Here is a 56949-nt window from a genome sequence, read left to right as displayed (position 1 = left end):
GTCGTGGCTCTGCAGCCAGTCGTCCAGGCCGATGGCGTCCTCGTCGGCGAATGAAGCCGCGGTGAGCTCCTCAGCGTCGTCCGGCAAAGGAAGGGCACCGGGTTTGCGCTCGCCCGTAGGCACCTCGTCCTCCGGAGCCAGGATGCCTTCGAAGCCGGAGTAGGCGGCAGTGAACTGGCCCTTCCGGAAATAGGCCTGGATGTACTCGGTGTCCAGGTCCGGATGCAGCTCCGCGCCGGGCGTGCCGGCAACGCAGTGCGGAGGCCAGCTGTCGATGAAGTCGGGGGCTTCGGAGAAGTGGGCGCCGGGCTCGATGTGCCAGTCCTGCGTAGCCACGATGTGGTCGAACTGACCGTGGTAGGCGTCCACGTACTCGCTGATGGCGCCCGCGACGTCGGCCCCGCCCTTGACGGCCAGGGATCCGCCCTCGCAGAAATCGTTCTGCACATCAACAATGATCAGGGCGCGTGACATCAGTTCTCCTCATAAACGGTGGGAATGGCCGCCTCGCCGCGCTGCAGGCGGTTGACGACGGGCGGCAGTTCCGCCATCGAGTCCATGTGGCGCTGGCGGGCGCGGAAGACGCCCTCGGTTCCGGTCCAGCCGGGGAGGAGCTCGCCGTTCTTGATGAACTGCTGCAGCAACTGGCGGTCGTTGCCGTCGTCCTCGGGACGGTAGCCCACCCCGACGATCTCGTGGGTGGCGACGCCCCGTTCATTCAGTCTCCGCAGCGCGTACTTCCGGCCGCCCTTGCTCGTCTTGTTCTTGGCCGCTTTGGCCACGGACACGAATTCCCCGGAGTCGTCCGTGCGGCTGACGAGCTTGTACACCATACTCGCGGTGGGGGCGCCGGAGCCGGTGACCAGCGAGGTGCCCACACCATAGGAATCAACGGGCGCCGACTGCAGCGCCGCAATGGCGTATTCATCCAGGTCGGAGGTGACCACGATCTTGGTGTTCTCGTTGCCCAGTTCGTCCAGCAATTGACGTACCCACTGGGCCTGCGCCACGAGGTCCCCGGAGTCCAGCCGGACGGCCCCCAGTTGGGGACCCGCCAGGTCAACGGCCGTACGGACGGCCGCTTCGACGTCGTACGTGTCCACCAGCAGCGAGGTTCCGCTGCCCAGGGAGGCGATCTGCGCCTCAAAGGCTTCCCGTTCGGTGTCGTGCAGAAGAGTGAAGGAATGGGCGGCGGTGCCCACCGTCTTGATGCCGTAGCGCCGGCCGGCTTCGAGGTTGGAAGTGCTGTCGAAGCCGGCGATGACGGCGGCACGTGCTGCCGCGGCCGCAGACTCCTCCTGGGTCCTCCGGGATCCCATTTCGATGCAGGGCCGGTTCCCTGCGGCGGTGATCATCCGGGACGCCGCGGAGGCGATGGCGCTGTCGTGGTTGAGCACCGAGAGAATGTAGGTTTCCAGGATGCAGGCCTCCGCGAACGTCGACTCCACAATCAGGATGGGGGAGTTGGGGAAATACGCTTCGCCCTCGGCATAGCCCCAGATGTCCCCGGTGAAACGGAACCCGGCCAGGTAGTCCAGGGTTTCGGCGTTGACCACCCCGGAACTGCGGAGGAAGTCCAGCTCGGGGCCGCCGAACCGGAAGTCCGCGATGCCCTCCAGCAGCCGGCCTGTTCCGGCCACGATCCCGTAGCGGCGGCCGTCCGGGAGCCTGCGGGCGAACGCCTCAAACACCGACTTCCGGTGTGCGGCACCGGAGTGCAGCGCGGCCTGGAGCATGGTCAGCTCGTAATGGTCGGTGTACAAGGACGTGCGGGGATGGTCCCAGCCAGCAGAGGTACTCACGAATTCACTCTAGTGCGCATCGCCCTAGAATGGACAGATGACCCTAAGCGTTGCGCTCGGCCCTGACACCCGGGAGAGCACCCAGACCGGAACTGTGACGTCCACCGACGCCCTGACGGCCCCGGACATTCCCTGGAACCTGGTGATCTGGAACGATCCCGTCAACCTGATGAGCTATGTGAGCTACGTCTTCCAGAGTTACTTCGGCTATTCAGAGCCCAAAGCCAACAAGCTCATGATGGAGGTCCACAAGAAAGGACGTTCCATCGTGGCGCACGGCAGCAAGGAGCAGGTGGAACAGCACGCCGTCGCCATGCATGGCTTCGGGTTGTGGGCGACGGTGGAAAAAGCCGCCGGCGGCGGAAAAGACGGCGGATCCGGCAAGGGCAAAGGCAAACGTGGCTAAGGCATTCAAATACGGGATCAAAGGCATTACCGGGTACCTGGAGCCGGCGGAACGGGAACTGCTGCGCAGCCTGATCGACGACGTCATCTCCATGCTTCAGCCGGCCGAGAGTGCCAGCGAAGATCCGCTCACTGCCCTGATCGGGTTGGACATGAATGTCCGGGAACCGTCGGACCGCGCACTGCGGCGGCTGCTGCCCAATGTGACGAAGGACGACGACGCCGCCTCATTGGAGTTCCGCCAGCTCACGGAACGCTCCCTGCGGGAAAACAAAATCGGCGCCCTGCGGGCAGCCGCCCTGGGGCTGGACACCAACGAACTGGTTCTTTCGCAGGCCGATGCCAGGCACTGGTCGCAGGCGCTCAACGACGTCCGGCTTGTCCTGGCCGAAAGACTCGACATCCGGGATGACGCCGACGCCGAACATGTCCATACCATGCAGGACTGGTCCCAGGCCGAGGATGTTGAAAGCTACCTCGCGCTGGTTTACAACTTCACCACGTGGCTGCAGGAATCGCTGGTGCAGGCCATGCTGCAGTCCATGGAGTCGCGCGGCTGACCGAACCGGCCCGCGTTCCCGTGCGGGCGGCCGGCCAAGTGTGACCCATCCGACATGAGTCGGGCGACACAATGTAATGGCCGCACCATCAGGGAAGCCCTATCCTCGAATAATCATGACTTCAGCATCGAGCATGGATCCGGCAGCGCCAGCTGTGGCGGAATCCCCAGCGAGCAGCCCGGACGACAGCCCCATGGGCTCGCGGCCCATCGGCATCTTCGACTCCGGCGTCGGAGGACTGACCGTGGCGCGGTCCATCATCGACCAGCTGCCCAATGAATCGATCCTTTACGTGGGGGACACGGCCAACGGCCCCTACGGTCCGCTGCCCATCGCCGAGGTCCGCGCCAACGCCCTCGGCGTCATGGATGAGCTGGTGGACTCCGGTGTCAAGCTGCTGACCATCGCCTGCAACTCGGCCTCCGCCGCCGTGCTGCGGGACGCCCGTGAACGGTACACGGCCCGCTACGGGATCCCCGTCATCGAAGTCATCCAGCCTGCCGTGCGGCGGGCAGTGGCCGCCACCCGGAGCGGCCGGGTGGGCGTCATCGGTACCTCCGCCACCATAGGCTCCCGCGCCTACGAGGACACCTTCGCCGCCGCGCCCGACCTGCACATCACCTCCGTGGCATGCCCGGCATTCGTCAGCTACGTGGAGGCCGGCATCACCACGGGCCCGGAACTGCTGGCCGTGGCCCGGGAGTACCTGGAGCCGCTTCGCACCGCCGGCGTGGACACGGTTGTGCTTGGCTGCACGCACTACCCCCTGCTCACCGGAGTGATCTCCTACGTCATGGGGGAGGACGTCACCCTCGTGTCCAGCGCCGAGGAAACCGCCAAAGACGTGTACCGGGCGCTTGTCTCGCACGACCTGCAGCGGACCCTTGAAGCACCGCCCGAGCACCACTTCATTGCCACTGGTGAAGCAGGCCAGTTCGAAACCCTGGCCAGGCGTTTCCTGGGGCCCGAGGTGCTCAGCGTTCGGCATGTGGACCACGTCGCCGCGCAGTACCCCACCGGCAGCCTGGCGAAAATTACGCCCGAAATGATCGCGGCCGCGCAGGCCGGCGCTTCCCGGCCACGGATTTCCAACTTCGTCGGCGGATCCGCGGCCGGGGGGGGCCCGCCGGTGAAATTGACCATTGTTGGCTGCACCGGGTCCTTCCCCGGACCGGGCTCTCCGGCGTCGTGCTACCTGTTGACTGCCCACGACGGCGAGCGGACCTGGAAGATCGTCATGGACCTTGGCAGCGGGGCACTGGGCGCCATCCAGCGGTACACGGACTTGGAGGACATCGACGCGATCTTCCTCACCCACCTCCATCCGGACCATTGCATGGACCTGTGCGGGCTGCACGTGGCCGTGCGCTGGAAGCCGGGCGGCTGGGGCCGTGACCGGATCCCGGTTTGGGGACCTGCCGCCACTGCCGACCGGATGGCCACGGCGTACGGGCTGGAACTGGACCCGGGCATGCATGAGGAATTCGACTTCACCAACTGGACGGAACGGCAGTCGGTGACTGTCGGACCGTACACCGTGACGCCCTTCGCGGTGAACCACCCCGTGGAGGAGGCCTATGCCCTTCGCGTCGAAGTCACCGAACCGTCCGGGGACGGCATGCCCGTCACCCGTGTCCTCACGTACTCGGGTGACACCGACTCGTGTTCCGGGCTGGAGGACGCCGCCAAGGACGCCGACCTGTTCCTGTGCGAGGCAGCCTTCGAGGAAGGCCGCGACGACGACATCAAGGACGTCCACCTGACCGGCAAACGCGCTGGCGAGGCCGCTGTGGCCGCCGGTGCCCGCCGGTTGCTGCTGACCCACATTCCGGTGTGGACTTCGCAGACAACCGTAATGGCGGAAGCCAAGAAGGTTTTCGGCCAGCACGTTGCTGTGGCCGTCGCGGGCGTGCACTACACCATCTGAGGCGCGGGCCGCACGGGGCAGTTGTGGTCCGGGCAGGCCGGGGCGGGTCGATAAGCTAAAGGCATGACTTCTGAAGCAATTGCCACCCCCGTCATTCGTGCCGACGGCCGTACCCCTGATCAGCTCCGCCCGATCAGCATCACCCGCGGCTGGTCCAAGCAGGCCGAAGGTTCGGCCCTGATCGAATTCGGTAATACCCGGGTGCTGTGCACGGCTTCCCTCACCGAAGGCGTGCCGCGCTGGCTCAAGGGGGAGGGCCGTGGCTGGGTCACCGCCGAGTATGCCATGCTGCCCCGCGCCACCAACACCCGATCCGCCCGTGAGTCCGTGAAGGGCAAGATCGGCGGCCGCACCCACGAGATTTCCCGGCTGATCGGCCGTTCGCTCCGTTCCATCATCGACACCAAGGCGCTTGGCGAAAACACGATCGTGCTGGACTGCGATGTCCTGCAGGCCGACGGCGGCACGCGCACCGCCGCCATCACCGGAGCCTATGTGGCGCTCGCGGAAGCCATCCGCTTCGCACGGGAAAACAAGATTATCTCCAAGAACGCCCAGCCGCTCATCGACACGATCGCCGCCGTGTCGGTCGGCATCATCGACGGCGTCCCCATGCTGGACCTGCCCTACGTCGAGGATGTTCGCGCCGAGACCGACATGAACGTGGTGGTCACCGGTTCAGGCAAGTTCGTGGAGGTGCAGGGCACCGCGGAGGGCGCACCCTTCGACCGCGACGAGCTGAACCAGCTGCTGGACCTGGCCCTGCTGGGCACCGAGCAGCTCGCCGCCATCCAGCGCGAGACCCTGGCGGAAGCCCCGTGACCCAGCCCGACGGGATCCGCCATGACGGCCTGCCCGCCCCCGCCGCTGCGGCTCCGGTGCTGGTCCTGGCAACGCACAACAAGGGCAAGCTCAGGGAACTGCGGGAGCTGCTGCGCGGACAGGTGCCAGGGCTCGACGTCGACACCCAGGTGGTGGACGCCGGTGCCGTCGGCGCGCCGGATGTCGCCGAAACCGGCGTGACGTTTGCCGAGAACTCGCTGCTGAAGGCCCGGGCAGTGGCGGAGGCTACCGGCCTGGTGGCCATTGCCGACGATTCGGGCCTCTCGGTGGATGTCCTTGGCGGGGCACCGGGAATCTTTTCGGCACGGTGGAGCGGCCGGCATGGCGACGACTACGCCAACCTGCAGCTTCTGCTGGCGCAACTTGCCGATGTTCCGGACGAGTACCGCGGCGCCGCTTTCGTCTGTGCCGCGGCGCTCGCCGTGCCCGGCCCGGCAGCGGACGGCGGGCGCGAGGTGGTGGAGTATGGCCAGCTCGAAGGATCGCTGCTGCGCGAGCCGCGTGGCGAGGGCGGATTCGGCTACGACCCCGTGCTCCAGCCGAGTGGCCTTGACCGCAGCTGCGCCGAGTTGAGCCCGGAGGAAAAGAACGCCATCAGCCATCGGGGCCAGGCGTTCAGGGCGCTGCTGCCGTCCATCGTCGAGGCGTTGGCCGAACAAGGCCTGCGGAACAGGGTCTAGCGGTCCCGGAAACGGTTGAAGGCGCCCCCGCACGGGGGCGCCTTCAGTCATGTGCAGTGCTATCCGTCAGCCGGAGCTACATGTTCGTTTTTCGCTCTTCTTCCGGTTCGTGCTCTTCGATGAACTCGTCCACGGCGTCCGTGCCGAAGTGATCGGCCTGACGCTTGGCGGACAGCCCGCGGAGTACTTCGATGCCGATGGGGATCACGGAGACCAGCACGATCACGATGAAGATGATGTCCAGGTTTTCACGGACCCACGGCACCCGGTCACCCAGCAGGTAGCCGAGCAGCGTGACGCCGCCGCCCCAGAGCACGGCGCCGATGACGTTAAAGAGGAAGAACTTCCGCTTGCTCATCTGCGCGACGCCCACGATGACCGGTACGAACGTGCGGATGATGGGTACGAAGCGCGCCAGGATCAGCGCCTTGCCGCCGTGCTTTTCGAAGAAGGCGTGCGCGCTTTCGACGTTTTCACGCTTGAACAGTTTTGAGTCCGGCTTGTTGAAAATGGCCGGGCCGGCTTTGGAACCAATGAGATAGCCGGTCTGGTTGCCGATGATGGCCGCAACGATGATCAGCGCGGAGAACAGCCAGATGTTGAACTTGATGGTGTCCGTGGCCACGAGGAGGCCGGCAGTGAACAGCATGGAGTCGCCGGGGAGGAAGAATCCGATCAGCAGACCCGTCTCGGCGAAAATGATGCCGCAGACCAGCAGCACCACCCAGGGGGCAAGTGCCGGATCGGCCAGGAAGATCTGGGGGTTGAGCCAGTCGGGAAGGAACGAGGCCAGGTGCGGCTGCACCGGTCCCGCACCCCCGAGGGTGGACACGGCAAAGTCACTCATCGCATGTAGGTTCACCACTCAAGGTTACTGGACCGCCGGTGCCGGGCCCGTCCCGCAAGGGCGTCGCGTGACCACCGACACCAGCGACAGGCGGGGGTGCGGTGCCGGGGCACGGGCCGGCCGGCGGTAAAGTTGAGCCGTGGGTTTGGACTTTACGGCGATCGACTTCGAGACAGCCAACGGCTTCCGCGGTTCGCCGTGCGCCGTTGGCCTGAGCAAGGTCCGCGGCGGCGTGGTGGTGGAGGAGGCCTCCTGGCTGATGCGTCCGCCTGAAGACCACGACCGGTTCGACTACCACAATGTGCGGATCCACGGCATCAGGCCCGAGGACGTGGCCGGCCTGCCGCGCTTTGGCGAACTCTTCCCCGAGATCGGCGCATTCATTGGCGGCGATGTCCTGGCCGCGCACAACGCGGCCTTCGACCTGGGCGTGATCCGGTCAGCACTGGAAGTGTCCGGGCTGCCGGGCCCCGCCTACGACTATGTGTGCACGGTGATGCTGTCCCGCCGCTGCTATTCGCTGGTCTCCAATTCGCTGCCCTACGCTGCCGAGGAAGCCGGCGTCCCGCTGGTCAACCACCACGACGCGGCTGAGGATGCCAGGGCATGTGCTGGAATCCTGATCGACATTGCGCGACGGAACGGCGCCGGCAGCATCGCCGAACTCTATCTGTCCCTTGGGCTTTCGCTGCAGCACCAGCAGGCGTTTGATCCCGCCCGCGACGGTCTGTCGAAAGCAACCTTGACAGCCTTGGGCGCGGCTGGCGGCACCGGAACCGCGGCACGGCCGTTCACGCCAGGCTGGCCTGAGGAAGGGGCCAACCCCGCGCCGAATTCCGACGCCGAACCCGGCCATCCGCTGTTCGGGCAGACTGTCGTGTTCACGGGCGAGCTGGCCATGCCCAGGCCCGAAGCCAAGGTCCTGTCCGCGGAGTTCGGTGCACAGCCGGAAAGCCGGGTGACCGGCCGGACCACGGTGCTGGTGGTCGGCGACGGCTTTGTGGCTTCGGACCTCCGCTCCGGCCGCCTGACGGGCAAGGCGCGGCGGGTCCTGGAACTCCACGAGCGGGGCCAGCGCATCGAGGTGCTGTCCGAAGGTGAGTTCCTGCAAATGGTCGGCGGGCAGGTGACCGCGGCCGCCGCCCTGATGTAGCTGCTGCTTCACGGGCGGTCGCCGGAGGGGCGCCGGACGGTCATACGGCGCAACAATGCTTCCGGTGCTGCCGGCGGCCTCCTAGCCTTGCACCATGGGCAAATTGCGGGTCACCGATTCCACCCCTGTCACCGCGGCTGATGCCGCCCCCGCCGCCGGCGCTGCCATTGCGGAGGGAAACCGGCGCGCCGGGGTGGACTGGCGCAAGGTGTTCGAGTTCCCCAACCCGGTCAACGAGTATGCCGCCCGGATCACCGCGGGCCTCGTTGTGGTGCTGGCCGCCGTCACGCTGTTGACCGGCTGGGGCTGGGGACTGGCTGTCATTGCCGCCGGCTTCTGGCTGCGCGTGCTGTTCGGCCCCAGGATTTCCCCGCTGGCCCAGCTCTCCGTCAAGGTCCTGGCGCCGCGCCTCGGGCGGGCCAAGCTTGTGCCCGGTCCGCCCAAGCGCTTCGCGCAGGGCATCGGTGCAGCCATGTCGACTGCCGCGGCGCTGCTGCTCGCGGCAGGGCTCGCACCGGCTGCCTGGGTGCTCCTGGCGGTCCTGGTCCTTGCAGCCTCGCTGGAGGCGTTCGCAGGGTTCTGCCTGGGCTGCGCGATCTTCGGTTTCCTTCAGGGCCGCGGGCTCATCCCGGAGGACATCTGCGAGGCCTGCAACAACATCGCCCTCAGGCGATCGTAACCTTGACCAGTTGACCGGCCATGCCCCGGATGACCTCCGGTGCTTCCAGGGACTCCAGCCACTCCGCCGGAAGGCCTTCCTCGCCGTACAGGGCTCCCAGGATGTTTCCGGCAATGGAACCGGTGGAGTCGCTGTCTCCGCTGTGATTCACGGCCAGCACAATGGCCTCGCGGAAATGTGATTGCGGGTCCACGCCCGCGGTCTCCGGCGCGGCGTCGGCCGCCTTATCCCGTGCCGGTGCTGTGGCCAGCACCGCGTATAGCGCGACGGCGAGGGCTTCCTCTGCCACCCAGCCCTCTCCGAGTTCCCGCACCAGGTCCTCGGGGCCGAGGCTGCGGCCGGAACCCGCGTGCCCGGAAACTCCCGCGAGTTGAAAGGCCCGCTCCAGCCGAGCAATAAGCGCCGGCTCTGCGTCGTCCCGGCCCCGGGCATGGGCGAAGGCATAGTTGGCCGCGTCCAGGAGACTTTGGCCACTTACAAGGGCATGGATCAGAAGGCTGAAAGTCCCTGCGCTCTGCCGCGCTGAACGGTGGCCGTGGGTCAATGAAGCCGCATCGGTGCTCAGCTTGTACACCGCGTCGGCAGGAATATGCGGAATCAGGCCGAACGGCGCCGAGCGCATCACCGTTCCGCAGCCCTTCGACTCCGGATTGACCGGACGGTACACGGTTCCCATTTCACCCGTGGCGAGGCCGCTGAGGCAGGCGTTTCCGGGCGCACGCCGGTGCTTCAGGGCCGCCTGGCCGTCGATCCACCGCGGTTGCGGAACCGGAGCCGACGGAGGGACAGGCACACCCTGCGTGGCCAGCCAACGCAGGTAGGCGAGCCACACACACGCGTTGGCATCGGCGGCTGTGCCGGCATTGGCCCACTCCAGCGCCTCCACGAGTCCGTCCACTGTATACAGCGTCATTTGGGTGTCGTCCGAAAAGTGGCTGCCGGCGTCGAGCGCTGAAAAATCCTGAAGTCCCGCGGGGCCAAAGCGGCTCCGGATGGCGGAAATATCGTCGAATTCCACGGCATAGCCGAGGGAATCGCCTAGGGCGCCGCCCAGCAGGCAGCCATGGATCCGGGACTGGGGCGTCGGTGCCGGCGGGCGGGTAGGTTCAGTGCTCATGACTGTAAATTTACCCCGGGCAGGCCCGTGGAGTCGCCGGTGGCAGGGGCCCCGGTCGCTGCGACGGCGTGCCGCGGGCTAAGCTCGAACCCAGCAAGCGTCCAGACTCAGTTGGCAGAATACGTCGGACAGTACATTGCCGGGCGCACTGCCGCCCGCACGCCCGCCGGAATCACCGGGCGGGCTACGAAGCAAAGGATTTCCAGAACATGACCTCCCCCGTGCCTGCACGCCAGACCACAAGTCCCGATTTGCGCTCCGCTCCGGAGGCTTTCACACCCGGGCTTGCGGCACGTCTGTCGGCGGAGGCCTTTGGAACCCTTTTCCTGGTGATCGCCGGACTGGGCGTGCCGCTGTTCACGATTCCGCAGTCCAACCCGTTGTCCGCCTCGCTGGCCGCCGGGCTTGCCGTCACGGCCGCTATGCTCGCCTTCGCTTATATCTCCGGCGGCCACTTCAACCCGGCAGTGACCCTGGGCAACGCCATCGCGGGCCGCATCAGGCTGCCGGAAGCTGCGGCGTACGTCGGCGCGCAGCTTGTCGGCGCCGCCGCCGGCACCCTGGCACTGTTCGGAATCCTGCGAACGGTGCCCAAAATCGAAGACACCCGCGCCGCCTTTGACACCGTGACGGCGGGCTTTGGCGAGCATTCCATCATCCAGGCTCCCATGGCCGGAGTCCTGCTCGTCGAGGTACTCGGCGCTGCGCTCCTGGTAGCCGTCTTCCTGGGGACCACAGCTGCCCGCAACACCAACAAAGCCGCAGCCCCCTTCGCGGTGGGACTCACGCTCGCCGTCCTGCTGCAGCTGGGGCAGGCCGTGGGCAACACACCGTTCAATCCGGCGCGCGCCACCGCGTCGGCCATCTTCAGCAACACCTGGTCCCTCGAGCAGCTGTGGCTCTTCTGGGTGGCCCCGCTGGTGGGTGCCGCCATCGCGGGCCTTGTGTTCCGCGGGTTCGCCGACACCCCTGCGGCTGCTCCGTCCCCCGCCCAGGCCGACGCCGACGACGCTGCGCACGAGTCCGATGACGATCTGCACGACGATGTTGACGATGACACCGCCGGTTTTGAAGGTGACGCCGCCGGCCGCTCCGACGCGCCGGCTGCCGGCACCTCTGCCAACGATGACGTCCGGGACTTCTTTGACGGCAAGCGCGGACAGTAGTTGCTCAGCTGTGCCGTGTCTGTGCCGCAAAACTGTCGGTGCCCGCGGATAGCTTAAGAACATGCGGTTATTGCACACTTCCGATTGGCACCTGGGCAGATCGTTCCACGGCGTCGGCATGCTGGATGCCCAGCAGCGCTTCATCGACCAGCTGGTCGAATTCGTCGGTGACGAGAAGGTGGACGTTGTCCTGATCGCCGGTGATGTCTACGACCGCGCCCTGCCGGGTGTTGATGTGGTCCGCCTGCTGGACGACGCCCTCGTGCGGCTGACGGAGGCGGGTGCGCAGGTGGTTCTCACCAGCGGAAACCACGATTCCGCCATCCGCCTCGGCTTTGCCTCACGGCTGCTGGAGCGCGGGGGAGTGCACCTGCGTACGCGGCTCGCCGAACTGGACGTACCGGTCCTGCTGCCGCTGGACACTGCGGCGGATGGTCCAGTGCTGGCCGTCTACGGCATTCCCTGGCTTGAGCCCCGGCTGGTCGCCGGGCAGCTGGGCGTCGAACCCGCAAGCCACTTCGAAGTCACGCGTGCGGCGACGGAAATGATCCGGACCGACGTGGCCGCCCGGTCCAAGGCCAGGACGGTCCATTCGGTTGTGCTGGCCCATACATTCGCGAGCGGCGGGATCAGCTCGGACAGCGAACGGGACCTGAGCATCGGTGGAGTCGGAGCTGTCCCGCTGGACCTCTTTGACGGGTTCGGCTACACCGCGCTGGGCCACCTGCACGGCAGGCAGTCGCTGTCGCCAACCGTCCGCTACTCCGGATCGCCCCTTGCCTACTCCTTCTCGGAAGCCAGGCACCGGAAAGGCGGCTGGCTGATCGAAGCGGATGCCACCGGCATCACCGACGTCACGGAGGTCTTCTGGGAAGCGCCGCGGGCACTCGCCGTGCTGCGCGGCACTATCGACCACCTCCTCTCAGCCGAGGAACATGCCTGGGCCGAGGCCGCCTATTGCCAGATCACCGTGACGGACCCGCAGCGTCCCGCCCAGGCCATGGACAAACTGCGGGCCCGCTTTCCCGATACCCTGGTCCTCGGTTTCGAGCCCGAAGGCGCTGCGGCTGACGTGAGGACGAGTTACAGCACCAGGCTCGCCGCAGCAGATGACGATCTGTCCATCTGCTGCGGCTTCCTGGAACACGTCCGCGGCCGCAGCACGGACGACGCCGAAGCGGCTGTCCTGCGGGAAGCCCTCGACGCCGCACGGCTGGCAGAGGTGTCACTGTGAGGATCCACCGGCTCGAAATATCCACCTTCGGCCCCTTCGCGGGCACCGAGCACATCGACTTTGACCGGCTCAGCGCGCACGGGCTCTTCCTGCTGAACGGCGCAACCGGCGCCGGCAAGACCAGCGTGCTGGACGCCATCTGCTTTGCCCTGTACGGGTCCGTGCCCGGTGCACGCCAGGAGGGCAAGCGCCTCCGCAGCGACCACGCTGACGCCGCCGCGGAACCGCGCGTCACCTGCGAGTTTTCAGCCAAGGGGCGGCATTTTGAAGTCTCCAGGATTCCTGCGTGGAACAGGCCCAGCGCCAGGGGCCGGAACGGATTTACTGAACAGAAGGCCAACACCCTGCTGCGCGAACGCGTTGACGGGCAGTGGATCGAGAAGTCCGGCCGGAACGATGAAGCCGGCGCGGAAATCAGCTCCGTGCTGGGTATGGACCGTGATCAGTTCACCCGGGTGGTCATGCTGCCGCAGGGTGACTTCGCCGCTTTTCTCCGCTCCAAACCGGCCGAGCGGCTGGAACTGCTCCAAAGCCTGTTCGGCACGGAGCGTTTTGAGGCCGTGGAACAGGAACTAGCCCGGCGTGCCGCGGATGCCCGCGCACAGGTGGCCAGCCTCAACAGCCAGTTGGACCTCCTGCTTGCACAGGCCAGGTCTGAAGTAACTCCGCCGGAACAGGAACTGCCGGATGTCCCGGCAGCACCGGAGGATGCAGACCTCCTTCTCGAATGGCTGCAGGACACCGCCGCGGCCAGGGCCGGGACAGCGCAGGCTGAAGCGGACGAAGCGGCCGCAGGCCGCGCCGGGGCTGCGCGCCGCCTTGAAGCCGCCGAAGCGCGTGCTGCCCGCCAGGTCAAACTCGCTGCGGCGGAACGCCGGAGATCGGCTGCGGACGCCGCAGCGCCTGAACTCCGGGACAAGGCACGGCAACTTGGCCTGCACCGCAAGGCCGAGGTACTGGGCGGCCAATTGCAGGCCCTGGACAAGGCCGACATCGCTGAGGAACGGGCCGCCCGGGCTATGGCAGCGGCGGCCGACGAACTGCGCGCTGCGGTCCTCGTGGACGCCGAACTCGCAGCCCTGTCCGCTTACGCCCGCCAGGAAAGCGGCAGCGCGGACGAGCACTTCTTCGATGCTGCAGTAGTACGGAGTGAACTCAGCCGCCTGCGGTCCCTCCGCGCGGTGCTTGAGGAACGGCTGCCGGACGAGGCCAGGCTGTCCGGGATGGTGGCCCGCGGCGCGGAACTTCGGAAAACCCTCACCGAGTTGCGTGAGAGAAGGCGGGCCGGCGCTGCCGCCCTTGAAGGTTTGCGGGCGGAGGCCGCCGAACTGCTAGCGGGCGTGAAGCCCCTCGAGGAACTCGCTGCCGAAGCCCAGCTGCGGACCAAGGAGGCCGCAGCCGCGGAGGAACTCGTCGCCGTCGTCGGCCGCCACGCTGCAGCGGTCCGGGTCAGTTCCGGCGTTGCCGAACGGCACCGCCTGGCCCGGGACGACCACCAGAACCACCGCCAGCGGTGGCTGGACCTGAGGGAGGAGCGGCTCGCCAATGCAGCTGCGGAGCTTGCTTCCCAGCTGCGGCCGACCGAACCCTGCCCCGTGTGCGGCAGCCCCGAGCACCCTTCTCCGGCTCCGGCGGCCACCGCCGCGTTGGCCGTTGCTGACGCGGAACGCGCGGCCCAGGAAGCCTGCGAGGCTGCGGAAGCGGTCCTGGCGGCGCTGGCCAAAGAACTGGCCGAAGCGCGGCAGCTGGTCGCCGTTCTGGCGGCCCAGGGCGGTGATCTCCCGCTGGAGGAAGCCCGCGCAGACGCGGCCCAGGCGAAGGAGCGAGCGGACGAGGCAGTCAGGGCGGCCGCGGACCTCGCCGCCAGCCGTGAGCGCCAGGCAGAACTGGACGAACACATCGATGCTGCCGAATCGGCCCAGGCTGCTGCCGATTCCGGAATGGCGAAGACTGAATCCACCCTCATGGAAGTCCTGGAACAGACGGACGCCCTGGATGATGCGCTGGGCAAACTGCGTGCGGGCTACCCGACCCTCGGCAGCCGCCTGAGCTCCCTCGACGAATCCACGGCGCTCCTGGAACGAACAGACGCCGCGAGGAGCGGCCTCGAACAGGCCGGGCTGCGCACCAGGGATGCTCGCCAGCAGTTGGACAAGGCGCTTCCGGAGTCCGGGTTCGAATCAGCCGCGGCGGCACGGTCCGTCCTGCTCCCGGTCCCGGAAGCAGCCATGCTCGAAGCCGCGATCCGGGCCGGCCAGGACGAAGAAGCCCGCGTCGGGGAACTCTTCGCCAGCGAGGAACTGATCCTTGCCACACGCGAGCTTGAGGACGACGGCCCGGTAGAGGCCGGCGTGCTGGAACAGCTTCGCGCGGAGGACGCTGCCGCTGAACGAATGGCCAGGCAAGCCGTTGTCGCGGCGGGGCTCGCCGAGAAGTCAGTCCTTACCCTCCGTCGGATCGCGGAGGACTACGGCCGGCTGGCGGCATCGGGCCAAGGTCCGCGGGAACGTGCCGCGCTGCTCACGGCGGTGGCCGAGGCCGCCCGCGGCGCCGGCGACAACACCTACCGCATGAGCCTGAACAGCTACGTACTCGCGGCGAGGCTCGAGCAAGTGGCCATTGCCGCTTCGGAGAGGCTGGTCGGCATGAGCGATGGCCGGTACACCCTGCAGCACACGGACGCCAAGGCCGCCCGCGGTGCAAAATCCGGTCTTGGCCTGGAAGTCGTGGACCAGTGGACCGGTCACCGCCGGGATACCGCCACGCTGTCCGGCGGTGAATCTTTCATGGCTTCCCTGGCCCTGGCGCTGGGTCTGGCGGATGTGGTGCAACAGGAGTCCGGCGGAGTGGACATCGAGACACTCTTCGTGGACGAGGGCTTCGGCAGCCTCGACGAGCAGGCGTTGGAACAAGTGATGGATGCCCTTGAGGGGCTTCGGGACGGCGGCCGTGTGGTCGGCCTGGTGAGCCATGTGCCCGAGATGAAGCAGCGCATCAGCACCCAGCTCCAGGTGGTCAAGGGGCGGAACGGTTCCACTCTCCACATTTCGGACGACGCCCTGGCTTGACGCCGCGGGTCCGCGCGCCTTTTATGCCCGGTGCACCCGGCCACGCTCCGGGCCCTCGGCTACAATTGTGGAGTTACCGGGTCGCGCGCATCGGGAGGAGGGACGATGCGCACCATTGAGCGAACCCGGAACAATGACCCCTTCACTATCTTCCCAGGCATCCGCCGCCACAAGCACTGTCGCAAGCGAACTTACAGACGGCGCAAAGCCCTCCGCCCCGCCCGGGCAGGCTTTCCCGAGCCCTCCTGCGAGCACGGGAGGCCGCTTTGCCCGGCTTCTGCTATTAGCCGGCAAGGGCTTCATCCCGATTGGCCTTTTTGCCCGGCTGCCCCTGGCCATGCTGACGGTGGGCGCCCTGACACTCGTTACGGCCGTCACCGGCTCGTACGCCGTTGGCGGGGCAGCAGCCGGTGCCGTAGGCATCGGTTCAGCTCTGGGAGCGCCTGTTTTGGGTGCATGGGCGGACCGGCTTGGACAGCGCCCCGTGCTGCTGTTCGCCGCAGTCTTCAACACTGCCGCGGTGGTGGCCCTGATCCTCATGGCGTACCTCGTACCCGCCGGCCAGGACGTGGCAGCGGCGCTCCCCGTCCTTGCCGCGGCTTTCGTGGCGGGAGCCAGCTGCCCCCAGGTGGGCCCGCTCGCCCGTGTCCGCTGGATGGCCCTTACCGCGCGAAGCCAGAGCGGCCATGCGGAGGATTTGGATGCCGCCTTGTCCTACGAGAGCACCGCGGATGAGCTGACTTTCGTTCTCGGCCCTGCACTCGTGGGCATCCTCGCAAGCCTGATTGCCCCGTGGCTCCCGCTAGCCGTGGCCGCAAGCCTGACGCTCACCCTGGTTCCCGCATTCGCCGTCCACCGCACGCACCTCGCCGTCCCGCTAAGCGTGCGCCGGCGCCGCCGGGGCACCCCGGCCGTTGCGGACCCTGCGGCGCCGCGCGACGCCGTGGCCACCAACGCGGACTCCTCCGCCGGTTCCCGGAAAACGGACTCCCGCGGTATGGCTGCCGTTGCCCTGCCTTTCCTTGCCATGCTGTGCATGGGAACATTCTTCGGTTCCACCCAGACGGGGTTGAGCTCTTTCTCGGCGAGCTTTGCCACGGCCGAGATTGCCGGACTGTTGTATGCCGTCATGGGCCTCAGCTCCGCCGCGGCCGCACTGAGTGTCGCCTACTGGTCCAAGAGATTCACCTTCCCGGCACGGTGGATGGTCAGTGCCATGCTGATGGCCGGCCTTGCGGTGCTCCTGCTGCTGCCGGAATCGGCGCTCCCCATGGTGCTTGTGCTTCTCGTCCTGGGACTGCCGGTGGGCCCGTTGATGGTCACCGTGTTCGCCATCGGCGGGGAAGTGGCTCCTGCCGGGCGCCTGGGAACCGTGATGACAGCCTTGGCCAGCGGCATTGTTGCCGGCACGGCACTGGGGTCCTCGGTCGCGGGACAGCTGGCGCAGCACCACGGGTACTCCGCAGCGTTCCTGGTACCGGTCTGTGCCGCAGCGGCGCTCTTCCTGCTGGGGGCCGCCGCAGCCGTCGTCCTCCGAAAAGGCAGGGCAAGCCGCCGGGGCAACCGCACCGGCAGCCGCTAACCGGGGCGCCCAATCGGCGCCCTAGAGCAGCTGCTTCTCGATGCGCGCGGCACTCGACGTCAGGGCCGCTGCCACTTCAGCCGGGTCCTGCGTTGAACGGATGTAGACAACGGCAACCGACGCCGGGCGGCCGCCCGGCACGTTGATGGGGACGGCCAAGGACGAAACCCCTGCAATGACTTCATCATGGCTTGCCGCGTAGCCGCGTTGACGCGCTTCGGCTGCCTCGGGCCGGTAGGGGATGTCCGGGGCGAGCACGGTCCAGTCCTGTTCCGTGAGGGCCGACTGGATGGCCATGCCCGGGGCGCCGGCGCTGATCGGGTGCCGGGAACCGGGGTGCTGGACCACTGTTGCCGCCGAGTGCCTGGGCTCCACCGTTACGAGCGTGATGCAGTCCTGGTGGTCCCACACCGCCACGAAGGCCGTCATGTTCAGGGTGTTCGCAAGCTGGGTGAGCTCGGGCAGGGCCGCAGATTGCAGGTTGCGTGAAACGCCGCGGGCCAGGACCGCCAGGCCGGGCCCGGGCTGGACCTTGCCGGCGTCGTCCCGGACCAAGAGCGAATGATCCTCCAAAGTGCGCAGGATGCGGTAGGCCACGGAGCGGTGGACGCCCATCGCGTCGGCAAGTTCCGCGATCGTGAGCGGCTGCTCTGCTTCCGCCAGGATTTCCAGCGCGCGGATTCCGCGTGAAAGGGTCTGCGACGGGGAAGCCTGGGCGGTCGCGGCCTGCGTGCGGGCGCCGGCGGTCTGAGTCATGGTGTCCATCCTAGGCCGGGAACAGTGGCGCTCCGCCCTGCAGGTCTTGTGTTGCAACTCACTTTGGGCTAGCGTTCCATATGGGAACTATATGTTCAACTATAGAACAAGGCAAGAATAGGGCATAGCAAGATTTGCATTGCAAGAACGGACCTTTGCAAGAAACGGCTCTCCTAGAGATCGACTACAGAGCAAACCATCCAAGGGGTCAATGATGATTGCCAAGCCCCGCCCGGGGGAGGCGCCCGGAGCCGCCGCCAATACGTCGGCTCCGAGGGCCCATCATTTTCGCGGGAGCCTGGGGAGGTTCGCCACCGGCGTCGCGATCGTGACCTTCGACGGCGCCACCAAGCGGCACGGCATCACCGTCAATTCGTTCACGTCCGTCTCGATGGAGCCGCCACTGGTCCTGGTGAGCATTGCCAGGACGGCCAGGGCGCACGACGAGCTCGCTGGCCGTCCCTTTGCGGTGAACATCCTGGGCGCCGAACAGCGCTACCTGGCCACGCATTTCGCCGGCTGGCCCGGGCCGGAACCCCGGTGGGTGGAAGGTGGCACGGCGCCGCGCCTCGCCGGAGTCCTTGCGTACTTCGAGTGCAGGCCCTGGGCTGAATACGACGGCGGAGACCACACCCTATATCTCGGGGAAGTGGTGAACTTCGACTACCGCAGCGGCGACGCCCTGGCGTTCGCGAACGGCAGCTACACCACCATCCCGGAAAGCCAGCTGGGCATGGAGGACCTGCTGTAGCCCCGACGTCCCGCATTAGGTAGAAACAACTGCAGCTCAACGAAGACTGGAGAAAGAACAATGGGCATCCGCACCGGCCGCCAGTACCTGGACAAACTTAACGCCATGACGCCCCACGTGGTGATCGACGGGGAAGTCGTCAGTGAAAAAATCGCCGAGCATCCCGCCTTCCGGAACGTGGCCAGGTCCTACGCCAAGCTCTTCGACATGCAGCACGACCCCGCCCACCAGGAAGCGCTGACGTACACCTCGCCCACCACCGGCGACCTGGTGAATGCGTCCTTCCTGGTTCCCAGGACCATCGAGGACCTGCAGCGCCGGCGCAGGGCCATTTCCACCTGGGCCGAATCCTCCCACGGCTTCCTTGGCCGCTCCGGGGACTACATGAATTCCTCCCTGACCGCGCTCAGCACCGCGGAAAAGTGGTTCTCGCAGGCCGACCCCAAATTCGGCCAGAACATCCGCAGATACTACGAATGGGCGCGGGAAAATGATGTCCTGGCCACGCACACGCTCATCCCGCCCCAGGTCAACCGCTCCGTCTCGGGCTCCGAGCAGATGGGTGGACAGTTGTCGGCGCGCATCGTCGAGGAGCGGGATGACGGCATTGTGATCAGCGGCGCCCGCATGCTGGCCACGATCGCGCCCATTGCCGACGAGCTCCTGGTGTTTCCGTCCACCGTGTTGCGGGGCACTCCGGAGGATGCCCCCTATTCCTACGCGTTCGCCATCCCCAATGATGCGCCGGGCCTGCGCTACCTCTGCCGCGCTTCGCTGTACAACGGCGGCAGCACGCATGACGAACCACTTGCCTCGCGCTATGAGGAAATGGACGCGGTGGCCATCTTCGACAACGTCTTCGTGCCAAGCGAGCGGATTTTCATGCTCGGCCATCCGCAGCTCTGTAACGCCTTTTATACGGAAACCGGCGCGGGCGCCCTCATGACTCACCAGGTGGTGACCCGGACCATCGCCAAAAGCGAGTTCTTCCTTGGCCTGGCATCAGAGCTGGCAGAGTCCATCGGAATCGACGGCTTCCAGCACATCCAGGAGGACATCGCGGAACTGATCATCGACGTCGAAATCGGCAAGGCGCTGGTCCGTGCGTCGGAGGCGGACGCCGGCCTCAACGAGGCCGGCGTCATGCTGCCCAAGTGGACCACGCTGAATGCCGCCAGGAACTGGTACCCCAAGATTGCCCAGCGCTTCCCGCAGATCATCCGGAAGTTTTCGGCGTCCGGGCTGATGGCATTACCCGGTGAGGCCGATGTCAACAGCGAGGCCAGGGCGGACATCGAGATGTACCTGCAAGGTAAGACACTCACCGGCCCGGAACGTGTCCGCCTGTTCAAGCTTGCCTTTGACGCCTCCATCTCAGGCTTCTCGGGCCGGCAGTCCCTTTACGAGTACTTTTTCTTCGGTGATCCCGTCCGAATGGCCGGTGCCCTGGTCAACAGCTACGACCGCGAGCCGGTACGGGCCAGGGTCCGCGAATTTCTCAATAGGCAGGACTGACCGTCCCGCCCGCCGGGTCCTGCTGCCGCCGCCCAGAAGGCCGGAAGCAGCGGAACCCAAAAGAATTAGTGCGCTTTGTCACACATTCGAGTATCCTCATACCAACTGACCGTTCGATCGGTAATTCGCTCGGCGTCATTCCACATTCGGTAGTAGCACTTTTCGGTACTGCCCACAGCCACGGAGTTCCAATGACCGCAACTTCACACGTCGATTCAGAGGCGGGTCCCAGCAGCAAGCACGAGGAACGGAAAGTCCTCGCAGGCACGCTGGTAGGCACCACCATCGAGTGGTACGACTTCTTCATCTTCGCCCAGCTGACGGCAACGCTGCTGTCGCCGCTGTTTCTTACCCCGCTGCAGCAGTCCAACCCCGGCCTCGCGCAGATACTCTCCTTCGCGCTGATCGGCATCAGCTTCCTGTTCCGTCCGCTCGGCGCCATCATCGCCGGCCACCTCGGCGACCGTCTGGGCCGGAAGGCCATGCTGGTCTTCACGCTCGTCATGATGGGCGCAGCCACTGCCTTGATCGGCATGCTGCCCACCTACAACGACATCGGCGTCTGGGCTCCGATCCTGCTGATCCTGCTCCGCGTCATCCAGGGCTTCTCTGCCGGCGGTGAATGGGGCGGTGCTGCCCTGATGGCTGTGGAGCACGCTCCGAAGAGCAAGCGGGGCCTGTTCGGCGCCTACCCGCAGATCGGCGTCCCCGTCGGCATGATCCTGGCAACGGGCCTGCTGTACTTCCTCAACACCGGCATGTCCAAGGCAGACTTCGCCTCCTGGGGCTGGCGCGTGCCGTTCCTGCTGTCCATCGTGCTGATCGTCGTAGGCTACCTGATCCGCCGTGCGGTGGCCGAAAGCCCGGTCTTCCAGGAAATGATCGAACGCAAGGAGAAAGCCAAGGCTCCGCTCGGCCAGCTGATCAAGTTCCACAAGAAGTCCGTGCTCTACTCCACCATGATCTTCATCGGCAACAACGCAGCCGGCTACCTGCTGATCGCCTTCTTCATCTCCTACGCCACCAAGTCATTGAAGATGCCGGTCGCGGAGATCCTCCTCGCCACCACGCTCGCATCCTTCGGCTGGCTGATCTTCACCCTGGTGGGAGGCTGGCTCTCCGACAAGATCGGACGGGTCAAGACCTTCCTCATCGGCTACGGCATCGTGTTCGCCTGGATGATTCCCATGTTCGCCCTGATCGACACCAAGAACATCATGCTTTACGGCGTGGCACTCTTCGTGCTGACCGTCGGCCTGGGGCTGTCCTACGGCCCGATGTCCGCCATGTACGCCGAGATGTTCCCAGCCAACGTCCGTTACTCAGGCATCTCCATCGGCTACGCGTTCGGTGCGATTCTGGGCGGTGCGTTCGCCGCCACTATCGCGGAGACGCTCCTGCAGAGCACCAAGTGGACCGGCTCGATCGGCATCTACATCATGGTCCTCTGCGTCATTTCCGCAGCCGGTGTACTCCTTGCCGGGGAAACCAAGGGCCGCCCTCTGGGCGTCAGCAGCCACCACTAACGGCTGGCTGAACCAGGCAGCCTTGAATGTGCGACGGCGGGCGCGGACGATTACGGTCCGCGCCCGCCGTTTTTGGGCCCCGAACTAAACGCCCAGGAACTCTGTTGCTGCCTGCTTGAACGCCCTGCTGGTGATCACATTGCTGTGGTTGCGGCCCGGGATCAGCAGTTGTTCCACAAGCGCCCCTGTTTTGGCCCCCAGTTCAGCGAGCTCGGGCATGGTTGCTGCGCGGTCGTCCTTATCCCCGGCCACGAGCAGCATGGGCATATGCGGGACGGCTTCGGCCGGATCGAAGGGCTCACCTTTGATCGCTTCCACCAGGGACAACAGCGCGAAGACATTGTTGCTGGGCAGCCCCAGGGCCATCTTCAGGAGGGCGGCCGTGGACCCGTCCGCAATGGGCGTGCCGTCGGCGAGGTAGCGCTGTGCGGCCACCAGGTCGAAGGCCGCCAGCGGGTCCGCGATGTTGGGGCCGCCAAGGACCAGCCGGTGAACGAGTTCCGGCTGGGTTGCGCCGAATTCCCAGGCGAGCCGCGACCCCAGGGAGTAGCCGATCACGTCAAGGCCGCTGGCGGGGTCGCCGTCGCGCAAAGGACGGACGCCGGCGTCGAACGCCACCTGCAGGAGATCCGCGCGGATCCTGCTGGGGCTGTAAGAGTCCATGTCTTCCGGAGCTCCGCTGCGGCCGTGGCCGGGCAGGTCCACGGTGATGACGCGGCGGCCGGCGTCCAGCAGGGCTGCCAGCCAGCCGGTGTCCTGCCAGTTGAGCTTGGTGGAGGAGGAAAATCCGTGCAGTAGCAGGACGGGGCGCAGGCCGGCATCGGTTTCCGGTTCGTGCACCTCCACGTAAAGCTGGGGGTCGGTGCCCTCCACCGTGTGGTGGTGCTGCTCGCCGGTGTGCCTGCCGCTCATGGTGTCAGTCCTCATCAAGTACGGCGCTCAGGCGGACCCGGCGCTTCGGTGCCTCTTCCTTCGGGACCGTGCCCACGATACCGGCAGTGTTGTCCGGTACCTCAAACACAATCAGGGGCTCGCCGACATTGATCCTGTCACCGGGCCCGCCGTGGATACGCACCACTTTACCCGCCTGCGGACTGGGCAGCTCAACAGCTGATTTGGTGGTCTCCACCTCCACGAGCGGCTGGTTCCGCTCCACCTGGTCACCGGGTGAAACCAGCCATTCCAGCACGGTCGCCTCGATCAGGCCCTCGCCGAGATCGGGAAGCGGGAAGGAAATTTCAGCCACGGCGGTACTCCAATACTCGCTGGATCCCGAAGAGGATCCGGTCAATGTTCGGGATGTATTCATCTTCAAGGTCGCCGGAGGGGTACGGGACGTCGAAGCCGGTGATCCTTTCCACGGGGGCCTTGAGGGTGTCGAAGCAGCTTTGGGTGATCAGTTGGGCCACTTCGGCGCCGAGCCCCGAAGTCCGCGGTGCTTCATGGACGACGACGGCGCGCCGCGTCTTCCGCACTGACGCCGCCAGTGCGGCTTCGTCGATCGGTTTGAGCCAGCGCAGGTCGAGGACCTCGACGTCGATTCCGTCCTCGGCGGCGAGCTCGGCGACCTGCAGGCAGCGGGCCACCATGGCGCCCCAGGCAACGAGGGTGAGGTGGCGGCCTTCGCGCATGACCTTTGCGCCGGTGGGCGGGCCGCCGGCGGGGGAGCCGGACGGGTCTGCCGAGTCGAAGTCGACCTCGCCTTTCTGCCAATAGCGGGACTTGGGCTCCATGAAGATCACCGGGTCCGGCCGCGTGGCGGCGTACTTGAGCAGGTGGTAGGCCTCATGCGGGTTCGAAGGCGAGACCACCTTCAGGCCCGGCACGTGTGCAAAGAGCGCTTCAAGGCTTTCCCCGTGGTGCTCCGGGGCGCGGATACCGCCGAAGCTGGGCACGCGCAGGGTGATCGGCATCGGCATGGTACCGCGGCTGCGGTAGTTCATCCGGGCAATCTGGCAGACGATCTGGTTGATGGCCGGATAGGCGAAGCCGTCGAACTGGACCTCGGGAATCGGGTGGAAACCGGCCATGGCCAGGCCCACGGACATGCCCAGGATGCCTGACTCGGCCAGCGGGGTGTCAAACACCCGGCCGGGGCCATACTTCGCCTGGAGACCGTCCGTAATGCGGAACACGCCGCCCAGCCGGCCGCAGTCCTCACCGAAGACCAGTGATTTCGGGTTTCCGGCCAGCACCTCGTCCAGTGCCCGGTTCAGGGCCTGTTGCATGGAAAGCTGTTCCACTCCGCGGCGTGGAGTTCCGTCGGCCATGCCGGCCCCGCCTTCCAGGATGGCGCTAGACATGTTCGGACTCCTCGCGCCAGTTGGCGGCCTGGGCCTGCAGGGCAGGCGTGGTTTCCTGGAAGACCAGGTCGAACATTTCGGTGCCGGGGCGTGAGCCGAGCGACTGGATCCCCGCCCGGATGTGTTCTTCTTCGGCTTTGGCGGCTGCCAAGGCTTCGGCAAAGAAGGCCTCGTCGGCGACGCCGTCGGCGAGCAGCGTCTTCCGGAACCGTTCCAGCGGATCCTCCCCGGCGTCGTCGCGCTCTTCGTTGAGCGAACGGTACCGGCCGGGGTCATCGGACGTGGAGTGCGGGCCGCGGCGGTAGGTCATCGCCTCGATGAGGACCGGGCCATGGCCGGCCCGGGCGTGCGCAAAGGCGCGCCGGGTCGCGTCCACCACTGCTACGACGTCGTTCCCATCGATCCGCAGTGCCGGGATGCCGTAGCCGGCAGCGCGGGCCGCCACCGAGCCGCCGGCCACCTGGCGTTCGGTGGGAACCGAGATGGCCCAGCCGTTGTTCTGGACAAAAAAGACCACCGGAGCCCTCATGACTGCCGCGAAATTCATGGCTTCATGGACGTCGCCCTGGGAGGATGCGCCGTCGCCGAAATACGCCATTGCCACGCCGTCCGTCTGATCCAGGGTCTGTCCGTGGGCCCAGCCCACCGCGTGGAGCACGGATCCGGCCACCACGGCCTGGATCGGTGCGAGCCGGGATTCCAGGGGGTCGTAGAGCCCGCCGTGCCAGGTGGCCTTGTGCGTGGACATGTAGGCCACCATGTCCACGCCCATGGCCCGGGCCACGCCCATTTCGCGATACGTGGGGAAGACGAAGTCGCGGGCAGTGTCCACGGCGTAGCCGCTTCCCACCTGGGCGGCCTCTTGGCCCAGTTCGGGGGCGTAGCCGGGGATGAGGCCCTGCCGCTGCCAGGCGATCGCGGAGGTGTCCAGGTGCCGGACCGCCACCATCAGCGAATACAGTTCCCGGAGCTGGCCGGCGGTCAGCGGCCCGGCCGGCTGACCGGACAGCAGGCCGGAAAGTGGTTCCGGCAGCTGGCCGGCGTCGTTGCCGGCGGAAGGCGTGCTATCCATAGCTGTGACCCTAGTCACCTACGGAATGTCGGGCAATCAGCTTATGGTTCACTGGCCAGATTGCCGAAAGCTGCCATGACGTACGCCGTCCTGCATGGCAATTTGTACAGCTGGCCCGCTACTTGCCTGCGGTGTCCTGGCGCGACGCTGCCACTTTTGCCCCGAACCAACAGGCGGCGGCAATCCCGGCAACCAGGGCGATGGTGCTGAAGAGCTGCCGGCTGCTCTCGGCGCCGCTGAAGCCGACCGCGAAGATCAGTGCCAGCAGGACCAGTCCGAAGATCGTCAGGCCCGGGAAGCCCTTCATCCGCAGCGGAAGCTCGGTGCCGTCGCGGTCCGCCCTGCGGCGCAGGATCAGCTGGGAGATGAGGGCGGATCCCCAGACCATGAGGCAGGTTGAGCCCACCAGCTGGAAGAGCGCCGGCAGGATCTGTTCGGGAAAAAGGAGCTCCAGTACGGCGGCAAAGAAGCCAAAGGCCACGGATACGCCCACGGCAACCATCGGCACCCTGGCCTTGTTCAGCTTCGATAGGAAGCGCGGAGCCTCGCCGCGGTGGGCCAGGGAGTAGATCATCCGGGAGGAGCCGTAGAGATTGGCGTTGAGGGCGGACAGTAGCGCGATGACTGCCACGAGGGTGATGGCCGTGCCCGCACCCGGGATGCGTGCGGCGTCGAGAACGCCGGCGAACGGTGACGACAGGGATTCGGAAGTCGCAGGCAGGACGGCGGCAATGACAAAGACGGAGCCGACGTAGAACACAAGGATTCGCCAAAGCACCGTGCGGATGGCCAGGCCCACGCTGTGGCGCGGGTTCTCGGTCTCAGCGGCAGCCACGCTCACGATCTCAGTGCCGCCGAAGGCGAAGATGACCACAAAGAGCGCCGTGGCAATTCCACCGAGGCCTGCCGGCGCAAAGTCGCCGGTGATGTTGCCCAGGCCCGGGCTTGGTGCGTCGGGCAGCAGGCCCAGGAGAAGGGCTGTTCCGATGCCAAGGAACATCAGGATTGCCGCCACCTTGAGGATTGCGAACCAGAACTCGAATTCGCCAAAGTTGTTCACGCCGGCCAGGTTGATGGCGGTAAAGAGGGCCATGAAGACCAGGGACAGCGCCCAGACGGGAACCACGGGCCACACCGTGAACAGCAGGCCGGCTGCGCCAAGTGCCTCGGCGGCAATGACCACCACCAGCTGCAGCCACCACAGCCAGCCCACGGTTGCTCCTGCCGTGCGGCCCATGGCCTTCTCCGCATAGACGGAGAACGCGCCGCTGTTCGGGTTGGCTGCAGCCATCTCGCCCAGGGCCCACATGACCAGGATGATCAGTGTGCCGGCCACGAGGTAGGAGATCAGAACGGCCGGTCCTGCCGCCTGGACGCCCGCCCCCGAGCCCAGGAACAGTCCGGCTCCGATAGCGCTTCCCAGCCCCATCATGGTGAGCTGGCGGGGTTTCATGCTGTGGCCGAGCGAGGTGGATGGGCGCTCTGCGGTGGACTTCATCGTCATGCTTGCGAACCTTCTTGTGGTCGGTGGTCTGGTCCTTTTGGGACATATTGAATTTACGGCCCCGGGCGGGACACTTCGCACGCCGTTCGTGAGAGCATGGGGGCAGTTTGCGGGAAAAGCGCCTTTTTTTCGGCGATTTGTGAGCTGTTCGGCCAGGTTGAAAGGAAAATCGATGAACGTGGACGCGCTGGATGCCAAAATTGTCCGATTCTTCACGGATTCACCCAGGGCATCGGTGCTCGAAGCCTCGCGGGTCCTGAAGATTGCCCGCGCCACGGTCCAGTCCCGGTTGGATCGGATGACCGCCGGCGGGGTTATCGGTTCCTGGGTACCCCAGCCGGACCCGTCCCGCTTCGGCTACCCCGTGGTGGCGTTCTGTTCGCTCACCATCAACCAGGACCTGGGCCATGACGCGGTGGTCGAAGCGCTGGCCCGCATTCCCGAACTTACGGAAATCCACACCGTTTCCGGCAGTTCGGACCTGATGGCACGGATCGTGGCTCGGTCCAACCCTGACCTGCAGCGGGTTCTGGACGCCATGATCGCCACCAAGACGGTGTTGCGGTCCTCGTCCGTGATTGTGCTGAACACCCACTTCCAGGGCCGAACCCTGCCGTTGCTCGAGGCCGCTGCCGCAATGTGACCTGAAGCATTTTGCCTGGGAGCCCGGCAGTCGTACCATTAGTTCTAGTCATGTTGACTATAACTAGCCGAAGCGCCCCGGAAGGGGACGCCGGTCGAAGCCCAGAAGCGCCGCCAGGCGCGAGGAAAGCGGGGTGAACCGCTGTGTATACGAGCTCTGCCAACGTTGCCGAGCGGCAATCGGCGCCGCCGTCGCTCGCTATTTCCACGGTGATCTTCGCCCTCCGTCCCAGCGAGACGTCCGGACGTCCCACGCTGTGGCTCCCGCTGGTGCGCCGCATTCGTGAGCCGTTCAAGGACCTATGGGCGCTGCCCGGAGGTCCGCTGACCCACGCCGAATCCCTCCAGGATGCGGCGTCCCGGAACCTGCGGGAAACCACGGGGCTTGCCCCCAATTACCTGGAGCAGCTCTACGCCTTCGGCGGCCTCCACCGCTCCCCGACCCAGCGCGTGGTGTCCATCGTGTACTGGGCGCTGGTCCAGCCCACGGAAGCCGCGCTCGCCGACGAGTCCGAAAACGTCCGGTGGTTCCGCGCGGACCGCCTGGGAGACCTGGCCTTCGACCACAACGCGATCGTGGACTACGCCCTCGGGCGCCTGCGGAACAAGCTGGCCTATGGTTCGGTTGCCTACCACCTGCTGGGGGAGTACTTCACCCTGGCCCAGGTCCGGGAGGTCTACGAAGCCGTCCTTGACCGTGAGCTGGACCCGGCAAACTTCCGCCGCCAGCTCAAGTCCACGCCGGAAATCGAAGAAACCGGCGAATACCTGCAGGGCGGAAAACACCGACCTCCCCGCCTCTACCGCTTTACCGGCCGCCCCGGCCTTGACCCAGATAACAGGAGCACACCATGAGCAGCGTCAACACGGCAATCCAGTTGATCACTCGCGAACAGGCCGAACAGCGGGCCGCAGGCATTGCGGCAGGAACCGCCACGGCCGCCGCCACCTGCAGCCCCGCACTGGCCCGCGGGCCGTGGGACTACGATCTCGCCGAAGCCCTCGCCGGTGTGCCCGCCTACGGTCCGGGCGCCTCAAGCGCCGACGTCGCCCCCGCCGCCACGCCGCGCCAGGGCCAGTTGCCGGAGGAATACAAGAAGGCCAGCGACGCCGAACTGGACGCCCGTATCCGGGCGGCCAAAGCTGCACTCGGGGACAAGGCCGTCATCCTGGGGCACTTCTACCAGCGGGACGAGGTCATTGAATACGCCGACTTCGTGGGCGACTCCTTCCAGCTGGCCAACGCCGCGCTCACCAGGCCCGACGCCGAGGCCATCATCTTCTGCGGAGTCCACTTCATGGCCGAGACCGCGGACATCCTGTCCAAGTCGGACCAGGCGGTCATCCTGCCGAACCTCGCCGCGGGCTGCTCCATGGCGGACATGGCGGACATCGATTCCGTCACCGAGTGCTGGGAGCAGCTTGAGGAACTCTTCGGCACCGAGCCTGACGCCGACGGCCGGGTTCCGGTCATCCCGGTCACCTACATGAACTCCTCCGCCGCCCTCAAGGGCTTCTGTGGCGAGAACGGCGGCATCGTCTGCACGTCCTCCAATGCCGCCACGGTTCTCGAATGGGCCTTCCAGCGCGGCCAGCGGGTCCTCTTCTTCCCGGACCAGCACCTGGGCCGCAACACCGCCAAGGCCATGGGCGTGCCGATGGAGCAGATGCCCATGTGGAATCCGCGCAAGGACCTCGGAGGCAATGACGAACAGACCCTGCTCGATTCCCGCGTGATTCTCTGGCACGGCTTTTGCTCGGTGCACAAACGCTTCAACGTAGGGCAGATCGAGAAGGCCCGCGTCGAATTCCCGGGCGTCAACGTGATCGTGCACCCAGAGTGCCCCATGGAAGTTGTGGACGCCGCCGATTCCGCCGGATCCACCGACTTCATCAGGAAGGCCATCGCGGCGGCCACGGAACCGACCACGTTTGCCATCGGCACCGAGATCAACATGGTCAACCGGCTCGCCGCGGAGTACCCCCAGCACACCATCTTCTGCCTGGACCCCGTGATTTGCCCGTGTTCCACCATGTACCGGATCCACCCGGGCTACCTCGCGTGGGTGCTGGAGGCGCTGGTCAACGGTGAAACCCTGAACCGCATCACCGTGGATGACGACGTCGCCGCCCCGGCGCGCGTGGCCCTTGAGCGGATGCTGGCGGCGCGGCCGTGACCACGGCCCGTGCGGCGGGCAACGGCACGCTTGAAGTTGTGATGCAGCGCCGCCGCCTCGTGGTGGTGGGCAGCGGAATTGCCGGGCTCTACGCAGCGCTGCTGGCGGCCGACGCCGAGGGTGGCTCTGCGGCGGACGTGGTCCTGCTGAGCAAGGGGCAGTTGGAGCACAGCAACACGTTCTACGCGCAGGGTGGAGTGTCGGCCGTGCTGGAACCCGGCGAAGCCGCCTCCGGCGACACTGTGGATGCGCATGTCGCCGACACGCTGGCGGCCGGTGCGGGCCTGAATAACCTCGAAGCCGTGCGGATCCTCTGCACGGAGGCAGTGCGGGACATTGCCGGGCTGCGCCGATACGGAGTCATTTTCGACGCCGACGCGCAGGGGGACACCGCCCTGGGGCTGGAGGCCGCCCACTCCGCGCCACGCATCCTGCATGCCGGCGGCGACGCCACCGGCGCCCGCATTGCCCGCGGCCTGATCGCCGCCGTCCTGGAACGTGCAGTGTCCGGCCGGCTTCGTCTGGAAACAGGGGCTTTCGTCACGGAACTGAGGACGACGGACGGCCGGGTGAGCGGCGTGAACTACCTGCAGAACGGCGAACTCAAGAGCCTGAAGGCGGCGGGCGTGCTGCTCGCCACCGGCGGCGCGGGCAGGATCTTCGCACGCACCAGCAACCCTTCGGTTGCCACGGCGGACGGGCTGGCGCTTGCCTGGCGTGCCGGCGCCGCCGTGGACCACCTCGAATTCTTCCAGTTCCACCCCACCACCATGGCTATGCCGGAGACAGCAGGGGGCCCGCCGCCCCTGCTGGTGTCTGAAGCAGTCCGCGGCGAAGGCGCGGTGCTGCTGGATGCCAACGGCCACCGTTTCATGCCGGACTATCATCCCGACGCGGAACTCGCGCCGCGCGACGTCGTCTCCCGCAGCATCGCGCTGCATCTGGTCCGGAGCGGCGCACCGGCGGACAGCCCGGTGTTCCTCGACGCCCGGGGCATTGAAGCGGCCAGGGGTTCCGGTTTCCTGGCACGGCGGTTCCCCACGATCTCCGCCGCCACGGCAGCAGCAGGCTTCGACTGGACCGCTGAACCGCTGCCGGTGTCTCCGGCCGCCCATTACTGGATGGGCGGAGTGGTAACCGACGTGGACGGGCGGACCACTGTCCCGGGACTTTACGCAGCGGGCGAGGTGGCCTGCACCGGCGCCCAGGGCGCCAACAGGCTCGCCAGCAATTCTCTGCTCGAAGGGCTTGTCTTCGGGCGGCGCGCCGTTGAGTCCTTCCTTGGCGGGGAACCGTCGAGTGACTGGCCTGCGGCGTCGTGCGACGCTGTTCCTCCGCGTGCTGTCTCGGCCGCTGGCGGCCTCCCCTTGACGCACGCTTCCGGAACACCCTCGAACGACGGCGGGCACGCAGCCTTGGGTGCCGCTCCGAAAATATCACCGGTTGCGCCCGAAGGTGTTGTGATGACTGTGCCTGATCCCGGGCCGTTTTCCCGGGACGCTCTGGGGCGGCTGATGACTAGTGCTGCCGGGGTGCTGCGCACAGGTCCTGAACTCGATGCCGCGGCCGCGCAGCTTGCCCGGTGGGCGGACTGGCCCGGCGGCCCGGAAGGAAACGATCCCCGCGGGCATGAGGACCGCAACCTGCTGCTGGCCGCCCGGCTACTCGTGGAGGCCGCCCGGAACCGGACTGCCTCCGTGGGCGCCCACTACCGGGCGGATACGGACCATGCCCCAGCCCATACCCATTCCATGCAAAGGATTTCCTCATGACCGCCACTGCCCAGGAAACGACAGCCCCCGAATCGACTGCCCCGACGGGCGTTGAACTGACCGGCAGCCTTCCCGAAACCGCTGTGCAGGAAGTGCTGCGCGCTGCGCTCGCCGAGGACGCCCCCTACGGCGACATCACCTCGCAGGTCCTCATCCCGGCGGAGGCACGCGCGACGGCGGTGCTGAACGCCCGGGTGCCGGGAGTCCTGAGCGGAGGAGCCGTGTTCGCCGCGGCCATGAAGCTCACGGACCCGGACGCCGTCGTCGAGCTGCTGGTAGCGGACGGCGAACGGTTCGGCGCGGGCGCGACGCTGGCGAGGGTTACCGGCAACGCCCGGGCGGTGCTCCTGGCGGAGCGCGTGGCACTGAACCTCGTCCAGCGGCTGAGTGCGATCGCTACCAGGACGGCCGAATTCGTGGACCTCGTCCAGGGAACCAAAGCCCGGATCACCGACACGCGGAAGACGACGCCGGGCCTGCGTGTGCTGGAGCGCTATGCCGTTCGCTGCGGCGGCGGCGCCAACCACCGCTTCAGCCTGTCCGACGCCGTGCTGGCCAAGGACAACCACCTGGCGGTCATCACCGGAGGGGACCCGGCGAAACTCACGGCTGTGCTCAAGGCAGCCAGGGCCCGGCTCGGCCACACCACCCACTTCGAGGTTGAAGTGGACCGGATGGAGCAGGTGGAACCTGTTCTCGCCGCCGGAGTGGACACCATCATGCTGGATAACTTCACGCTCGAGGAACTGGCTGCCGGCGTGGCCCTGGTGGACGGGCGGGCACGGGTGGAAGCCAGCGGCAACGTCAGCCTCGGGACCGTGGCAGCGATCGCTGCCACGGGTGTGGACGTCATTTCCATCGGCGGCCTCACCCACAGCGTCATCGCCCTTGACCTGGGCCTGGACGTTGAACTGACGGTGGGCTGAACGGCAATGATCTTCCTGGACGCAGCGGCCACCACGCCGGTCCGCCGCGAAGTACTGGAAGCCATGTGGCCCTACCTCACCGGCGAATTCGGCAACCCGTCGAGCCACCACACGCTCGGCGAGTCCGCCGCCGCGGCCCTCGCAGCTGCCCGCACAGCCACCTCCAAGGCGCTGAACTGCCGTCCGGCCGAGATCACGTTCACGTCCGGCGGCACCGAGGCGGACAACCTCGCCGTGAAGGGCATCGCCCTGGCACGGCAGGCTGCGGACCCGGCCCTCAGCCGCGTGGTGATCAGCGCCGTCGAACATCCCGCGGTGGAGGAATCTGCGCGCTATCTCGAACGCTTCCACGGGTTCACCGTTGATATCGTCCCGGTGGACGGCTTCGGGCAGGTGACGCCGGACGCCTTGGCGGCTGTCCTGCGCCCGGAAACCGCGCTGGTCAGCGTCATGTACGCCAACAATGAGGTGGGCACCGTCCAGCCCATCGGGCAGCTGGCCGGCCTGGCCCGGGAACTGGGGATTCCGTTCCACACCGATGCCGTCCAGGCTGCGGGCTGGCTGCCGCTGGACACGAAGATGCTGGGCGTGGACGCCATGAGCATTTCCGGGCACAAACTCGGGGCGCCGAAAGGGAACGGGGCCCTGTTCGTGCGGAGCCGCACCCGCGTTGAGCCCCTGCTCCACGGCGGCGGGCAGGAACGCGGCCGCCGCTCAGGGACAGAGAATGTTGCCGGCGCCGTGGCCTTGGGCACCGCACTGTCGTTGGTCCACCCCGATCCGGAGCAGGTGGCCGCGCTGCGGGACGCATTCATCCGTGAGGTCCTTGCCGGCGTTCCGGGCGCGCAGCTGACCGGCCACCCGCTGGAGCGGCTGCCGTCGGTGGCTTCGTTTTGCTTCCCTGGAACCAGCGGCGAATCAGTGCTTCTTGAACTGGAACGGCAAGGCGTGGTGTGCTCCAGCGGATCGGCTTGCGCCGCTGGGTCCGACGCCGCCTCGCCGGTGCTCCTGGCCATGGGCATTCCGTCCGAAGTCGCCCAGACCGCTGTCCGGTTCAGCTTTGATGCCGCAGTGACGGCGGCGGAACTGCACGAAGCCGCAACAGCCGTCAGGAACGCCGTGGGCAGTGTGCTGACGCTCGGTATCCGCTAGGCGCGCGACACCGCGCCGTCAGGGATGCCGCGTCAGCGGTGCCGTGCGCGGCGGAAGATCCAGTGCCTCAGGAGCGCGAAGCGTACGGCGGTCGCCAGGAACCCGGACAGCGTGGTGGTCCATAGCTCATCCGACATGGTGGCATCCGGGTTGAGCCAGTGCAGCACGCCGAGGCTGCCGCCGGTGATCACAAGCGCAATGACGATGACCACCAGACCGCTTAGGTGATCCCTGCCCATCTTCCCGGGCCCGGCGATCTTGAACGTGAGCCGCCGGTTCAGGGCCGTGTTCATCACCGAGGTAATGATCAGCGCTGCAGCATTGGCCAGCTGGGACCCCAGCCAGGGCCGGAGCAGGGCGTACAGGGCAAGTGAGGTCAATGTGCACACGATGCCCACGCCGGTGAACCGGAGGAGCTGCCGGACGGCGGGAAAGCGAAGCATGCCACGGTAGTGCTTCGTCGCCGGAGGGCGCCGTGCGGCAGTGGCGGAACCGGACTGTTGCGTCAGCGGGACGGCGGGCGCAGCAGGTGATTCCATCGCTCAAGCCTGCCACACGACGCCGGCATATTCCGTCAGGCGGCGTCGCTGACCGGGTTCGTCAGTTCGCCGATTCCCTGTACGCGGCAGGTCACGGTGTCCCCGGGGTGCAGCCGCGCGCTTTCGGCAGGAAATCCCGTGAGGACCAGATCTCCGGGGTGGAGCGTCATGAAGGACGTCAGGTAGACCAGGATTTCGTCAACCTTCCAGCCGAGGTCCGCCGAGCTGGCAGCCCGGAGTTCACTGCCGTTATGCACGATGCCGATCGAAAGTGCGGCAGTATCCAGGCCTGTCACGATCCACGGTCCCGCCGGCGTGAACGTGTCCTGGCTCTTCGCGCTGATCCACAGCTCGTCGGATTTCTGCAGCTCCCTGGCCGTGACGTCGTTGCCGATGGTGAAACCAAGGACGGCCCCCCGCGCATTCTCCAGCGTCAGCCCTCGGGCCTTGCGCCCGATCACGATGGTCAATTCGGCTTCCGGGTCCACGTGCCCCACTCCCGGCGCGAGTTCTATGGCGTCGCCCGGTCCCACCACGCTGGTGGCTGCCTTGTGGAAGGCCTGGGGAGGAAGGTCCCGGCCGGCCTGTCCCGTGTTGTGGGCCATGCCCAGGACATTGGCTGGAACGCTGGGTGCGAGGAAGATGAATGAGTCCTCGTGGACAGTGGAGCCCTGCTGCCAGCCTGCCCGCGGAGCGGCTCCGGCGTTCGCCAGGGAGCCGGGGAAGGGACTGTCGATGACCGTCCAGAGCTTTCCCGTGTCGCTGCCAAAGTCGTGGGCGTCATTGGCCACGAAGAACTGTTCAAGCTCGGAGGCGGGGGAGTGCGGACGGACCCGGGCAATTCGGCGCGGTTGGATGGCGGTCATCATGACATCCTATGTCCTGTCCGGCGGCGAAGCCGAGTGTGTCGGCCGGGCTGCTCCGGGGGAGGTCGGTCAGTACAGTTCGCCGACCGGGATCTCCACTGCAAGCCGGTTGGATGGTCCCGCCAGCGGGCAGGCCCAGGCTTCGTTGTAGGCGCAGGACGGGTTGTACGCGAAATTGAAGTCCAGGATGAATTCGGCGTCGGGCCCTGACCCCTGGACGCCGTGGAAGGCTCCCTTGATCGTGTCCAGCAGGTACCGTCCGGCACCGTAACTGCCGCCGGGCTGTCCCGCGGTCGCGTCCCGGAAGGGCACGAAGATGCCGCCGCCGTAGCCGTGCAACTTCCAGACGGCCAATTGGCCCATCTCCGGCAGGTCGAAGGTACCCAGTCGTACGAACCTGACAACGCCGTCGGTCCCCGTCTCAACATTCATCTCCCGGCCGGCGCCCTCCATTGTCAGGGGAACGTGGAACCGGTAAATGGGGTCGTAGTCAGCTGTCCGGAGGCCGCTGAAGGTGGATTTTGCTTCCGCCGTCAGCGCGGATGCCGGGTGGGTGCCGAACATCCGGTCGCGTTCCTGGCGCCAATACGAGTGGGCCTCAGCGGGACTGTCCACGGCTATTCTCCGGACGTTCTGGTACATGGCGAACGTCCGGATCCTCCAGTCGGCGATATCCAGGGCCGAGATGTCCGCTACGCTGTCCTGCTCCGTGTCAAAGTGCTGTTCCACCATGTCCCCAGCGTAGTCCTCTTTACGGACGGGAAACCCCGTCCGGCCAACACTCCGCCCGGAACGCAGCGACTGCGGCGGCGGCGCGGCTACGCTTGCGTCATGACAAGGAAGGCAGGAGCCCGCAGGGCGCGTTTGGGGGCGGCGTTCATCGTCGCAGCCGTGGTGATGTCCGGTTGCAGCGGCGAGGGCAAGGGGGAACCCGCCTGGACGGCGGGCGTCAGTCCAACGGAAAGCCCGACGACGGCGGGCACCTCCCCGGCCTCGTCCCCAGTGGCAACTCCCGGCGCCGGGGACACCGGAGCGCAACCTTCCTCAACGGGTACGGAATCCGCCTCCGCCGGAGCGACGGCAGCGGCGTGGAAGGTCTTCTCGGATTCCACCAAGAACGTCAGCTTTGAACTGCCGCAGGACTGGATAGCGCAGTCCGTCACGCCCGACCAGGGGACCCTTCCGGGGGCCATCAAGATCGAAGTCAAGGATGCCAGGGGAGGGTATCTGGCGACGCTGCAGACCGGCCTGCCATCGCCGTCGGCTGCCGCCTGCCAGGAAGCGGCCCGAAAGCCGTACGTGGTGGTCAGCAGTGTTCCGGTGGACCTGCCGCACCGCGAAGGAGACGGTCTGATTGCGCCGCACGTGGTCTTCCGTGTGATCCAGGGCTACAGGTACTTCGGTTCCTACGGCATCACCAACGTGGTGGGAGGAAGCGACGGCAGGGCCTGCGCCCTGCAGAACATTGTTCGCGGTCCGGAGGGCAAGGGGGATGTCTCGTTCGGTGACCTCGCCGCGCTCAAAGCGCTGGCCACGGATGAGAAAGTGGCGCCTGCCAAGGCCTTCGATACTCTGGACCAGGCGGCCAAGTACGTCAACGAGGGCTCTGAATTCGCGAATGTCCAGCGGATGCTAATGTCTCTGAAGATCAAAAGTTAGTCCCGCCGCCCGCCCGTAAACCCAACCGGCCGGCGCCGGGTACTGTTCTGCAACTACCTCACACCCCGGAGATACATGGAACGCAGCGTGGCCGCCCGGCTCGTCTTCAAGACCGCAGCCGAAACCAAAGTCGCACTGGCGGTCGCCGTCGCACGGAATGCGGGCTATTCGTCGCTCGTAGAAACTATGTCGGTGACCTCCGGGGAGGACCAGGTGCCGGTGACCGAACTTTCCGACCACCACGGCGGCCGATTCCATTACATGGAGTTCGCGGAACCCACCGAGGTGACCGTTGACTACACGGCCACTGTTTCCGGGCTGGCGGTTCCGGAAGAGCCCAACCTGATGGAACTGATCCGCTACGTCCGGCCCAGCCGCTACGCGGAGTCTGACCGGCTGTTGCCTACGGCCTATGCCGAATTCGGCGGCCTCCAGGGCGAGGAGCTCCTGCACGCCGTCCGCAACTGGGTTTTCAGCGAGCTCCGCTACGTCAGCGGATCCTCGCGCGGCACCGACGGCGCGGTGGAGACGCTCCTGCACCGGCGCGGCGTGTGCCGCGACTTCGCACACCTGGCCATTTCGCTGCTGCGCTCCAAGGACGTTCCCGCGAGGCTGGTGGCGGTCTATGCACCAGGGCTCAGCCCGATGGATTTCCATGCCGTGGCCGAGGCCTACATTAACGGAGCCTGGTACGTCATCGATCCCACCGGGCTCGCCCCTCGGGAGAGCATGCTGAGGATCACCGCCGGCCGGGACTCCTCGGACACGGCGTTCCTGTCCACGGTAGGCGGAAGCCTGTCCCTGAGGGAGCTCCGCGTCACCGCAGTGGTGGACGGGGAGCTGCCCCGGGAAGACCCCGCGAAGCTCGTCGCGATTTCCTGACGCCTAGCGCCCTGACACGGACCCGCGCAGCTTTTCCGTTAGCCGCAACAGTTCGCGCTGTTCGCTGGCGGTCAGCGCCGGTGTCATCAGCGCGGAGATGTCACGAACGTGCTCGCGGCCGATCTGCTTCTGCAGGTCCCGGCCGGCATCCGTCAGTTTCAGGAGGACACCGCGTCCGTCCTGGGGTGCCGGCATGCGCTCCACGAGACCGCGCTTCTCCAGCCTCTCCACCAGCCTGCTGAGGCTGGACTGGCTGAGGAGTACGTTGTCATTGAGCTCGTTCAGGCGCAGCCAGCCGGAAGGGCAGCGTGAGAGCGTGAACAGGACGTCGTATTCGTTGACGGCCAGTGCTTTGAAAGCAGGGCCCGACTGAAGCTTCCGCATCACCGCCACCTGGGCGCGGAACAGCGACTCCCAGGTTTCGGCGGCGAGCCGTACGGGCGACTCGCCCGGCTGCGCGGGCATCACGCGTCCTGTGCCGTGGGCTTGGTGAGTGAGTCCTCCTGCACCTGGGCAGCCATCCGGGCTGCCACCCGGCCGGCATGGGTGGGCGGTTCCGGCACGTGGGCGGGGGTGAGGGCGGCATACTCCCTGCGCAGTACCGGCAGGACCTCCTCGCCGAACAGGTCCAGCTGCTCCAGCACGGTCTTCAGGGGCAGGCCGGCGTGGTCGATCAGGAACAGCTGGCGCTGGTAGTCGCCGAAGTACTCGCGGAAGGTGAGGGTCTTTTCGATGACTTCCTGCGGGCTGCCGACCGTCAGCGGGGTCTGCGAGGTGAAGTCCTCCAGCGAGGGGCCGTGGCCGTAGACCGGGGCGTTATCGAAGTACGGGCGGAACTCCTTGACTGCGTCCTGGGAGTTCTTCCGCATGAAGAACTGGCCGCCGAGGCCGACGATGGCCTGGTCTGCCTTGCCGTGGCCGTAGTGCTCGTAGCGTTCGCGGTAGAGACCGATCAGCTGCTGGTAGTGCTCCTTGGGCCAGAAGATGTTGTTGGCGAAGAAGCCGTCGCCGTAGTACGCGGCCACTTCGGCGATCTGCGGCGTGCGAATGGAGCCATGCCAGACGAAGGGGGCCACGCCGTCGAGCGGGCGCGGGGTTGAGGTGAAGTTCTGCAGCGGCGTGCGGTGCTTGCCCGACCAGTTCACGGTGTCCTCGTCCCAGAGCCGGCGCAGCAGGCTGTAGTTCTCGATGGCCAGTTCGATGCCGTCCTGGATGTTCTTGCCGAACCAAGGGTAGACCGGGGCCGTGTTGCCGCGGCCCATCACCAGGTCCACGCGGCCGTCCGCCAGGTGCTGCAGCATCGCAAAGTCTTCGGCGATCTTTACGGGGTCGTTGGTGGTGATCAGGGTGGTAGCGGTGGACAGGATGATTCGTTCCGTCTGCGCCGCGATGTAGGCCAGTGTGGTGGTGGGGGAGGAGGAGAAGAAGGGGCGGTTGTGGTGCTCGCCAATGGCGTAGACGTCCATACCGATCTCTTCGACCTTCTTGGCAATCGCCACTGACGCTTTGATGCGCTCGTGTTCCGTGGGCGTGTGCCCCGTGGTGGGATCAGTGGTGATGTCACTGACGCTGAATACGCCGATCTGCATGGTGTGCCTCTCCGTTTTCCGAACTGCTCCGGGTCTTGTACCAGTGTAACCGATTTACATGCATTTGCATCTATCGTCTGATGTAACGTCCGGCACGCCAGGATATTCCCGATTGGTGAAACAGCAGTGCCCGTGCCACCGGGGCGGCACGGGCACTGCTGTTCTTCAGGCTCAGGGGCTATTCGGGTTCGCCGGCTGCGGCCCGGCGGCCGGAAACCTTGGGGACCATTCCTGTTGTCCAATCACGGAACTCTGCGTCGACGTCGTCCGGCGGCCCGAAGTCGGGGCGCTCGTGCATCGCACGGAGCAGCGCCTTCTTCTCACGGCGCCCTTCCACCAGCCGGTAAAGGACCGGTACCAGGACCAGCGTCAGCGCCGTCGAGGACACCAGGCCGCCGATGACCACGACCGCCAGGGGCTGGGAGATGAAACCCCCTCCGCCGGTGAGGCCCAGCGCCATCGGCGTGAGCGCGAAAACGGTGGCCAGGGCTGTCATCAGGATGGGGCGCAGGCGCTGCCGCGCCCCGTGGGTGATGGCGTCGGCGACATTCATTCCCGGCCGGCCGTTCCGCGGCTGCCGGTACTGGTTGATGAGGTCGATCAGGACGATGGCGTTGGTCACCACAATGCCCACCAGCATGAGCATGCCGATCAGCGACGGCAGGCCCAGCGGCACGCCGGTCGCCAGCAGCAGGGCGACGGCCCCCGTGGCTGCGAACGGAACGGATACCAGCAGGATGAGCGGCTGGATGAGCGATTTGAACGCCGCCACCATGATTACGTACACAATGGCGATGGCGGCCAGCAGTGCCAGGCCCAACTGCTGGAACGACTCCGTCTGCTGCGTGGTGGCGCCGCCGATCTCCGCCGTGACGCCGGCCGGGAGTTCAACCCCCTTGAGCCGGCTCTGCACTTCGGTACTCACGGCGCCCAGATTGGCGCCCGACGGCGTCACCGAGACCCGCGCGGTACGCTGGCCGTTGCTGGCGGTAATGGACACCGGGATGTCCACCTGTTCCACGGCGGCGATGCTTCCCAGCGTCACGGCCCCGCCTGATGCCGGCAGCGGGATGTTCCGCACGGCGGCGACGCTGGTGAACCGGGTGCCCTCGCCGATCTGCACCGGGAAATCGTTGGTATCGATCCGCACTGTTCCGGCCGGCAACGGACTGATGGTGGAGGCCAGGACGCCGGCCACCTGCTCCTCGTTCAGGCCGGCCGCGACCGCTTTGGCGCGGTCCACCTTGACCTGGACCACCGGCTGGCTGGCTGCAAGGTTCGTGGCAACCTCAGTGCTGCCAGGGACACCCTCCATGGCCTTGACCATGGCATCGCTTGCGGTCCTGAGGTCCGCTGAGTTCGCCGCCTTCAGGGTGATGTCCACCGTGGACGTGGTACCGAATCCGCCCTGCTGGGATCCAACGGAGATCTTTCCCGCATCACTGATCTTCGCCAGTTCGGTGCGGACGGTTTCCTGCAGCCGGGCCTGGTTGGCCTTCTCCTCGGTGACCACGGTGAACGAGGAGTTCGAGGCGCCGCTGGACGTGAGTGCGGTGAAGCCGGTCTGCGCGTTCCCCGACGTGACCTGCACGTCCTTGATGCCGTCAATGTTCCGCAGTACTTCCTCGACCTTCACTGCTGCGGCGCTGGTGTCCGTGAGGCTTGTACCGGCCGGAAGGACCTGCCGGACAGTCATGCTGTTCTCGCCGGAACGGCCCAGCAGGTCGGTGGCGAGCAGTGGCGTCATCGCCGCCGTCCCGCCGAGCACCAGGACTGCCGCTATGAGTGTCACCACCGGGTGCTTCTGCGTCTTGTTGAGGACGGGCAGGTAGCCGCGCTGCAGCAGGCTGCGCTGCTCGGCCTCATGGGCCTTGGCCGCGGCCTCCCGCGCCGCCGCGGCGGACAGGGAAGCCCCGGTGCTGTCAGCCGGGGCCTTGAGGAACCAGTAGGCCAGTACGGGGACGATGGTGAGGGACACCAGCAGCGACGAGAGCAGCGCGATTGTCACCGTCAGGGCGAAGGGCCGGAATAGCTCGCCGGCCAGTTCCCCGACGAACGCAATCGGAAGGAAGACTGCCACTGTGGTCAGCGTTGACGCCGTGATGGCGCCGGCGACTTCGCGGATGGAGGTGAGGATGGCCGACAGTTTCGTCTCGCCGTAGCTGAGGTGGCGCTTGATGTTCTCGATCACCACAATCGAGTCATCCACCACGCGGCCGATTGCGATCGTGAGTGCTCCGAGGGTGAGGATGTTCAGGGAGTAACCCGTCGCGGAGAGACCGATGAAGGTGATGAGCAGGGACAGCGGGATGGAGACGGCAGTGACCAGCGTGGAGCGCACGGACATCAGGAACACCAGGATGACTGCGACGGCAAAGCCCAGACCCAGCAGGCCTTCCGTGGTGAGGTCCTTGATGGACTTTTCGATGAACGGGGCCTGGTCGAACACCGGGGTGAACTTGGCGTTGGATCCCAGCTCAGCCTCAAGCTGGCCGATGGAGTCCTTCACTGCATGCGAGATCGCCACCGTGTCGCCCTCGGGCTTTTTGGTCACGGAGAGGGCCAGCGTTTCCTTGCCGTTCGTGCGGGTAATCGACGTGCGGAGGTCATCCTTGATGCTGACGTCCGCGACGCTGCCGATAGTGGCGGCATCTTTGGCGCCGCTAAGCGGCAGGGCCCTGACGGCGTCCAGGGAGTCCACCGGGCTGCCGATCTGCAGAGATAGCGTCTTGCCCTGTTCCTCGATGGTGCCAGCCGGAATGAGTGCCCCGTTGTTCTTCAGCGCATTGCTGATGGACTGGATGGTGGCGCCCTTGGCCGCCATGGCCTCGGGGCGGGGAAGGATCTGGATGTGCTGGCTGGCCCCGCCGGTGACGTCGGCGCCCCTGACGCCGTCGAGCTTCTGGAGCCGGGGGACACTGAGGCGTTGCAGGTCGGCGTTCAGTTCACTGAGCGGCTTGTCGGAAGAGACTGCCAGGAACACAATCGGGAAATCGCTGATGCTGCCTGCAATGGCCTGTGGCTGGACATCATCGGGCAGGGCGCGCTTGGCGTTGGAAATGGCACGGTCGATCTGGTTCCGTGCCCGGTCCAGGTTTGAACCGTACGTGAACACCATGGTGATCTGCGAAACGCCCGTCCGGGAGGTGGACGACGTCGACTCAAGCCCCTCGACACCGTTCAGCGCAGTCTCGAGGGGCCCGCTCACTTGCTTGTCCACCACTTCCGGCGAAGCACCGGGCATGGCCGAGATGACGGTGATCTGCGGAAACTCGATGGAGGGAATGAGTTCCTGCTTGAGCGAGGACATGGTGATCACGCCGAACACCGACGCGAAGACGGTGATCAGCGCGATCAGGGCCCTGTTTGCCAGCGATAGTTTTGCCAGCCGGTACATCTCATTGTCTCCTGGTGGGTTAACGGTCTTGTGGTTGGGGGTGGAACCTGCCGTAACCCGAACAGGGCCTCAGCTGGAGGGGGCGTCTATGGCTTCCAGCTGGAGGGTCTTGGCGGTTTCCGCCTCCAGCCGTGCGGCCAGCTCCGGGTTGTCGTTGAGCTTGATGCCGTAGCCGGGCATCATTTCCTTCAGCTTGGACTGCCAGCCCTTGAAGTTCCTGGGGAAGGACTTCTGGAGGAGTTCGATCATGATGGGGACTGCGGTGGAAGCTCCCGGGGAGGCGCCAAGCAGCGCACCGATGGAACCATCGCGCGCGGCGATCACTTCAGTGCCGAACTGGAGGACACCACCCTTCTTCGGATCCTTCTTGATGATCTGAACACGCTGGCCGGCGGTGATGAGTTCCCAATCGCCGTCTTTTGCTTCGGGGTAGTACTCGCGAAGGGCCTCCACCTTGTCGCCGTGCCGCTTCGCGACTTCCTTGACCAGGTACGCCGTAAGGTCCATGTTGTCCTTCGCCACGGCAAGCATCGGGATGATGTTGCCGGGGCGGATCGACAACGGCAGGTCCAGGTACGAGCCGTTCTTCAGGAAGTTGGTGGAGAACCCGGCGTAGGGCCCGAAGAGCAGCGAACGCTTGCCGTCGACGTAACGGGTGTCAAGGTGCGGAACGGACATGGGCGGGGCCCCCACGGACGCCTGGCCGTAGACCTTGGCGCTGTGCTGGGCGGCGAGGGCTTCGTCGGTGCAGCGGAAGAACTGGCCGGAGACCGGGAACCCGCCGTAGCCCTTGCTCTCGGGAATGCCGGAGGCCTGCAGCAGATGCAGTGCGCCGCCGCCGGCACCGACGAACACGAACTTCGCGTGGATGTTGCCGTGCTCTCCGGACTTTTTGTGCTTGAGCGTCAGGTCCCAGCCGCCGCCCGGGGCGCGCCGGATGCCGTTGACGTCGTGTCCGTAGTTGATCTCCACGCCGTTGTTGCCAAGGTACGTAGTCAGCTCACGGGTCAGTGCGCCGAAGTCGACATCGGTTCCTTCGGCCGCGCGCGTGGCCGCAATCCTCTGCTTCGGGTCGCGGCCCTTGACGATCAGGGGCGCCCACTTGGCGATCTGCGCGTGGTCTTCGGAGTACTCCATGGAACGGAAGAGGGTGTTCGGCTTCAGTGCCTTATACCTGGTCTTCAGGAAGTCCGCGTTGGCGTCCCCGATGACGAAACTCATGTGGGGGACAGTGTTGATGAACCCTTTGGGGGAGCCGATGAGCGAGTTGCTGACCAGGTGGGACCAGAACTGGCGGGATAGCTGGAACTGTTCGTTGATGTGCAGCGCCTTGGATGGATCAACCGAGCCGTCTTTGGCTGCGGGCGAGTAGTTAAGCTCACACAGGGCGGCGTGCCCTGTTCCTGCGTTGTTCCACGGGCCTGAGCTTTCCAGGCCGGCTTCGTCGAGCCGTTCGAACAGCGAAATGGTCCAGTTCGGTTCGAGCTGCTTGATGAACGCACCCAGCGTGGCGCTCATGATGCCGCCGCCAATCAGGACGACGTCGGCATGTTGGGTCTTGGAAATGAAAGTCACAATCAGTCTCCGATAGCAGCGGCTCTGGCTGTCACAGAATATCCCCGAGCACCCTACTAACTGAAATTGGGGCAGTCCGTCAAGGTTTTAGCTCCACCTTTGTGAAAACCTCGTTTAATACCGGCGAGGCAGGGTACTTCAGCACCCGGTCGGAGAGCGCCAGAGCTGAAATGGGGAAAGCAATGGGGACGGCGGGGACCGATTCGGCGATCTGGGCGTTGATGGTGCGGTATTGCTGCGTCCGCTCCTCGCCCTCCGGCAAGCCGCGTGCCCGGGCGATCTTCGAAAAGACCTGCGGGTCCTGGTAGCCGAATTCACCGGTCTTCTCGCCAAACAGGGGACCCACAAAATTGTCCGGATCCGAGTAGGAACCGTTCCAGCCGAGCAGGTGCAGGGCGTGGTCCCCTGGTGACTGGACTTTTTGCAGGTACCCGTCCGACCACTCCACCGGAACCGGCTTGATGTTCAGGCCCACGGCGGTAAGTTGCCTGCTGAGCTCTGCGTACACCTTTTCGGGTGTGGGAAGGTATGGCCTGGTGACATTGAGGGGGTAGTAGAACTTGAGTTCCTCGCCCTTGTACCCGGCTTCCTCCAGAAGCGCCTTGGCCTTGGCCGGGTCGTGGCCCAGGGAGGGGGCGTTGTTGTTGAACCCGCTGAGCTTGGGCGGGACGAACTGGGTTGCCTGGGCAGTGTTGTCGATGAAGAACCGGCGGATCAGCGTTTCCTTGTCCACCGCCATCTCGATGGCCTGGCGCACCTTGATGTTTTGCAGGATGGGCACTTCCTGGTTCATGCCCAGGTACATCACGGAGAACGGGTCGCGCTGGATGATTTGCTGCCCGCGTTTGACGAGTTGGTCGAAGTTGCCCACAGTGACGGCGTCATAGCCGTCGATCTTCCCGTCGAGGAGGGCCTGGAGCCTGGACTGCGGGTGATCGTAGGTGACGAAGTTGATGGTGCCGATCTGCCCCCTGTCACCCCAATAGTCCTCGTTGCTGACCAGCTTGACGCTGGAGTCCTGCCACGCGGCGAAGCTGAAGGGACCCGTGCCCACAGGGTGCAGGGCATAGGCCGACACGGGCTGGCCGTCCCGGGTCTGGCTGAGGCTGTCCGCCTTCTGTGCCGCCATGGCCGTCGGGGAGGACATGGCGAAGGCCGGGAGCGTCAGCGCCTGGAGGAACCCGGTGAACGGCTGGGTGAGGTCGATCCGGACGTTCCCGGCAGAGACGGCGGTGCAGCCCTTGTAGATGGAGAGCGATGCCTGGTCGGCGTAGGCCTTGAACACGCCCTTGAACGATGTGCCGGGCGCCTGCTTCCGCAGGCTCGCCGGGAAGTTGAACCATCTGTTGAAGTTGGCGCAGACAGCCGCGGCATCGAAGCGTGTACCGTCCTGGAAGGTGACGCCCTCGCGGAGCTTGAAGGTGTAGGCGCGGCCTTCGTTGGATTCCGCCCACTCAGTGGCGAGCAGGGGAGTGGGCAGCCCCGTGGTCTGGTCCACTCCCACAAGGCCCTCCAGGACCTGGCGGGTGATCCGGTAGGACTCCACATCGGATGCCAGCGCGGGATCAAGTCCCAGCGGCTGGGCCGCCGTGCCGAAGGTGAACGTCGCGGTAGGGCCAGCGGCTGCCGTGCCGGCAGGAGCCGCAGAGGACGACGCCGGTGCCGGAGCCGGCGTTCCCGTGCATGCGGCCAGCAGCAGCGACAGGACCCCTGCACCGATACTGACTGCAATGCGGCGCGATTTACTGCTGGGCACTCGATGATCACCTCTGGGCGGCCGGAAGGACCGCGGGCAGCGGACCGGTCCCCAGTCTAATTGAACGATCCTGGACACTCGCCGGGAGCGCCTCCTGATGCCCTCCGGGCCTTCCGGAAGGCAAAACTGAGGCCCGCACCGGAGGGTGCGGGCCTCAGTTTCTCCGGGATCGGTCCAGGGAGTCAGGCTGGAGCCGGGACAGGAGGGTTCGTGGTTGCCTACTTCGGCATCAGGACGGAGTCCACCAGGTAGACCGTGGCGTTGGCGGTCTTGACGCCGCCGCAGATGACGCTGGCGTCATCGACCTTCAGTGCATCCTTGGTGCCGGTCACGGTGACCGAGCCGCCCTGGACAGTCTTGTGGGTGCCCACAATGTTGTCAGGGGTGATCTGGCCGGGAACAACGTGGTAAGTCAGGATCTTGCTCAGGAGGGCGTCGTCCGTCTTGAGCGTTTCGATGGTGGCGGCGTCGATCTTGGCGAACGCGTCATCCACCGGTGCGAAGACCGTGAATTCACTGCCGTTGAGCGTATCCACGAGGTTGACCTTGGGGTTGAGCTTGCCGGACACTGCCGCCGTGAGGGTGGTCAGCAGCGGGTTGTTGGAGGCTGCGACCGCAACCGGATCGAGGGCCATTCCCGATACCGAGCCTGCACCGCTGGGAACCTTCTCGGCGTATCCTGCGCAGCCGGGGCCCACCAGGTTTGCGGCGGGATCCATCGCAGCCGCGGAGCTGGTCGACGGTGACGGCGCCATGCTCGAAGCGGACGGCGTGGAAGCGGGTGCGGAGGAGCTGTTGGCCGTGGTGGCCGATCCGCCGCATGCGGTCAGGCTCAGCAGAGCTGCAGCTGCAACACCTGCAACGGTGAAAGTTGTGCGCTTGAATGACTGCATTTCGATTCTCCTTGTTAGTGCCGATCATTGCCTGCGGCGAACGACTTCTTCGATCACTGCACTGGCTGTTTTCCGACTGTGGGCACCGACCCTTGGTTGGTGTCTCAATGTGTATTCGGCAGTTCGGCAGTAATGGATGGGTGACGGGGGAGAATCTTTTTTTCGAAGGCCTTCCGGTACCGGTGCGGCGGCGTTAAACGACGGAATCCCGGACCGTGAGGCCCGGGATTCCCAGGGTTGTGCTGCTGTGCGCAAGGGGGGACTTGAACCCCCACGCCCGAAGGCACAGGAACCTAAATCCTGCGTGTCTGCCAATTTCACCACTCGCGCGCGGCGCCGTCGTGTGTTGTTCCTGCTGTCCGTGGGAAAGCGAAAAGACGTTCGACGGCGGATTCCAGGCTCCAGTGTACCTGCCGGGCGCGCCTTCCGCTTGGATCAGCTGCGCCCGCTGGCGCCTGGAGTGCAGCTAGGCCAGTCCGAGGTCCCGGCGAAGCTTCGCCACGTGGCCGGTGGCCCGCACGTTGTACTGTGCCACGGCGACGTTGCCGTCCGGATCCACTACAACAGTGGATCGGATGAGGCCCTCGTACGTCCGCCCGTAGTTCTTTTTCTCCCCCCACGCGCCGTAAGCCTCAGCCACGGCGTGGTCTTCGTCGGACAACAGGGGGAAAGTCAGGCCTTCCTTCTCGGCGAACGTGGCAAGTTTCCCGACCGGATCGGGGGAGACACCCAGGACGTCGTAGCCTTCACGTTGCAGGGAGGCAAGAGTGTCGCGGAAGTCGCACGCTTCCTTGGTGCAGCCGGGCGTGGATGCTGCCGGATAGAAGTAAACGATGGTGTTCCGCCCGCGGTAGTCCTTCAGGCTGACGTCCTTCCCCGCGGAGTCCTTCAGAGTAAAGTCCGGCGCCGGAGAGCCGGGAATGAGTCGTTCAGTCAATATTTTCTCCTTAGGAATGTTCTGGACATTTAAGCTTAGTAAGCGCGGGAGCGAGGGACGAATCCCACGCTGGCTATACTAAGTTGTATGCCTGATATGGATCGCTGGCCCACTGGGCGCCTCTTGTCCACCGCGGCACGGCTCGTGGAACACTCCTGGAACGAGAAGCTGGGAGCCATTGGGCTCACCCATGCGGGGGTCATCGCCATGGAAGTTCTTGCCCACAATGGACCCATGACGCAGGCACAGCTGGCTCAGTTGGTCCGCGTGCAGGCGCAGACCATGGGCAAAACCCTTAGCCGGCTTGAGGTGCATGGACACATCCGCCGTGAACGCAGCACGTCCGACCGGCGGAGCCACGTGGTGTCCCTGACCGAGCGCGGAGTAGAGGCCGTGGCCGCCGCAGCGGACATGGAACGAACTGTCTTGGCGGCCGCTTCCATCGATCCCGACGTTCTCCGTCAGGAGCTCCAGGCCGTAGTGACCGTCCTGGCCAGTCGTTTTTCCTCGCCGGAGACCAAGGCAATCGTGGCAGGTGCCGAGTCCGGCGTCACTGTGGAAGCGAACAGCGTCAACTGACCGCGCCGTCCTACCCGAGAAGCCGGACGGCGATCGCCTCCAGCGCCTGAATGTCCCAGCCCTTGTCCAGGGGGCCCAGTTTGGCTTGCAGGATGGCGATCACGCCCATCTCCAGTAACGCCTGTAGCGCCGAGCCGGGGTTTTCAGTGAACTCAAAGCTTGTCTCCAGTGCCGCCAGTGTCCCGGCGTCCGTGGATGGGCCCGGCAGCGAGGCGGCCATGGCCGCGCCTATGGCTTCGGCATCGGCTTCGATCGTGCCGGTAACAGTGAACCGAAAGACAGCCATGGTTTGCCCTCCCACACCTAGTAGTGACGCCACTCTATCCAGTTCGGCTCAGCTATTCCGATGCTTAGGGTGAATTTTTCCCAAAGAAATGCCGGGGTCACGGGGCGGCATACGGCTGTGGAGGGATTCCCGTGGCCCGACACTCAGGGGATGCTGGATGCGAAGATCAGCAACGGCGACACCCGGGCAAAGCAAAACCCCGCCTTCACGGCTTGTGGCCTGTGAAGACGGGGTTTCTGTGGTGCACCCCCCGGGACTCGAACCCGGAACCCATTGATTAAGAGTCAATTGCTCTGCCAGTTGAGCTAGAGGTGCAGCTGTTGTTTTGGCTCTTCCCGAGGGCTTTTGTTTCCCGCGTTCATCTCCGCAACGACATGAAACTCTACACGAGAATTAGCGCCGTGTGAAATCGGCGCTCATTTCAGCTCCCTGCCTTGGCCGGAGGCGCCAAAATCAGCGCAGAATCAGGGTTTTGGTTGTTGGTGAGCATCCACAAAGTGCCGTCAGGGGCGAGCGAAACGTCGCGGATCCGGCCGAACCTCGCTGTGAAATGGCTCACAGGTTTGCCTGCATTTTCGCCGTCAAGGGGAACGGCCCACAGCCGCTGGCCCCGTAGGGCCCCGAGGTAAGCCGTGGACCCGACGACCTCGAGTCCGCTCGGGGAAGATTCCGCGGTGGAAGGCCACACCACTTTGGCATCAATAAAGCCCGGCTTGCCGGGTGCCCCGGTGACCTCCGGCCAGCCGTAATTTCCGCCCGGCTGGATCAGGTTCAGTTCGTCGTCCACAGTGGGCCCGAACTCGCTGGACCACAGCCTGCCCGCGTCATCCCAGTCGAGGCCCTGCACGTTCCGGTGCCCAAGGCTGTAGACCGGGTTGTCGCCAAACGGGTTACCCGGCGCCGGCTTGCCGTCAGCAGTGATCCGGAGGATCTTGCCGCCCAGCGCGTTCGGGTCCTGCGGCTGTTCGCGCCGCTGCGAATCCCCGGTTCCCACATAGAGGTTCCCGTCCGGCCCAAAACGTATGCGGCCACCGTTGTGGGTTGACGCCTTGGGGATGCCGGAGAAGATTATCTCCGGCGGCCCAAGCCTCAGCGCGCCCCCGGGCTCGGCCTCAGTCAGCGTGAGGCGGGCAATCCTGTTGTCCGCCCGGGCGGTGAAATAGGCAAAGATCGACTTGTCCGAAACGTAGCTCGGTGACACCGCCAGCCCCAGGAGGCCGCCTTCACCTCCGGGAACAACGCCGGGGATGTTGCCAAGCAGCGTAGTCCCGCCGTCTTTGACCGCTTTGACGTCGCCGCTGTCACGTTCAGAAATGAGGGCTGTGCCATCCGGCAGGAACACGGCCGACCAGGGCAGCTGCAGTCCTTCCACCGTTCGGAGTACGCGGGGTTCCCGGGACGCCTCGTCGCCGCCCGTGGTTGAACCCGTGGTGCCCGTGGGACCGCCGTCCCCGCCTCCGGTGCAGGCGGACAAAACCAGCGTCCATACGAGGGCGGCGGCAGGCATAAGGCGGAGTGCAGGCCTGGACGCAGGCCCCGTTCCCTCCCGATTCATCCGGATGCCGGCCCCCACTGGCGGGACGGCCTAGTGCCGGCTCCGGCGCGGGGCCCGGAACCCGGCCGCTTCCGCGTGCGCGGCCGACTCGAACCAGACTTCCGCAGTGGTTTCCTCGTACCCGGGGCTGGTTTCATCGTGATAGATCATGGATTGCGCATTGCCCTTGACCGTATAGCCGTCGGGTCCGCTGCCGTCAGGCCCCGGGGCTGCCGATCCGTCACCGTAGGGCTTGTCCGCAGCCAGGTGTCCCGCGGGCTCCGCCGCATGGCTTGCGGCTGCTTCCGTGGCGGCCGAGGAGGCGGCCGCCTGCATTGTCTCCGCATCTCCTTCGGAGAGGACCCCCGTGCTGCTCACAGCGGCCGTTCCGCTCACGGCAGCCGGGCCGCGTGCGCCGGCGGGCGGCAGCCCGGCGTCGGCTCGTGGATCCGTGACGTTTGTGTCCTGGGCATCTTCCGCCGCGGCCGATTCGGCGCCGGGAAGCGTGGGTGCATGGGGCTCCGTGTACTCAGGGTGGTGGACCGGAACCTGCTGACCGGTCGCCGCGGCTTGAGTCTCCCCGGCCGCTGATTCCCTGGCCGGAACCTCTTTGGTGTGCGCCTGGTCCGCGTGCGGCGTGCTGGCCGCCTCGGACCACTGCGCCTCCCACTCCGACTTGTCCTCTGTGCGGGCCGCAGTTACACGCTCAGAAGAACTGCCCTCAGCTTTGGCTGTCTCGTTGGCTGTCGTTGTGCGCCCGGTGTCCGCAGCGGGCGCGCCGCTGGCCGACCCGGCGTCGTCGTCCCAGTCATCCACGTCTCCGCCACCGGGCGCGGCGCTCTCTGTCGGGGAAGGGGCCGTCGCGGGCTGCGCGGGAACGGACGTCGAAGGCGCGGTCTTGGCTGCCTGGCTGAAGCCTGCCGCGCCCGGCATTCCGGCCGTGGCTGCGGCGTCTGCCGATGCTGCTGCACCGGCTCCTGCTGCACCGGCTCCTGCCGGCCGGTCGACGGCGGACTGCCGTGCCTGTGGAGCGGACGCGCCGGAGTCGGAGGCTGTCGGTGTGCCCGTGGTGTTCCCTGAACTATTTCGGTTCAGGAGCCACCAGACGACTCCGACGATTACTACGATGACGATGACCCAGATAATCCAGTCCATAGCAGTGCCCTTCTGTCCACAAGGCAAGGTTGCCGTTGCTTGACGTTACGTCGGTGTGATTAGGGCTGTAAAGGCTCAGAGCGGCAGGCCGCGCTGCACGAAGTCGGCCATGAATTCATGGAAGTCCGCGGCGTCGTGGGCCTGTTCGATGCTCCGGGTCCCGCGAGTGGCCCGCTCACCCGGACTTCCGGACGGCGGCGCCAGTGGCATGGAGTTTTCCACGCCGAAGCGGAATGCCTTTCCCGTGCTTGCCGCCACTTCATAACCGCCCGGGGACGACCGGAATCCCGGCAGCCGGCGGACGCGGGCGAGATTGGTCATATTGATTGCGACCGGAACGCCCGTAGCCGTCAGGGACCTTTCATCGAAAGGAGCCACTATGACCTCGGCCGGGTGCCAGCGGTAGCCGATGACGAAATTCCGCCTCCGCGGGGGAGCCCAACCCCGGGCTGCCGCCCCCGGGGCTTCGAAGCTGCTCGAACCGCAGACGAGGTTGTAGTCGCCGTAGTTGGGGATCTGGCGGTCAAACACGGCCCGGAGCGTCGCCTTGAGCCCTTCGCTGGCGGGCGCGGAAGGAGGGGATGCCGGGTCCGGTGCCGGGTTGATGGGCGAGGGCTTGCTGTTCACAGTGGAGTCCTGGTGGTTGGGCAGGCAGAGTGGCTCGCACGCTACCAGACCCGGCGCATGGCACCGGGTCACGCCGGGTGCGACGGCCCCCTGCAGGGCGCCGTCCTGTAGCCTCGCCTCATGGATTTGAAACGCCTCCGGATTCTCCGCGAACTCTCGGATCGGGGCACAGTGGGCGCCACGGCCGAAGCAATGGAGGTGACGCCGTCGGCTGTCTCGCAGCAGCTCAAGACCCTCCAGGATGAACTGGGCGTTGTCCTCGTGGAAAAGTCCGGCAGAGGAGTGCGCCTGACGGAGGCAGGCCGGGCCATGGCTGCCGCCGCGGCGGACGTTTCCACAGCCATGGCGCGCGCCGAAGCCACCATTGACACGTACCGGCGGGGCTGGCAAACGCATGTCAAAGCGGCCTTCTTCCCGAGCGCAGCGGAAATGTTCCTCCCCGGCCTCCTGCACCGCGTCAAGGCGGTGGAGGGGTTGCGGTTCGAGGCCTGTTTCGAAGACCCCGGCGTCGCGGGATTTGCTGCCCTGGCCGCCGATTACGACATCGTGCTGGCCCACAGCGTGGATGGTCCCGATGTATTTGCCCGGCAGGGGCTGGTGGTGGTTCCGCTCCTGAACGAACCGCTGGATGTAGCCGTGCCCGCGGGGCACGTCCTCGCGGCAAAGCCTTCGCTCACGGCCAGCGATGTGGTGGGGTTTCCGTGGATGGGCGTCCCGGAAGGCTTTCCGTTTGATACCGTGCTGCGGCAGATCGAGGTCCAGGCAGGTTCCCCTGCGGTCCGCGCGCAGCTCTTTCCGGACCTTCGTGTCCTGGAGGCCCTTGTCAGCGCCGGCCACGGGCTGAGCCTGCTGCCGCGGTACACGGCCTTGGGCAACCAGGAACGCGGCTTCGTCCTCCGTCCACTGCTTGGCGTCACTGCCCGGCGCAGCATCGTGGCGCTCGCTCGTCCGGACGTGGCGGCCCGGACCACCATTGCGCAGGTTTTGTCCATGCTCGAGGCCGAAGCGGCGTCCATTGATGCGGCAGGCCTGAGTGACGGCTGACACATATTCTGGACGCCCCGTACCGCTTGTCTCATTATGCGAGACGAGAGTCCACTATTTGATCGAAATATTCCCGCTTTTCGGCTTAACGGTCCCTTCCGGGTCGTTGGCGCCCATCTTTGCGCCATAGACTTTGACGCATGAGTGAGGACACCCAAACCGCGACAGAAAACAAGCCGGACATCAAGCCCCGCAGCCGGGTCGTAACCGACGGAATCCACGCCGCTCCCGCGCGAGGAATGTTCCGGGCGGTCGGCATGGGCGACGATGACTTTGCGAAGCCCCAGATTGGCGTGGCGAGTTCCTGGAACGAGATCACTCCCTGCAACCTTTCCCTGAACCGGCTGGCCCAGGGCGCCAAGGAAGGCGTCCACGCCGGCGGCGGGTTCCCCATGCAGTTCGGCACCATCTCGGTCTCCGACGGCATCTCCATGGGTCACGAGGGCATGCACTTCTCCCTCGTTTCGCGCGAAGTCATTGCCGACTCCGTGGAAACCGTGATGCAGGCCGAGCGGATTGACGGCTCGGTGCTCCTGGCCGGCTGCGACAAGTCCCTCCCCGGAATGCTGATGGCGGCCGCGCGCCTGGACCTCGCCAGCGTGTTCCTCTACGCCGGCTCCATCATGCCTGGCTGGGTCAAGCTGGAGGACGGTTCCGAAAAGGAAGTCACCCTCATCGACGCATTCGAGGCCGTGGGCGCCTGCGCCGCGGGCAAGATGAGCAGGGGAGACCTTGACCGCATCGAACGCGCCATCTGCCCCGGCGAAGGTGCCTGCGGCGGGATGTACACGGCCAACACCATGGCCTGCATCGGCGAAGCCCTGGGCATGTCCCTGCCGGGCTCCGCCGCTCCTCCCTCGGCAGACCGCCGTCGTGATGAATTCGCCCGCAAATCCGGAGAAGCAGTGGTCAACCTGCTCCGCCTCGGCATCACTGCGCGCGACATCATGACCAAGAAGGCATTCGAGAACGCCATCGCCGTGACCATGGCATTCGGCGGCTCCACTAACGCAGTGCTGCACCTGCTGGCCATCGCCCGCGAAGCTGAAGTGGAACTGACGCTCGATGACTTCAACCGCATCGGCGACAAGATTCCGCACCTGGGCGACCTGAAGCCGTTCGGACGCTACGTGATGACCGACGTCGACAAGATCGGCGGCGTTCCGGTCATCATGAAGGCACTGCTCGACGCCGGGCTGCTGCACGGCGACTGCCTGACCGTCACCGGCAAGACCCTGGCGGAAAACCTTGCATCCATCAACCCGCCGGACCTGGATGGCAAGATCCTGCGTGCCCTGGACAACCCGATCCACAAGACCGGCGGCATCACCATCCTGCACGGTTCCATGGCACCTGAAGGCGCCGTCGTGAAGAGCGCCGGCTTCGACGCCGACGTTTTCGAAGGCACGGCCCGCGTCTTCGAGCGCGAGCAGGGCGCCCTTGACGCGCTGGACAACGGCAAAATCAACAAGGGCGACGTCGTGGTCATTCGCTATGAAGGGCCGAAGGGCGGCCCGGGCATGCGCGAAATGCTCGCTATCACCGGCGCCATCAAGGGTGCCGGGCTGGGCAAAGATGTGCTGCTTCTCACGGATGGCCGCTTCTCCGGCGGTACCACCGGCCTGTGCATCGGCCACGTCGCGCCTGAAGCCGTCGATGGCGGTCCTATCGCCTTCGTCAAGGACGGTGACCGCATCCGCGTTGACATTGCCGCCCGCAGCTTCGACCTGCTGGTGGACGAGGCTGAGCTCGAGTCCCGCAAGGTCGGCTGGGAGCCGCTCCCGGCCAAGTTCACCAAGGGCGTCCTGGCCAAGTACGCCAAGCTGGTGCACAGCGCCTCCACCGGCGCATACTGCGGGTAGTACCCCGCAGCCGCGCTGACCCAACTGACTGGCAGTTAACGTCGCCAAACACGCTTTCCGGAGCGTTAACTGCGAGTCAGTTGGGATGGCGCTCAATCCGTGGACAATGGAGTCCATATAGTGAGACGGGGATGTGTGTCGTTGACACCCGTCTCACTTAGAGGGAAAACTGAACGCATGATCGCATTCGTTACCAACTGCGCCGCTGCAGATGCAGTCGTCGTCCTTACCAAGCGCGTGGCTCAATAGCCCGACTGGTAACGAACCGTCACGCGCAACCCCTCGAAGAGCCGCCAGGCTGAGGGGTTTTTTTATTTGTTTCAGTTATTGCACCCGTCATGAGAACCACCCGCTAATGAAGATCCACAAAGGAAGAGTCCGATGAGCAAAGGATCGCCGATCAGCCCCTCGCTGATGGCTACAAAGTCCGCTGGAGCCCCCAAGGCTCCGGAACGCGCCGACCGCACGGCCGATGCCGGCGTCGAGCACGCTGCTGCTGTCTCTCCTGTCCTTGGACCGAACAACGTCGTACCCCCGACGGTGATGACCGGTTCGCAAGCAATTGTCCGCTCGCTCGAAGAACTCGGCGTGGACGATATTTTTGGTTTGCCCGGTGGCGCGATCCTGCCCACCTATGACCCCTTGATGGCCTCAAGCATGAATCACGTGCTGGTCCGTCACGAACAGGGAGCCGGCCACGCCGCGCAAGGCTACGCCATGGTTACCGGGCGGGTTGGCGTTTGTATTGCCACCTCGGGTCCCGGGGCCACCAACCTCGTTACCGCCATCATGGATGCGCACATGGACTCCGTGCCGCTCGTGGCCATCACCGGCCAAGTGTCCAGCGGAGTCATTGGTACGGACGCTTTCCAGGAAGCGGACATCGTGGGCATCACCATGCCGATCACCAAGCACTCCTTCCTGGTGACCGACCCCAACGACATACCGCATGTCATGGCCGAGGCGTTCCACCTTGCTTCCACGGGCCGGCCCGGCCCGGTGCTGGTGGATGTCGCCAAGGATGCCCAGCAAGGCCAGATGACCTTCTCCTGGCCGCCGAAGATCGACCTCCCCGGATACCGCCCCGTGCTCCGCGGCCACAACAAGCAGGTTCGCGAAGCAGCGAAGCTGATTGCCGCGGCCAGCAAGCCCGTCCTGTACGTTGGCGGCGGCGTTGTGAAGGCGCACGCTTCCGCGGAGCTGCGGGAACTGGCCGAGATCACCGGCGCGCCCGTGGTCACCACCCTGATGGCGCGGGGCGTGTTCCCTGACTCGCACCCGCAGCACGTCGGCATGCCCGGCATGCACGGCACCGTCTCCGCCGTGACCGCGCTGCAGCAGTCCGACCTGCTGATCACGCTCGGCGCCCGTTTCGACGACCGCGTAACCGGTGTCCTGAAGACGTTCGCCCCGAACGCGAAGGTGATCCACGCGGACATCGATCCTGCCGAGATCTCCAAGAACCGCACAGCGGACGTTCCGATCGTGGGCTCCGTCAAGGAGATCATTCCGGAACTCACCGAGGCCGTGAAGACGCAGTTTGCGGCGTCCGGCAAGCCGGACTTGGAGAACTGGTGGACGTTCCTTAACAATCTGAAGGAAACGTATCCGCTGGGATGGACCGAGCCGGAGGACGGCCTCACCGCACCGCAGCGCGTCATTGAGCGCATCGGTGCCCTGACCGGCCCCGAAGGGATCTACGTTGCGGGCGTTGGCCAGCACCAGATGTGGGCGGCGCAGTTCATCAAGTACGAACGCCCCCACGCCTGGCTGAACTCGGGCGGAGCGGGCACCATGGGCTACGCCGTCCCCGCAGCCATGGGTGCCAAAGTGGGCGCGCCCGACCGCGTGGTCTGGGCCATCGACGGCGACGGCTGCTTCCAGATGACCAATCAGGAACTGGCCACCTGCGCCATCAACAAGATCCCCATCAAGGTTGCCGTCATCAACAACTCCTCGCTGGGCATGGTGCGCCAGTGGCAGACCCTCTTCTACGAAGGCCGCTACTCGAACACCGACCTCAACACCGGCCACCAAACCGTCCGGATCCCGGACTTCGTGAAACTGGGCGAGGCCTACGGCTGCGCATCCTTCCGGTGCGAACGCGCTGAGGACATCGACGCCACCATCCAGAAAGCCCTTGAAATCAATGACCGCCCCGTCGTGATCGACTTCGTGGTGAGCCCAGACTCCATGGTGTGGCCGATGGTGCCCGCCGGAGTGAGCAACGACCAGATCCAGGTCGCCCGCAACATGACCCCGGAATGGGAAGAGGAGGACTGATCATGACCCGCCACACGCTGTCCGTTCTGGTCGAAGACAAGCCCGGTGTGCTGACCCGGGTCGCAAGCCTCTTCGCCCGCAGGGCCTTCAACATCAATTCCCTGGCCGTCGGCCCGACGGAGGTTCCGGGCATGTCCCGGATGACCGTCGTCGTCGACGCCGACGGTGACCTGATCGAACAGGTCACCAAGCAGTTGAACAAACTCATCAACGTGATCAAGATTGTTGAACTCACCTCAGAATCTTCCGTACAGCGAGACCACATCCTGGTCAAGGTACGTGCGGATGCCGCAACACGCCTGCAGGTGACCCAGGCTGCAGACCTGT

At 65.9% G+C, this 56949-nt stretch carries 51 protein-coding genes, 2 tRNA genes and 1 pseudogene (2 of these 54 only partly in view); 28 read left to right on the top strand and 26 right to left on the bottom strand.

Features of this window, described 5'->3' with window-relative positions; genetic code table 11:
• Together JOE41_RS02930 and JOE41_RS02925 are read right to left on the bottom strand one after the other, a co-directional pair.
• A protein-coding gene (locus JOE41_RS02930) for an isochorismatase family protein (protein ID WP_209750781.1) crosses the window boundary here: on the bottom strand, positions 1-474 show its 5' portion. The gene continues 177 nt to the left of window position 1, outside the view; 474 of the gene's 651 nt are visible here — the first part of the coding sequence; it begins with the start codon at positions 472-474; its stop codon lies beyond the left edge, outside the window.
• Entirely contained in the window at positions 474-1802 is a 1329-nt protein-coding gene (locus tag JOE41_RS02925; RefSeq protein ID WP_307800656.1) for a nicotinate phosphoribosyltransferase, read from the bottom strand. The genes JOE41_RS02930 and JOE41_RS02925 overlap by 1 nt, the downstream gene beginning before the upstream one ends.
• 37 nt (positions 1803-1839) lie before the next feature.
• Here JOE41_RS02925 and clpS point away from each other — a divergent pair, with 37 nt between their 5' ends.
• From clpS to rdgB, 6 genes and pseudogenes are all read left to right on the top strand, one after another.
• Positions 1840-2208 (top strand): ATP-dependent Clp protease adapter ClpS, encoded by a 369-nt coding sequence (clpS, locus tag JOE41_RS02920; RefSeq protein WP_011692426.1) that lies wholly within the window; start codon positions 1840-1842, stop codon positions 2206-2208.
• Positions 2201-2767, top strand: a complete 567-nt coding sequence (locus tag JOE41_RS02915) for a DUF2017 domain-containing protein (protein WP_011692425.1) — start codon at positions 2201-2203, stop codon at positions 2765-2767. Before clpS ends, JOE41_RS02915 begins: the two co-directional genes overlap by 8 nt.
• A gap of 76 nt (positions 2768-2843) precedes the next feature.
• Positions 2844-3890 (top strand): annotated as a pseudogene (gene murI / locus JOE41_RS02910) (glutamate racemase); the annotation flags it as partial.
• A 6-nt stretch (positions 3891-3896) separates the two neighbouring features.
• Positions 3897-4694, top strand: a complete 798-nt coding sequence (locus JOE41_RS02905) for an MBL fold metallo-hydrolase (protein WP_209753516.1) — start codon at positions 3897-3899, stop codon at positions 4692-4694.
• Positions 4695-4757: 63 nt separating this feature from the next.
• Positions 4758-5516 carry a ribonuclease PH gene (gene rph / locus JOE41_RS02900; RefSeq protein WP_011692422.1) on the top strand — a complete coding sequence of 253 codons (759 nt, stop codon included), beginning with the start codon at positions 4758-4760 and terminating at the stop codon, positions 5514-5516.
• Positions 5513-6217 (top strand): RdgB/HAM1 family non-canonical purine NTP pyrophosphatase, encoded by a 705-nt coding sequence (gene rdgB / locus JOE41_RS02895; protein WP_011692421.1) that lies wholly within the window; start codon positions 5513-5515, stop codon positions 6215-6217. Before rph ends, rdgB begins: the two co-directional genes overlap by 4 nt.
• Before the next feature lie 76 nt (positions 6218-6293).
• Here rdgB and JOE41_RS02890 read toward each other — a convergent pair whose 3' ends face one another.
• The gene (locus JOE41_RS02890) at positions 6294-7064 is read right to left on the bottom strand and encodes a VTT domain-containing protein (RefSeq protein ID WP_011692420.1); all 771 of its coding nucleotides are present in this window, start codon (positions 7062-7064) and stop codon (positions 6294-6296) included.
• A gap of 139 nt (positions 7065-7203) precedes the next feature.
• On the opposite strand from JOE41_RS02890, the gene JOE41_RS02885 reads away from it, so the two are divergent.
• Together JOE41_RS02885 and JOE41_RS02880 are read left to right on the top strand one after the other, a co-directional pair.
• Positions 7204-8217, top strand: coding sequence for an exonuclease domain-containing protein (locus tag JOE41_RS02885; protein ID WP_209750779.1), 1014 nt, complete (start codon positions 7204-7206; stop codon positions 8215-8217).
• A gap of 94 nt (positions 8218-8311) precedes the next feature.
• The gene (locus JOE41_RS02880) at positions 8312-8896 is read left to right on the top strand and encodes a DUF4395 domain-containing protein (protein ID WP_245200607.1); all 585 of its coding nucleotides are present in this window, start codon (positions 8312-8314) and stop codon (positions 8894-8896) included.
• On the opposite strand, the gene JOE41_RS02875 is transcribed toward JOE41_RS02880, so the two are convergent.
• Positions 8883-10013: an ADP-ribosylglycohydrolase family protein gene (locus tag JOE41_RS02875; RefSeq protein WP_209750777.1), complete on the bottom strand. Its 1131-nt coding sequence runs from the start codon at positions 10011-10013 to the stop codon at positions 8883-8885. The two genes, JOE41_RS02880 and JOE41_RS02875, sit on opposite strands and share 14 nt — an antisense overlap.
• A 209-nt stretch (positions 10014-10222) precedes the next feature.
• Here JOE41_RS02875 and JOE41_RS02870 point away from each other — a divergent pair, with 209 nt between their 5' ends.
• The 4 genes from JOE41_RS02870 to JOE41_RS02855 all read left to right on the top strand — a co-directional run bounded on the left by JOE41_RS02870 (position 10223) and on the right by JOE41_RS02855 (position 17063).
• Positions 10223-11179 (top strand): MIP/aquaporin family protein, encoded by a 957-nt coding sequence (locus tag JOE41_RS02870; protein WP_209750775.1) that lies wholly within the window; start codon positions 10223-10225, stop codon positions 11177-11179.
• A gap of 61 nt (positions 11180-11240) precedes the next feature.
• Positions 11241-12413, top strand: coding sequence for an exonuclease SbcCD subunit D (locus JOE41_RS02865; protein WP_209750772.1), 1173 nt, complete (start codon positions 11241-11243; stop codon positions 12411-12413).
• Complete coding sequence (locus tag JOE41_RS02860) at positions 12410-15481, top strand: AAA family ATPase (RefSeq protein ID WP_209750770.1); 3072 nt, start codon at positions 12410-12412, stop codon at positions 15479-15481. Before JOE41_RS02865 ends, JOE41_RS02860 begins: the two co-directional genes overlap by 4 nt.
• Positions 15482-15614: 133 nt before the next feature.
• Complete coding sequence (locus JOE41_RS02855) at positions 15615-17063, top strand: MFS transporter (RefSeq protein WP_209750767.1); 1449 nt, start codon at positions 15615-15617, stop codon at positions 17061-17063.
• Between the two features lie 21 nt (positions 17064-17084).
• Here JOE41_RS02855 and JOE41_RS02850 read toward each other — a convergent pair whose 3' ends face one another.
• Positions 17085-17819 (bottom strand): IclR family transcriptional regulator, encoded by a 735-nt coding sequence (locus JOE41_RS02850; RefSeq protein WP_209750765.1) that lies wholly within the window; start codon positions 17817-17819, stop codon positions 17085-17087.
• Between the two features lie 214 nt (positions 17820-18033).
• On the opposite strand from JOE41_RS02850, the gene JOE41_RS02845 reads away from it, so the two are divergent.
• The 3 genes from JOE41_RS02845 (at position 18034) to JOE41_RS02835 (ending at position 21611) form a co-directional block, all read left to right on the top strand.
• Positions 18034-18570, top strand: a complete 537-nt coding sequence (locus tag JOE41_RS02845) for a flavin reductase family protein (RefSeq protein WP_011692411.1) — start codon at positions 18034-18036, stop codon at positions 18568-18570.
• Positions 18571-18630: 60 nt separating this feature from the next.
• Positions 18631-20085: a 4-hydroxyphenylacetate 3-monooxygenase, oxygenase component gene (hpaB, locus tag JOE41_RS02840; RefSeq protein WP_209750763.1), complete on the top strand. Its 1455-nt coding sequence runs from the start codon at positions 18631-18633 to the stop codon at positions 20083-20085.
• A 191-nt stretch (positions 20086-20276) separates the two neighbouring features.
• Entirely contained in the window at positions 20277-21611 is a 1335-nt protein-coding gene (locus tag JOE41_RS02835) for an MFS transporter (protein WP_011692409.1), read from the top strand.
• An 84-nt stretch (positions 21612-21695) separates the two neighbouring features.
• Here the strand turns inward: JOE41_RS02835 and JOE41_RS02830 are convergent, their stop codons facing one another.
• The 5 genes from JOE41_RS02830 to JOE41_RS02810 form a co-directional block, all read right to left on the bottom strand.
• Positions 21696-22523 carry an alpha/beta fold hydrolase gene (locus JOE41_RS02830; protein WP_209750761.1) on the bottom strand — a complete coding sequence of 276 codons (828 nt, stop codon included), beginning with the start codon at positions 22521-22523 and terminating at the stop codon, positions 21696-21698.
• 4 nt (positions 22524-22527) lie between these two features.
• On the bottom strand, positions 22528-22857 hold the full coding sequence (locus JOE41_RS02825) for a biotin/lipoyl-containing protein (RefSeq protein ID WP_011692407.1): 330 nt from the start codon (positions 22855-22857) through the stop codon (positions 22528-22530).
• A complete protein-coding gene (locus JOE41_RS02820; RefSeq protein ID WP_011692406.1) occupies positions 22850-23914 on the bottom strand; it encodes an alpha-ketoacid dehydrogenase subunit beta in 1065 nt (354 codons plus the stop codon). Before JOE41_RS02820 ends, JOE41_RS02825 begins: the two co-directional genes overlap by 8 nt.
• Positions 23907-24986, bottom strand: coding sequence for a thiamine pyrophosphate-dependent dehydrogenase E1 component subunit alpha (locus JOE41_RS02815; protein WP_245200605.1), 1080 nt, complete (start codon positions 24984-24986; stop codon positions 23907-23909). Before JOE41_RS02815 ends, JOE41_RS02820 begins: the two co-directional genes overlap by 8 nt.
• 118 nt (positions 24987-25104) lie before the next feature.
• Positions 25105-26490 (bottom strand): amino acid permease, encoded by a 1386-nt coding sequence (locus tag JOE41_RS02810; RefSeq protein ID WP_209750759.1) that lies wholly within the window; start codon positions 26488-26490, stop codon positions 25105-25107.
• Positions 26491-26662: 172 nt separating this feature from the next.
• Here JOE41_RS02810 and JOE41_RS02805 point away from each other — a divergent pair, with 172 nt between their 5' ends.
• From JOE41_RS02805 to JOE41_RS02780, 6 genes are all read left to right on the top strand, one after another.
• On the top strand, positions 26663-27133 hold the full coding sequence (locus JOE41_RS02805) for an Lrp/AsnC family transcriptional regulator (RefSeq protein ID WP_011692403.1): 471 nt from the start codon (positions 26663-26665) through the stop codon (positions 27131-27133).
• Between the two features lie 143 nt (positions 27134-27276).
• A complete protein-coding gene (locus JOE41_RS02800; protein ID WP_011692402.1) occupies positions 27277-27987 on the top strand; it encodes an NUDIX domain-containing protein in 711 nt (236 codons plus the stop codon).
• Positions 27984-29309, top strand: coding sequence for a quinolinate synthase NadA (nadA, locus tag JOE41_RS02795; RefSeq protein WP_209750757.1), 1326 nt, complete (start codon positions 27984-27986; stop codon positions 29307-29309). The genes JOE41_RS02800 and nadA overlap by 4 nt, the downstream gene beginning before the upstream one ends.
• 41 nt (positions 29310-29350) lie before the next feature.
• Entirely contained in the window at positions 29351-31081 is a 1731-nt protein-coding gene (locus JOE41_RS02790) for an L-aspartate oxidase (protein ID WP_209753513.1), read from the top strand.
• Entirely contained in the window at positions 31078-32007 is a 930-nt protein-coding gene (nadC, locus tag JOE41_RS02785) for a carboxylating nicotinate-nucleotide diphosphorylase (RefSeq protein WP_011692399.1), read from the top strand. The genes JOE41_RS02790 and nadC overlap by 4 nt, the downstream gene beginning before the upstream one ends.
• Positions 32008-32013: 6 nt before the next feature.
• Positions 32014-33159: a cysteine desulfurase family protein gene (locus JOE41_RS02780; protein WP_209750755.1), complete on the top strand. Its 1146-nt coding sequence runs from the start codon at positions 32014-32016 to the stop codon at positions 33157-33159.
• 32 nt (positions 33160-33191) lie between these two features.
• Here the strand turns inward: JOE41_RS02780 and JOE41_RS02775 are convergent, their stop codons facing one another.
• From JOE41_RS02775 to JOE41_RS02765, 3 genes are all read right to left on the bottom strand, one after another.
• A complete protein-coding gene (locus tag JOE41_RS02775; protein ID WP_011692397.1) occupies positions 33192-33698 on the bottom strand; it encodes a GtrA family protein in 507 nt (168 codons plus the stop codon).
• Between the two features lie 35 nt (positions 33699-33733).
• Positions 33734-34564, bottom strand: a complete 831-nt coding sequence (locus tag JOE41_RS02770) for a fumarylacetoacetate hydrolase family protein (RefSeq protein WP_043430800.1) — start codon at positions 34562-34564, stop codon at positions 33734-33736.
• Positions 34565-34633: 69 nt separating this feature from the next.
• A complete protein-coding gene (locus JOE41_RS02765) occupies positions 34634-35296 on the bottom strand; it encodes a DUF1684 domain-containing protein (protein ID WP_011692395.1) in 663 nt (220 codons plus the stop codon).
• A gap of 99 nt (positions 35297-35395) precedes the next feature.
• Between JOE41_RS02765 and JOE41_RS02760 the strand changes: the two genes are divergently transcribed.
• Complete coding sequence (locus tag JOE41_RS02760) at positions 35396-36223, top strand: hypothetical protein (RefSeq protein ID WP_209750753.1); 828 nt, start codon at positions 35396-35398, stop codon at positions 36221-36223.
• Between the two features lie 75 nt (positions 36224-36298).
• Entirely contained in the window at positions 36299-37105 is an 807-nt protein-coding gene (locus tag JOE41_RS02755) for a transglutaminase family protein (RefSeq protein ID WP_011692394.1), read from the top strand.
• A 3-nt stretch (positions 37106-37108) separates the two neighbouring features.
• Here JOE41_RS02755 and JOE41_RS02750 read toward each other — a convergent pair whose 3' ends face one another.
• The 8 genes from JOE41_RS02750 to bcp form a co-directional block, all read right to left on the bottom strand.
• Complete coding sequence (locus JOE41_RS02750) at positions 37109-37570, bottom strand: MarR family winged helix-turn-helix transcriptional regulator (RefSeq protein ID WP_011692393.1); 462 nt, start codon at positions 37568-37570, stop codon at positions 37109-37111.
• Positions 37570-38694 (bottom strand): LLM class flavin-dependent oxidoreductase, encoded by a 1125-nt coding sequence (locus JOE41_RS02745; RefSeq protein ID WP_209750752.1) that lies wholly within the window; start codon positions 38692-38694, stop codon positions 37570-37572. Before JOE41_RS02745 ends, JOE41_RS02750 begins: the two co-directional genes overlap by 1 nt.
• 178 nt (positions 38695-38872) lie before the next feature.
• Positions 38873-42091 (bottom strand): efflux RND transporter permease subunit, encoded by a 3219-nt coding sequence (locus tag JOE41_RS02740; protein ID WP_209750750.1) that lies wholly within the window; start codon positions 42089-42091, stop codon positions 38873-38875.
• Positions 42092-42160: 69 nt separating this feature from the next.
• On the bottom strand, positions 42161-43666 hold the full coding sequence (locus JOE41_RS02735) for a malate:quinone oxidoreductase (RefSeq protein WP_209750747.1): 1506 nt from the start codon (positions 43664-43666) through the stop codon (positions 42161-42163).
• Between the two features lie 79 nt (positions 43667-43745).
• Positions 43746-45422, bottom strand: a complete 1677-nt coding sequence (locus JOE41_RS02730) for an ABC transporter substrate-binding protein (RefSeq protein WP_209750746.1) — start codon at positions 45420-45422, stop codon at positions 43746-43748.
• A 218-nt stretch (positions 45423-45640) separates the two neighbouring features.
• The gene (locus JOE41_RS02725; protein WP_011692388.1) at positions 45641-46315 is read right to left on the bottom strand and encodes a fasciclin domain-containing protein; all 675 of its coding nucleotides are present in this window, start codon (positions 46313-46315) and stop codon (positions 45641-45643) included.
• A 248-nt stretch (positions 46316-46563) separates the two neighbouring features.
• A tRNA-Leu gene (locus JOE41_RS02720) sits at positions 46564-46645 on the bottom strand.
• Between the two features lie 136 nt (positions 46646-46781).
• Positions 46782-47252, bottom strand: a complete 471-nt coding sequence (gene bcp, locus JOE41_RS02715; protein WP_209750744.1) for a thioredoxin-dependent thiol peroxidase — start codon at positions 47250-47252, stop codon at positions 46782-46784.
• Between the two features lie 96 nt (positions 47253-47348).
• Here bcp and JOE41_RS02710 point away from each other — a divergent pair, with 96 nt between their 5' ends.
• Positions 47349-47831 carry a MarR family winged helix-turn-helix transcriptional regulator gene (locus JOE41_RS02710; protein ID WP_052309693.1) on the top strand — a complete coding sequence of 161 codons (483 nt, stop codon included), beginning with the start codon at positions 47349-47351 and terminating at the stop codon, positions 47829-47831.
• A 10-nt stretch (positions 47832-47841) separates the two neighbouring features.
• Here JOE41_RS02710 and JOE41_RS02705 read toward each other — a convergent pair whose 3' ends face one another.
• The 5 genes from JOE41_RS02705 to JOE41_RS02685 all read right to left on the bottom strand — a co-directional run bounded on the left by JOE41_RS02705 (position 47842) and on the right by JOE41_RS02685 (position 51433).
• On the bottom strand, positions 47842-48117 hold the full coding sequence (locus tag JOE41_RS02705; RefSeq protein WP_011692385.1) for a hypothetical protein: 276 nt from the start codon (positions 48115-48117) through the stop codon (positions 47842-47844).
• A gap of 239 nt (positions 48118-48356) precedes the next feature.
• Positions 48357-48432: transfer RNA gene (locus tag JOE41_RS02700), tRNA-Lys, on the bottom strand.
• A gap of 106 nt (positions 48433-48538) precedes the next feature.
• Entirely contained in the window at positions 48539-49624 is a 1086-nt protein-coding gene (locus JOE41_RS02695) for a sorbosone dehydrogenase family protein (RefSeq protein WP_245200604.1), read from the bottom strand.
• A 78-nt stretch (positions 49625-49702) separates the two neighbouring features.
• On the bottom strand, positions 49703-50806 hold the full coding sequence (locus JOE41_RS02690; RefSeq protein ID WP_209750740.1) for a hypothetical protein: 1104 nt from the start codon (positions 50804-50806) through the stop codon (positions 49703-49705).
• 75 nt (positions 50807-50881) lie between these two features.
• A complete protein-coding gene (locus JOE41_RS02685) occupies positions 50882-51433 on the bottom strand; it encodes a hypothetical protein (RefSeq protein ID WP_245200603.1) in 552 nt (183 codons plus the stop codon).
• A 120-nt stretch (positions 51434-51553) separates the two neighbouring features.
• Between JOE41_RS02685 and JOE41_RS02680 the strand changes: the two genes are divergently transcribed.
• From JOE41_RS02680 to ilvN, 4 genes are all read left to right on the top strand, one after another.
• Entirely contained in the window at positions 51554-52477 is a 924-nt protein-coding gene (locus tag JOE41_RS02680; protein ID WP_011692382.1) for a LysR family transcriptional regulator, read from the top strand.
• 140 nt (positions 52478-52617) lie between these two features.
• Positions 52618-54339, top strand: a complete 1722-nt coding sequence (gene ilvD / locus JOE41_RS02675; RefSeq protein ID WP_011692381.1) for a dihydroxy-acid dehydratase — start codon at positions 52618-52620, stop codon at positions 54337-54339.
• Between the two features lie 381 nt (positions 54340-54720).
• On the top strand, positions 54721-56622 hold the full coding sequence (locus JOE41_RS02670) for an acetolactate synthase large subunit (protein ID WP_011692380.1): 1902 nt from the start codon (positions 54721-54723) through the stop codon (positions 56620-56622).
• A gap of 2 nt (positions 56623-56624) precedes the next feature.
• On the top strand, positions 56625-56949 hold the 5' portion of the coding sequence (gene ilvN, locus JOE41_RS02665; RefSeq protein ID WP_011692379.1) for an acetolactate synthase small subunit. 188 nt of this gene lie beyond the right edge of the window; the window shows 325 of its 513 coding nt (coding positions 1-325); its start codon is at positions 56625-56627; its stop codon lies off the right edge, out of view.

Origin of the sequence: Arthrobacter sp. PvP103 (assembly GCF_017833075.1) — a bacterium.
Lineage (GTDB): Bacteria > Actinomycetota > Actinomycetes > Actinomycetales > Micrococcaceae > Arthrobacter.
Note: the sequence above shows the minus strand (reverse complement) of the source record. Positions and strands in the feature narration are given on the sequence as shown.

Coding starts and splice junctions, on each gene's coding strand:
- clpS (WP_011692426.1), top strand. CDS start 1,840: ATGACCCTAAGCGTTGCGCTCGGCCCTGACACCCGGGAGAGCACCCAG.
- rph (WP_011692422.1), top strand. CDS start 4,758: ATGACTTCTGAAGCAATTGCCACCCCCGTCATTCGTGCCGACGGCCGT.
- JOE41_RS02890 (WP_011692420.1), bottom strand. CDS start 7,064: ATGAGTGACTTTGCCGTGTCCACCCTCGGGGGTGCGGGACCGGTGCAG.
- JOE41_RS02880 (WP_245200607.1), top strand. CDS start 8,312: ATGGGCAAATTGCGGGTCACCGATTCCACCCCTGTCACCGCGGCTGAT.
- JOE41_RS02875 (WP_209750777.1), bottom strand. CDS start 10,013: ATGAGCACTGAACCTACCCGCCCGCCGGCACCGACGCCCCAGTCCCGG.
- JOE41_RS02870 (WP_209750775.1), top strand. CDS start 10,223: ATGACCTCCCCCGTGCCTGCACGCCAGACCACAAGTCCCGATTTGCGC.
- JOE41_RS02865 (WP_209750772.1), top strand. CDS start 11,241: ATGCGGTTATTGCACACTTCCGATTGGCACCTGGGCAGATCGTTCCAC.
- JOE41_RS02855 (WP_209750767.1), top strand. CDS start 15,615: ATGACCCCTTCACTATCTTCCCAGGCATCCGCCGCCACAAGCACTGTC.
- JOE41_RS02850 (WP_209750765.1), bottom strand. CDS start 17,819: ATGACTCAGACCGCCGGCGCCCGCACGCAGGCCGCGACCGCCCAGGCT.
- JOE41_RS02845 (WP_011692411.1), top strand. CDS start 18,034: ATGATTGCCAAGCCCCGCCCGGGGGAGGCGCCCGGAGCCGCCGCCAAT.
- hpaB (WP_209750763.1), top strand. CDS start 18,631: ATGGGCATCCGCACCGGCCGCCAGTACCTGGACAAACTTAACGCCATG.
- JOE41_RS02835 (WP_011692409.1), top strand. CDS start 20,277: ATGACCGCAACTTCACACGTCGATTCAGAGGCGGGTCCCAGCAGCAAG.
- JOE41_RS02830 (WP_209750761.1), bottom strand. CDS start 22,523: ATGAGCGGCAGGCACACCGGCGAGCAGCACCACCACACGGTGGAGGGC.
- JOE41_RS02820 (WP_011692406.1), bottom strand. CDS start 23,914: ATGTCTAGCGCCATCCTGGAAGGCGGGGCCGGCATGGCCGACGGAACT.
- JOE41_RS02815 (WP_245200605.1), bottom strand. CDS start 24,986: ATGGATAGCACGCCTTCCGCCGGCAACGACGCCGGCCAGCTGCCGGAA.
- JOE41_RS02810 (WP_209750759.1), bottom strand. CDS start 26,490: ATGACGATGAAGTCCACCGCAGAGCGCCCATCCACCTCGCTCGGCCAC.
- JOE41_RS02805 (WP_011692403.1), top strand. CDS start 26,663: ATGAACGTGGACGCGCTGGATGCCAAAATTGTCCGATTCTTCACGGAT.
- nadA (WP_209750757.1), top strand. CDS start 27,984: ATGAGCAGCGTCAACACGGCAATCCAGTTGATCACTCGCGAACAGGCC.
- JOE41_RS02790 (WP_209753513.1), top strand. CDS start 29,351: ATGCAGCGCCGCCGCCTCGTGGTGGTGGGCAGCGGAATTGCCGGGCTC.
- nadC (WP_011692399.1), top strand. CDS start 31,078: ATGACCGCCACTGCCCAGGAAACGACAGCCCCCGAATCGACTGCCCCG.
- JOE41_RS02780 (WP_209750755.1), top strand. CDS start 32,014: ATGATCTTCCTGGACGCAGCGGCCACCACGCCGGTCCGCCGCGAAGTA.
- JOE41_RS02775 (WP_011692397.1), bottom strand. CDS start 33,698: ATGGAATCACCTGCTGCGCCCGCCGTCCCGCTGACGCAACAGTCCGGT.
- JOE41_RS02770 (WP_043430800.1), bottom strand. CDS start 34,564: ATGACCGCCATCCAACCGCGCCGAATTGCCCGGGTCCGTCCGCACTCC.
- JOE41_RS02765 (WP_011692395.1), bottom strand. CDS start 35,296: ATGGTGGAACAGCACTTTGACACGGAGCAGGACAGCGTAGCGGACATC.
- JOE41_RS02760 (WP_209750753.1), top strand. CDS start 35,396: ATGACAAGGAAGGCAGGAGCCCGCAGGGCGCGTTTGGGGGCGGCGTTC.
- JOE41_RS02755 (WP_011692394.1), top strand. CDS start 36,299: ATGGAACGCAGCGTGGCCGCCCGGCTCGTCTTCAAGACCGCAGCCGAA.
- JOE41_RS02750 (WP_011692393.1), bottom strand. CDS start 37,570: ATGCCCGCGCAGCCGGGCGAGTCGCCCGTACGGCTCGCCGCCGAAACC.
- JOE41_RS02745 (WP_209750752.1), bottom strand. CDS start 38,694: ATGCAGATCGGCGTATTCAGCGTCAGTGACATCACCACTGATCCCACC.
- JOE41_RS02740 (WP_209750750.1), bottom strand. CDS start 42,091: ATGTACCGGCTGGCAAAACTATCGCTGGCAAACAGGGCCCTGATCGCG.
- JOE41_RS02725 (WP_011692388.1), bottom strand. CDS start 46,315: ATGCAGTCATTCAAGCGCACAACTTTCACCGTTGCAGGTGTTGCAGCT.
- JOE41_RS02710 (WP_052309693.1), top strand. CDS start 47,349: ATGGATCGCTGGCCCACTGGGCGCCTCTTGTCCACCGCGGCACGGCTC.
- JOE41_RS02705 (WP_011692385.1), bottom strand. CDS start 48,117: ATGGCTGTCTTTCGGTTCACTGTTACCGGCACGATCGAAGCCGATGCC.
- JOE41_RS02695 (WP_245200604.1), bottom strand. CDS start 49,624: ATGCCTGCCGCCGCCCTCGTATGGACGCTGGTTTTGTCCGCCTGCACC.
- JOE41_RS02690 (WP_209750740.1), bottom strand. CDS start 50,806: ATGGACTGGATTATCTGGGTCATCGTCATCGTAGTAATCGTCGGAGTC.
- JOE41_RS02680 (WP_011692382.1), top strand. CDS start 51,554: ATGGATTTGAAACGCCTCCGGATTCTCCGCGAACTCTCGGATCGGGGC.
- ilvD (WP_011692381.1), top strand. CDS start 52,618: ATGAGTGAGGACACCCAAACCGCGACAGAAAACAAGCCGGACATCAAG.
- JOE41_RS02670 (WP_011692380.1), top strand. CDS start 54,721: ATGAGCAAAGGATCGCCGATCAGCCCCTCGCTGATGGCTACAAAGTCC.